38 protein-coding genes and 1 tRNA gene (1 of these 39 cut by a window edge) are annotated in these 42988 nt (G+C 68.5%); 26 read left to right on the forward strand and 13 right to left on the reverse strand.

Annotation, left to right across the window (positions count from 1 at the left end):
* The 11 genes from hisF to pyk form a co-directional block, all read left to right on the forward strand.
* Positions 1 to 453, forward strand: the 3' portion of a protein-coding gene (hisF, locus tag ACFC3F_RS02160) for an imidazole glycerol phosphate synthase subunit HisF (protein ID WP_376126009.1). The gene continues 369 nt to the left of window position 1, outside the view; only the last 453 of its 822 coding nucleotides appear in the window; its start codon lies off the left edge, out of view; it ends in the stop codon at positions 451 to 453.
* Complete coding sequence (gene hisI / locus ACFC3F_RS02165) at positions 450 to 815, forward strand: phosphoribosyl-AMP cyclohydrolase (protein ID WP_376126012.1); 366 nt, start codon at positions 450 to 452, stop codon at positions 813 to 815. The genes hisF and hisI overlap by 4 nt, the downstream gene beginning before the upstream one ends.
* The gene (locus ACFC3F_RS02170; protein WP_376126014.1) at positions 812 to 1414 is read left to right on the forward strand and encodes a Trp biosynthesis-associated membrane protein; all 603 of its coding nucleotides are present in this window, start codon (positions 812 to 814) and stop codon (positions 1412 to 1414) included. The genes hisI and ACFC3F_RS02170 overlap by 4 nt, the downstream gene beginning before the upstream one ends.
* 42 nt (positions 1415 to 1456) lie before the next feature.
* Positions 1457 to 1687, forward strand: coding sequence for a DUF6704 family protein (locus tag ACFC3F_RS02175; RefSeq protein ID WP_376126017.1), 231 nt, complete (start codon positions 1457 to 1459; stop codon positions 1685 to 1687).
* Position 1688: 1 nt separating this feature from the next.
* Positions 1689 to 2465 carry an indole-3-glycerol phosphate synthase TrpC gene (trpC, locus tag ACFC3F_RS02180; RefSeq protein WP_376126020.1) on the forward strand — a complete coding sequence of 259 codons (777 nt, stop codon included), beginning with the start codon at positions 1689 to 1691 and terminating at the stop codon, positions 2463 to 2465.
* Entirely contained in the window at positions 2462 to 3718 is a 1257-nt protein-coding gene (trpB, locus tag ACFC3F_RS02185) for a tryptophan synthase subunit beta (RefSeq protein WP_376126023.1), read from the forward strand. Before trpC ends, trpB begins: the two co-directional genes overlap by 4 nt.
* Entirely contained in the window at positions 3715 to 4521 is an 807-nt protein-coding gene (gene trpA, locus ACFC3F_RS02190) for a tryptophan synthase subunit alpha (RefSeq protein WP_376126025.1), read from the forward strand. The genes trpB and trpA overlap by 4 nt, the downstream gene beginning before the upstream one ends.
* A gap of 10 nt (positions 4522 to 4531) precedes the next feature.
* Positions 4532 to 5518 (forward strand): prolipoprotein diacylglyceryl transferase, encoded by a 987-nt coding sequence (gene lgt / locus ACFC3F_RS02195; protein WP_376126028.1) that lies wholly within the window; start codon positions 4532 to 4534, stop codon positions 5516 to 5518.
* A 65-nt stretch (positions 5519 to 5583) separates the two neighbouring features.
* Complete coding sequence (gene gltB, locus ACFC3F_RS02200; RefSeq protein WP_376126031.1) at positions 5584 to 10155, forward strand: glutamate synthase large subunit; 4572 nt, start codon at positions 5584 to 5586, stop codon at positions 10153 to 10155.
* On the forward strand, positions 10148 to 11614 hold the full coding sequence (locus ACFC3F_RS02205; protein ID WP_376126034.1) for a glutamate synthase subunit beta: 1467 nt from the start codon (positions 10148 to 10150) through the stop codon (positions 11612 to 11614). Before gltB ends, ACFC3F_RS02205 begins: the two co-directional genes overlap by 8 nt.
* A gap of 48 nt (positions 11615 to 11662) precedes the next feature.
* The gene (gene pyk / locus ACFC3F_RS02210; RefSeq protein ID WP_376126037.1) at positions 11663 to 13105 is read left to right on the forward strand and encodes a pyruvate kinase; all 1443 of its coding nucleotides are present in this window, start codon (positions 11663 to 11665) and stop codon (positions 13103 to 13105) included.
* Between the two features lie 82 nt (positions 13106 to 13187).
* Here the strand turns inward: pyk and ACFC3F_RS02215 are convergent, their stop codons facing one another.
* The 3 genes from ACFC3F_RS02215 to ACFC3F_RS02225 form a co-directional block, all read right to left on the reverse strand.
* Positions 13188 to 15362: a YhgE/Pip family protein gene (locus tag ACFC3F_RS02215; RefSeq protein WP_376126039.1), complete on the reverse strand. Its 2175-nt coding sequence runs from the start codon at positions 15360 to 15362 to the stop codon at positions 13188 to 13190.
* On the reverse strand, positions 15359 to 17521 hold the full coding sequence (locus tag ACFC3F_RS02220; RefSeq protein WP_376126042.1) for a YhgE/Pip domain-containing protein: 2163 nt from the start codon (positions 17519 to 17521) through the stop codon (positions 15359 to 15361). The genes ACFC3F_RS02215 and ACFC3F_RS02220 overlap by 4 nt, the downstream gene beginning before the upstream one ends.
* Before the next feature lie 317 nt (positions 17522 to 17838).
* Positions 17839 to 17921 (reverse strand) — tRNA-Leu (locus ACFC3F_RS02225).
* Between the two features lie 55 nt (positions 17922 to 17976).
* Here ACFC3F_RS02225 and ACFC3F_RS02230 point away from each other — a divergent pair.
* Positions 17977 to 18597 carry an ANTAR domain-containing response regulator gene (locus ACFC3F_RS02230; protein ID WP_376126045.1) on the forward strand — a complete coding sequence of 207 codons (621 nt, stop codon included), beginning with the start codon at positions 17977 to 17979 and terminating at the stop codon, positions 18595 to 18597.
* 74 nt (positions 18598 to 18671) lie between these two features.
* A complete protein-coding gene (locus ACFC3F_RS02235) occupies positions 18672 to 19358 on the forward strand; it encodes a hypothetical protein (RefSeq protein ID WP_376126048.1) in 687 nt (228 codons plus the stop codon).
* Here ACFC3F_RS02235 and ACFC3F_RS02240 read toward each other — a convergent pair.
* A complete protein-coding gene (locus ACFC3F_RS02240; RefSeq protein WP_376126051.1) occupies positions 19349 to 19786 on the reverse strand; it encodes a hotdog fold thioesterase in 438 nt (145 codons plus the stop codon). The genes ACFC3F_RS02235 and ACFC3F_RS02240 overlap by 10 nt on opposite strands.
* A 47-nt stretch (positions 19787 to 19833) precedes the next feature.
* Between ACFC3F_RS02240 and polA the strand changes: the two genes are divergently transcribed.
* Together polA and ACFC3F_RS02250 are read left to right on the forward strand one after the other, a co-directional pair.
* The gene (polA, locus tag ACFC3F_RS02245) at positions 19834 to 22467 is read left to right on the forward strand and encodes a DNA polymerase I (RefSeq protein ID WP_376126054.1); all 2634 of its coding nucleotides are present in this window, start codon (positions 19834 to 19836) and stop codon (positions 22465 to 22467) included.
* A gap of 1235 nt (positions 22468 to 23702) precedes the next feature.
* Positions 23703 to 25376 (forward strand): DUF885 domain-containing protein, encoded by a 1674-nt coding sequence (locus ACFC3F_RS02250; RefSeq protein ID WP_376126057.1) that lies wholly within the window; start codon positions 23703 to 23705, stop codon positions 25374 to 25376.
* Here the strand turns inward: ACFC3F_RS02250 and ACFC3F_RS02255 are convergent.
* A complete protein-coding gene (locus tag ACFC3F_RS02255) occupies positions 25366 to 26004 on the reverse strand; it encodes a phosphoribosyltransferase (RefSeq protein ID WP_376126060.1) in 639 nt (212 codons plus the stop codon). The genes ACFC3F_RS02250 and ACFC3F_RS02255 overlap by 11 nt on opposite strands.
* Positions 26005 to 26078: 74 nt before the next feature.
* Between ACFC3F_RS02255 and ACFC3F_RS02260 the strand changes: the two genes are divergently transcribed.
* From ACFC3F_RS02260 to ACFC3F_RS02270, 3 genes are read left to right on the forward strand one after another with little or no spacing between them, the layout of a single operon-like run.
* On the forward strand, positions 26079 to 27110 hold the full coding sequence (locus tag ACFC3F_RS02260; RefSeq protein ID WP_376126063.1) for an LLM class flavin-dependent oxidoreductase: 1032 nt from the start codon (positions 26079 to 26081) through the stop codon (positions 27108 to 27110).
* Between the two features lie 29 nt (positions 27111 to 27139).
* Positions 27140 to 28474, forward strand: coding sequence for an MFS transporter (locus ACFC3F_RS02265; RefSeq protein ID WP_376126065.1), 1335 nt, complete (start codon positions 27140 to 27142; stop codon positions 28472 to 28474).
* 19 nt (positions 28475 to 28493) lie between these two features.
* Positions 28494 to 29255 carry an SGNH/GDSL hydrolase family protein gene (locus tag ACFC3F_RS02270; protein WP_376126068.1) on the forward strand — a complete coding sequence of 254 codons (762 nt, stop codon included), beginning with the start codon at positions 28494 to 28496 and terminating at the stop codon, positions 29253 to 29255.
* A 3-nt stretch (positions 29256 to 29258) separates the two neighbouring features.
* Here ACFC3F_RS02270 and ACFC3F_RS02275 read toward each other — a convergent pair whose 3' ends face one another.
* Positions 29259 to 29843 carry a dihydrofolate reductase family protein gene (locus tag ACFC3F_RS02275; protein WP_376126071.1) on the reverse strand — a complete coding sequence of 195 codons (585 nt, stop codon included), beginning with the start codon at positions 29841 to 29843 and terminating at the stop codon, positions 29259 to 29261.
* A gap of 144 nt (positions 29844 to 29987) precedes the next feature.
* Here ACFC3F_RS02275 and ACFC3F_RS02280 point away from each other — a divergent pair, with 144 nt between their 5' ends.
* Entirely contained in the window at positions 29988 to 30245 is a 258-nt protein-coding gene (locus ACFC3F_RS02280) for a DUF6458 family protein (RefSeq protein WP_376126073.1), read from the forward strand.
* 8 nt (positions 30246 to 30253) lie between these two features.
* Here ACFC3F_RS02280 and ACFC3F_RS02285 read toward each other — a convergent pair whose 3' ends face one another.
* The 3 genes from ACFC3F_RS02285 to ACFC3F_RS02295 form a co-directional block, all read right to left on the reverse strand.
* Complete coding sequence (locus tag ACFC3F_RS02285) at positions 30254 to 31009, reverse strand: hypothetical protein (protein ID WP_376126076.1); 756 nt, start codon at positions 31007 to 31009, stop codon at positions 30254 to 30256.
* Positions 31010 to 31076: 67 nt separating this feature from the next.
* On the reverse strand, positions 31077 to 31514 hold the full coding sequence (arfB, locus tag ACFC3F_RS02290; protein ID WP_376126078.1) for an alternative ribosome rescue aminoacyl-tRNA hydrolase ArfB: 438 nt from the start codon (positions 31512 to 31514) through the stop codon (positions 31077 to 31079).
* An 89-nt stretch (positions 31515 to 31603) separates the two neighbouring features.
* Entirely contained in the window at positions 31604 to 33673 is a 2070-nt protein-coding gene (locus tag ACFC3F_RS02295; protein ID WP_376126081.1) for a M14 family zinc carboxypeptidase, read from the reverse strand.
* A 240-nt stretch (positions 33674 to 33913) separates the two neighbouring features.
* Here ACFC3F_RS02295 and ACFC3F_RS02300 point away from each other — a divergent pair, with 240 nt between their 5' ends.
* Positions 33914 to 34459, forward strand: a complete 546-nt coding sequence (locus tag ACFC3F_RS02300; protein ID WP_376126084.1) for a dihydrofolate reductase family protein — start codon at positions 33914 to 33916, stop codon at positions 34457 to 34459.
* Positions 34460 to 34522: 63 nt separating this feature from the next.
* Here the strand turns inward: ACFC3F_RS02300 and ACFC3F_RS02305 are convergent, their stop codons facing one another.
* Together ACFC3F_RS02305 and ACFC3F_RS02310 are read right to left on the reverse strand one after the other, a co-directional pair.
* Positions 34523 to 35071: an OsmC family protein gene (locus ACFC3F_RS02305; RefSeq protein ID WP_376126087.1), complete on the reverse strand. Its 549-nt coding sequence runs from the start codon at positions 35069 to 35071 to the stop codon at positions 34523 to 34525.
* Between the two features lie 216 nt (positions 35072 to 35287).
* A complete protein-coding gene (locus ACFC3F_RS02310) occupies positions 35288 to 35482 on the reverse strand; it encodes a type II toxin-antitoxin system VapC family toxin (RefSeq protein ID WP_376126089.1) in 195 nt (64 codons plus the stop codon).
* 90 nt (positions 35483 to 35572) lie between these two features.
* Here ACFC3F_RS02310 and ACFC3F_RS02315 point away from each other — a divergent pair, with 90 nt between their 5' ends.
* Both ACFC3F_RS02315 and ACFC3F_RS02320 read left to right on the forward strand, forming a co-directional pair.
* A complete protein-coding gene (locus tag ACFC3F_RS02315; RefSeq protein ID WP_376126091.1) occupies positions 35573 to 36493 on the forward strand; it encodes an AEC family transporter in 921 nt (306 codons plus the stop codon).
* A gap of 109 nt (positions 36494 to 36602) precedes the next feature.
* Positions 36603 to 37160 (forward strand): HdeD family acid-resistance protein, encoded by a 558-nt coding sequence (locus ACFC3F_RS02320; RefSeq protein WP_376126094.1) that lies wholly within the window; start codon positions 36603 to 36605, stop codon positions 37158 to 37160.
* A 51-nt stretch (positions 37161 to 37211) separates the two neighbouring features.
* On the opposite strand, the gene ACFC3F_RS02325 is transcribed toward ACFC3F_RS02320, so the two are convergent.
* Both ACFC3F_RS02325 and ACFC3F_RS02330 read right to left on the reverse strand, forming a co-directional pair.
* Positions 37212 to 39191 (reverse strand): S9 family peptidase, encoded by a 1980-nt coding sequence (locus ACFC3F_RS02325; RefSeq protein ID WP_376126097.1) that lies wholly within the window; start codon positions 39189 to 39191, stop codon positions 37212 to 37214.
* 2 nt (positions 39192 to 39193) lie between these two features.
* The gene (locus ACFC3F_RS02330; protein ID WP_376126100.1) at positions 39194 to 39958 is read right to left on the reverse strand and encodes an SDR family oxidoreductase; all 765 of its coding nucleotides are present in this window, start codon (positions 39956 to 39958) and stop codon (positions 39194 to 39196) included.
* Between the two features lie 122 nt (positions 39959 to 40080).
* Between ACFC3F_RS02330 and ACFC3F_RS02335 the strand changes: the two genes are divergently transcribed.
* The 4 genes from ACFC3F_RS02335 to ACFC3F_RS02350 all read left to right on the forward strand — a co-directional run bounded on the left by ACFC3F_RS02335 (position 40081) and on the right by ACFC3F_RS02350 (position 42905).
* A complete protein-coding gene (locus ACFC3F_RS02335) occupies positions 40081 to 40575 on the forward strand; it encodes an NfeD family protein (protein WP_376126103.1) in 495 nt (164 codons plus the stop codon).
* Positions 40568 to 41632 (forward strand): SPFH domain-containing protein, encoded by a 1065-nt coding sequence (locus tag ACFC3F_RS02340; protein WP_376126106.1) that lies wholly within the window; start codon positions 40568 to 40570, stop codon positions 41630 to 41632. Before ACFC3F_RS02335 ends, ACFC3F_RS02340 begins: the two co-directional genes overlap by 8 nt.
* 1 nt (position 41633) lies before the next feature.
* Positions 41634 to 42416, forward strand: a complete 783-nt coding sequence (locus ACFC3F_RS02345) for a glycerophosphodiester phosphodiesterase family protein (protein ID WP_376126109.1) — start codon at positions 41634 to 41636, stop codon at positions 42414 to 42416.
* 117 nt (positions 42417 to 42533) lie between these two features.
* Positions 42534 to 42905: an RNA polymerase-binding protein RbpA gene (locus tag ACFC3F_RS02350; RefSeq protein WP_376126112.1), complete on the forward strand. Its 372-nt coding sequence runs from the start codon at positions 42534 to 42536 to the stop codon at positions 42903 to 42905.
* Positions 42906 to 42988: the final 83 nt, after the last annotated feature.

The following is a 42988-nucleotide window of genomic DNA, read 5'->3' on the forward strand; positions in this document are numbered from 1 at the left end:
CAGGTGCTCGTGCTCTCGCTCGACGTCGCACGCGCGACCGGTGAACTGGCCGATCTCGTGCCCTCCGGCTTCGTCGTGACGACGCACGGCGGCCGCACCGCGACGACGCTGGACGCGCTCGCGTGGGCGCGCGAGGCGATCGAGCGCGGCGCGGGGGAGCTGCTGGTCAACTCGATCGACGCCGACGGCACGCGCGAAGGATTCGATCTCGAACTGGTCGGGCTCATGCGCGAAGCGTCGAGCGTGCCCATCATCGCCTCGGGCGGTGCGGGCCGTGCGGCCGACTTCGCTCCCGCCGTCGCTGCGGGTGCCGACGCCGTGCTGGCGGCATCCGTCTTCCACTCCGGCCAGCTCACGGTCGGCGATGTGAAGGCCGCCATGACGGCCGAGGGCATTCCGGTGCGCGAAGTGGCCGCAGGCGACGTGCTGAGCGAGCGGAGCGAGTCGAAGTGACCGACGAGCGCGACCCCCGGCTGGACCGTGTCACCTTCACCGATGACGGCCTCGTCGCCGCGATCGTGCAGCAGTGGGACACGCGCGAGGTGCTCATGCTCGGCTGGATGGATGCCGAGGCCCTGCGGCGCACCCTCACCGAGGGCCGGGTCACGTTCTGGTCCCGCTCGCGCCGCGAATACTGGCGCAAGGGCGACACGTCGGGCCACATCCAGCTCGTCAAGGGCGCGCGCCTGGACTGCGACGGCGACGCGATCCTGCTCACCGTCGAGCAGGTCGGCGCGGCCTGCCACACGGGCACGCGCACGTGCTTCGACGCCGACGACCTGACGCCTGTCGTCGCGGACGGTCTGCCGGAATGATCCGCCGCGCGCGCCTCATCGCGATCCTCCTGACGCTCCTGCCCGGAGCGATCGGAGTCATCGCCGCCACCCAGACCTGGCTCACCGTCGTGCTCGCCGACGGCGCGCACCACACCCTGCCGGTACCGGGTGCGTCGGCGATCCCCGTTCTCGCCCCGCTCAGCCTCGCCGTCCTCGCGCTCGGCGGAGCGCTGTCGGTGGTCGGCCTCGTGCTGCGGTACATCTTCGGCGCGCTGACGCTCGTGCTCGCCGGCGTCCTCACGATGCTGACCGGCGCCGTCGTGATGGGCCCGCAGACGTCGCACGTCGCCGCGACCGTGACCGAGGCGACCGGCATCACGGGCGAGAAGGCGGTGGCCGGCCTCGTCGAGACGGTCGAGATCTCGGTGTGGCCGGCTGTGACGCTCGTCTGCTGGATCGTGCTGCTCATCGCCGGAGCCTTCACGATCGCGACGGCGCACCGCTGGAAGGGCGCTGGGCGCCGCTACACGACGGCCGACACTCCCGGGCGCACGACACCGGCGAGCACGGGCTCGCGGCCGCACGACGCGATCGACGACTGGGATGACCTCTCGCGTGGCGAGGATCCGACGACCTGACCGATAGACTGACCACGACCGCGCCTACTTCAGAGGAGATCCATGAGCACCAACATCGGCGACCCCGGCCACGGACACTCGCCCGCCGCCTGGACGGCCGTCGTGATCATGCTCGTGGCTGTCGCGCTCGGCGTCGTCTTCTACTGGCTGGACATGGCCCCGCTCGTGTGGGCGTCAGGCGTTCTGCTGGTCATCGGTCTCATCGTCGGATGGGTCATGGCCAAGGCGGGCTGGGGCGTCAAGGGCCCCAAGTACCAGCCGAAAGCCCACTGACGTGCTCGCCGACCTCACGGCCGGCGCGGTTCAGGACGCAGAGGATCGCGCCGTCGCGCGTCCTCTCTCGGTCGTCGAGATAGACGCCCTCGCCCAGCCGCCCGCCCGTGATGCCCTCGCCGCGCTCGCACCGGCCGACCGCGTCAAGATCATCGCCGAGGTCAAGCGGGCCAGCCCCTCGCGCGGTGACCTCGCGACGATCCCCGACCCCGCCCTGCAGGCTCTGCGCTACCAGGAGGGCGGTGCATCCGCCGTCTCGGTGCTGACCGAAGGCCGCCGCTTCAAAGGGAGCCTCGCCGACCTCGAGGCCGTCAAGGCCGCCGTGCAGGTGCCCGTGCTGCGCAAGGACTTCATCGCCACCGAGTACCAGGTGCTCGAAGCGCGCGCGTCGGGCGCCGACCTCGTCCTGCTCATCGTCGCCGCTCTCGCGCAGCCCGTTCTCACGCGCCTGCACGCCCTCGTGCTCGAGCTCGGTATGACGCCGCTCGTCGAGACCCACAGCGCGAGCGAGGTCGACACGGCCGCCGATCTCGGCGCACGCCTCATCGGCGTCAACGCACGGGACCTGTCGACCTTCGACCTGGACCGCGACCTCTTCGGCCGTCTCGTCGACCGGATCCCGACCGACGCCGTCCGGATCGCCGAATCCGCCGTTCTGTCTCCCGCCGACGTGACGCATTACCGCTCCGCGGGTGCCGACGTCGTCCTCGTGGGCGAGGCCCTCGTGACGAACGATCCCGTGGCGACGCTGCGGGCCTTCGTCGAGGCCGGATCATGAGCCTGCGGGCGGCATCCGGACCGTTCTTCGGCGACTTCGGCGGTCGCTTCATGCCGGAGTCGCTCATCGCGGCCATCGACGAGCTCACCGCAGAATACGAATCCGCGAAGGCCGATCCGGCGTTCCAGGCCGAGTTCGTCCGCCTCCTGCACACGTACGCCGGTCGTCCCTCGGCACTGACCGAGGTTCCCCGCTTCGCCGAGCACGCCGGGGGAGCCCGGGTCTTCCTCAAGCGCGAAGACCTCAACCACACCGGCTCGCACAAGATCAACAACGTGCTCGGCCAGGCTCTCCTGACGAAGCGCCTCGGCAAGACCCGCGTCATCGCCGAGACCGGCGCGGGACAGCACGGCGTCGCGACCGCGACGGCGGCGGCCCTGTTCGGCTTCGACTGCACGATCTACATGGGCGAGGTCGACACCGAGCGCCAGGCGCTCAATGTCGCGCGCATGCGGCTGCTCGGCGCCGAGGTGATCCCCGTCACGACCGGGTCGCGCACCCTCAAGGACGCCATCAACGACGCGTACCGCGACTGGGTCGCCACGGTCGAGAACACGAACTACGTCTTCGGCACGGCCGCGGGCCCGCACCCGTTCCCCGCCATGGTGCGCGACTTCCAGAAGGTCATCTCCGAAGAGGCGCGCCAGCAACTCCTCGATGAGACCGGCCGGCTCCCCGACGCGGTCCTCGCGTGCGTCGGCGGCGGCTCCAACGCGATCGGCATGTTCGACGCGTTCCTCGACGACGACGACGTGCGGCTGTACGGGGTCGAAGCGGCCGGCGACGGCGTCGACACCGACCGGCACGCGGCATCCATCGAGCGCGGGCGCCCCGGCGTGCTGCACGGGGCGAAGACCTACGTGCTGCAGGACGAGGACGGCCAGACGGTCGAGTCGCACTCCATCTCTGCGGGGCTGGACTACCCGGGCGTCGGCCCCGAGCACGCGTGGCTCGCCGACATCGGCCGCGCGCAGTACATCCCCGCGACCGATGACGAGGCGATGCAGGCGCTGCGGCTGCTGTCGCGCACCGAGGGCATCATCCCCGCGATCGAGTCGGCGCACGCCCTGGCCGGTGCCCTGCGCATCGGACGCGAGCTCGGTCCCGACGCGATCCTCGCCGTCAACCTGTCCGGTCGCGGCGACAAGGACATGGACACCGCCGCACGCTACTTCGAGCTGTACGACGAGGAGTCGCCCGTCGACGCAGCTGTGCCCGATGAATCGGCCAAGGGCGACGGGGTGAAGCTGTGACCGCGTCCCGGGTCGCCGCGGCGATCGACAAAGCGCACGCACAGGGCCGCGGAGCCTTCATCGGCTATCTGCCGCTCGGTTTTCCCGATCTGCAGACGAGCATCGAGGCTGCCGTCACGCTCGCCGAGAACGGCGCCGACGTCATCGAACTCGGTCCCCCCTACTCCGACCCCGTCATGGACGGCACCGTCATCCAGGAGGCGACCCAGACGGCTCTGGCCGCCGGGTTCCGCCTGCGCGACACGTTCACCGCCATCCGCGAGATCACGGCGCGCGTCGATGTGCCCGTGCTCGTCATGACGTACTGGAACCCCGTCATGCAGTACGGCGTGGACCGCTACGCCGACGATCTCGCCGCCGCCGGCGGCGCGGGACTCATCACCCCGGACATCACGCCCGAGGCGGCGTCCGAGTGGATCGCCGCGAGCGAGCGCACGGGGCTGGACCGCATCTTCCTCGCCGCGCCCACCTCGACCGATGAGCGCCTCGACCTCATCATCGAGAAGTCCACGGGCTTCATCTACACGGTGTCGACGATGGGCATCACGGGGGAGCGCGCGCAACTGGATGCCGCGGCTCGAACACTCGTCGAGCGTCTCCGGGCCCGCGGGGCCGGTCACGCGTGCGTCGGGATCGGCATCTCGACGGCCGATCAGGTCGCCGGCGTCGTCGAGTACGCCGACGGCGCGATCGTCGGAACCGCCCTCGTGCGTGCCCTGCGCGATCGCGGACTCGAGGGTCTCGCGACCGAGACACGCGCGCTCACGGCCGGCACGGTCACGAACACCGTCTCCGACAACTAAACTCGCACTCATGCTTTCCTCCGCCGCGGGCGTCGTCGCCAGCATCCCGAGCCCCGACATCAGCTCGTTCTCGATCGGTCCGCTGACGATCCACATCTACGCCCTGTGCATCATCACGGGCATCATCGTCGCGGTGTTCATGACGAACCACCGACTCACCAAGCGCGGCGCCGAGCCCTGGGTCGTGATCGACATCAGCCTCCTCGCCGTCCCGCTGGCGATCATCGTCGCGCGGTTCTACCACGTCTTCACCCACGCGAGCTTCTACTTCGCCGACGGACGCGAGTGGTGGAACCCGTTCGTGAAGGACGCCATCTGGAACGTGTGGGACGGCGGCATCGCCATCTACGGCGCCCTCATCGGCGGCGCGATCGGAGCCTGGCTCGGCTGCCGTTGGACGGGCATCCGCTTCTGGACGTTCGCCGACGCCCTCGCGCCGGGTCTTCTGCTCGCGCAGGCGATCGGGCGGTTCGGCAACTGGTTCAACCAGGAGCTCTTCGGCACTCCGACCGATCTGCCGTGGGGCCTCGAGATCGACTACCCGAACCCCGCGTGGCCCATCGGGCTGCCCGAGGACACGCTGTTCCACCCGACCTTCCTCTACGAAGTCATCTGGAACGTGCTCGGCGTGATCGTGCTGCTGTGGGCGGGTCGCAAGCTGCGTCTGCAATGGGGCCGCCTGTTCGCGCTCTATCTCATCTGGTACAGCGCGGGCCGCATCGTGTGGGAGTCGATCCGCATCGACCCGAGCGACGTCATCTTCGGTCTGCGCACGAACGTGTGGGCAGCGATCGTGGGCGTCGTCGTGGGCCTCGTCATCCTGTTCGTTCAGGCTCGGCGCCACACCGCCGACGAACCCTCCCCGTATCGACCGGGGCGCGAGTGGAAGCGCGACGGGGCTGTACAATCGCAGACACCCGACTACGTCGACGTCAGCGAACCGCCGACCGACACGGTCGAAGAGACCACCGCCACAAGCACAGTCGCCACGAAGTAGCATCCCGCGCACTTCGTCCACCGGGCCGACGACGTCCCCCTCTCCACTCAGTGAGGACGGTTCCTATGGGCGTGAGCCCGTTTTCTGGCGAGCCGAGCGGATTTCCCCCCGCTCAGGGCATGTACAACCCCGCCTTCGAGAAGGATGCGTGCGGTCTCGCGATGGTCGCGACGCTGCGCGGCACCCCCGGCCACGACATCGTCGACCACGCGCTGACGGCGCTGCGCAATCTCGAGCACCGCGGCGCGATCGGCTCTGACGCCGGCACGGGCGACGGAGCAGGCATCCTGACGCAGATCCCCGACGCGTTCCTGCGCGCCGTCGTCGACTTCGACCTGCCGCCGGTCGGCGAGTACGCCGTCGGCATGGCCTTCCTGCCGCGCGATGACGCCGAGCGCGCCGCCGTCAAGGACGGGATCGCACGCATCGCCGCCGACGAGGATCTCGTCGTGCTGGGATGGCGGCACGTGCCCACGCGCGAAGAGCACCTCGGCAAGCTCGCACTCGCCGCGCGCCCCGACTTCGAGCAGCTGTTCCTGTCCCGCCCCGCCATCGGCGGCGCTCCGGCCATGTCCGGCCTGTCGCTCGACCGTCTGGTCTTCCGTCTTCGCAAACGCGCCCAACATGAGTTGGGCGCGTATTTTGTTTCCCTGTCGTGCCGCACACTCGGCTACAAGGGCATGGTCACGACGCTGCAGCTCGAGCCGTTCTTCCCCGATCTGTCCGACGAGAGGTTCGCGTGCGAACTGGCCGTCGTGCACTCGCGCTACTCGACCAACACGTTCCCGTCCTGGCCGCTCGCGCAGCCGCTGCGCATGCTCGCGCACAACGGCGAGATCAACACCGTGCGCGGCAACCGCAACTGGATGCGCGCGCGTCAGTCGCAGCTGGAATCGGAGCTGCTGGGCGACATGGCGCCGCTGCTTCCCATCTGCACGCCCGGTGCGAGCGACTCGGCCTCGTTCGACGAAGTGCTCGAGCTCCTCACTCTGACGGGTCGCAGCCTGCCGCACGCCGTCATGATGATGATGCCCGAGGCGTACGAGAAGCAGGCCGACCTGGCCCCCGATCTGCGCGCCTTCTACGACTACCACGCGCTGCAGATGGAGCCGTGGGACGGCCCCGCGGCCCTCATCTTCACCGACGGCACGCTCGTGGGTGCGACGCTCGATCGCAACGGCCTGCGCCCCGGCCGCTGGACGGAGACGACCGACGGACTCGTCGTGATCGGCAGCGAGACCGGCGTGCTCGAGTTCGAGCCCGAGCGCATCAAGCGCCGCGGCCGCCTGCGGCCGGGCCGCATGTTCATCGTCGACACGGCCGAGGGCCGCATCATCGAAGACGACGAGATCAAGACGCGTCTCGCCCGGCTCGAACCGTGGGAGCTGTGGCTTCGGCAGCGTCTGCAGCTCGAGGAGCTGCCCGATCGCGAGCACATCGTGCACCCGATCGCCTCGATCACGCGTCGTCAGCGCACCTTCGGATACACCGAAGAAGAAGTGCGGGTGCTGCTGACCCCCATGGGGCAGACCGGCGCCGAGCCGCTCGGTGCGATGGGCAGCGACACGCCGGTCGCCGTGCTCAGCGAACGCCCGCGCCTGCTCTTCGACTACTTCACGCAGCAGTTCGCCCAGGTCACCAATCCGCCGCTCGACTCGATCCGCGAAGAGATCGTCACGAGCCTGCGCGCGGGGATCGGTCCCGAGCGCAACCTCCTCGCGTGGGGCCCCGACCACACGCGGCAGATCACCCTCGATTTCCCCGTGCTCGACAACGACGAGCTCGCGAAGATCCAGAACATCCACCGCACGATGCCCGGCCGTCGCGCTGTGACGCTGCGGGGGCTGTATCACTTCGACGCCGGTCCGGGCGTGCTCAAGGAGCGTCTCGATGCCCTGTGCACAGAGGCGGATGCCGCGATCGCCGAGGGCGCCGAGTTCCTCATCCTGTCCGACCGCGACTCGAACAAGGACCTCGTGCCGATCCCGTCGCTGCTCATGCTGTCGGCGGTCCACCACCACCTCATCCGCACCGAGACGCGGATGAAGGTGGGACTCGTCGTCGAGGCGGGCGATGTGCGCGAAGTGCATCACGTCGCGACGCTGCTGGGCTACGGTGCATCCGCCGTCAACCCGTATCTCGCGATGGAGACCGTCGAGCATCTCGTGCGGACGGGCTTCATCACCGGGATCTCGCCCGAGCAGGCCGTGCGCAACGTGATCTACGCGCTCGGCAAGGGCGTGCTGAAGATCATGTCGAAGATGGGCATCTCGACCGTCGCGTCGTATTCCGGAGCGCAGGCGTTCGAAGCCGTCGGTCTCGGGCAGGAGCTCATCGACGCGTACTTCACGGGCACCGAGAGCAAGCTCGGCGGCATCGGGATCGATGAGATCGCGGCCGAGAACCAGGCGCGTCATGATTTCGCCTACCCCGAGGATGCCGCGGCTCGAGCGCACGAGCGGCTCTGGACCGGCGGCGAGTACCAGTGGCGCCGCGACGGGTCGCCGCACCTGTTCGATCCGGACACGGTCTTCCGGCTGCAGCACTCGACGCGCACGCGACGGTACGACATCTTCCGCGAATACACGAAGCTCGTCGATGACCAGGCGCACGAACTGAAGACGCTGCGCGGGCTGTTCCGTCTCAAGACCGGGGAGCGCCCGCCCGTGCCGCTGGACGAGGTGGAGTCGGTGGCATCCATCGTCGCGCGCTTCTCGACGGGAGCCATGAGCTACGGCTCGATCTCGCAGGAGGCCCACGAGACCCTCGCGATCGCGATGAACAGCATCGGCGGCAAATCGAACACGGGGGAGGGTGGCGAGGACGTCGATCGCCTTCTGGATCCCGCGCGCCGCAGCGCGATCAAGCAGGTCGCTTCGGGGCGCTTCGGCGTCACGAGCCTCTACCTGACCGAGGCGGACGACATCCAGATCAAGCTCGCGCAGGGCGCCAAGCCCGGCGAGGGCGGACAGCTGCCGCCGACGAAGGTGTATCCGTGGGTCGCGCGCACACGCCACGCGACGGCCGGCGTGGGGCTCATCTCACCGCCGCCGCACCACGACATCTACTCGATCGAAGACCTCAAGCAGCTCATCTTCGACGTCAAGCGCGCCAACCCGACGGCGCGCGTGCACGTCAAGCTCGTGAGCCAGTCCGGCATCGGCGCGGTCGCAGCCGGCACGGCGAAGGCCCTCGCGGATGTCATCCTCGTCTCGGGGCACGACGGCGGCACGGGTGCGAGTCCGCTGAACTCCCTCAAGCACGCCGGCACTCCGTGGGAGCTGGGTCTGGCCGAGACGCAGCAGACGCTCATGCTCAACGGCATGCGCGACCGCGTCGTCGTGCAGGTCGACGGTCAGCTCAAGACGGGTCGCGACGTCGTCATCGGAGCCCTGCTGGGCGCGGAGGAGTTCGGCTTCGCCACGGCGCCGCTCGTCGTGTCGGGGTGCGTCATGATGCGCGTCTGCCACCTCGACACGTGTCCGGTCGGCGTCGCGACGCAGAACCCGACGCTGCGCGCGCGCTTCACGGGCAAGCCGGAGTTCGTCGTGAACTTCATGGAGTTCATCGCCGAAGAGGTGCGGGAGCTGCTCGCCGAGCTCGGCGTGCGCTCGCTCGACGAGATCGTCGGCCGCACCGAGCTGCTCGATGTCGACGATGCCGTGCGGCACTGGAAGACGGAGGGATTGGATCTGGCGCCGGTCCTGGCAGGTCCGGTGTTCGCCGAGGACGAGCCGCGACGGCATGCGCGCGATCAGGAGCATGGGCTCGACGCGCACTTCGATGTGCCGCTCATCGAACGCGCGCAGCAGGTCATCGCCGACGGCGGGCACATCGTGCTCGACCTTCCGATCCGCAACACCGAGCGCGCCGTCGGGACGCTTCTGGGCCATCACGTGACCCGCGCGCACGGTGAGCACGGTCTGCGCACGGGATCGATCGAGATCAATCTGACGGGTTCGGCCGGTCAGTCCCTGGGGGCGTTCCTGCCCGCCGGGATCACGCTGCGGCTCGAGGGCGACTCGAACGACTATGTCGGCAAAGGCCTCTCCGGCGGACAGATCATCGTGCGGCCTCCCCGGGCGGCCACGTTCGAGGCGGCGCAGAACGTCATCGCCGGCAATGTGATCGGCTACGGGGCGACGCAGGGCACGATGTTCCTCAGCGGCGTCGTGGGGGAGCGGTTCTTCGTGCGCAACTCGGGCGCGACCGCCGTCGTGGAGGGCGTGGGTGATCACGCGCTGGAATACATGACGGGCGGCCTCGCCGTCATCCTCGGCACGACCGGACGAAATCTGGGCGCCGGGATGTCGGGAGGAACCGCATACGTGCACCGGCTCGATCCGGCCCTGGTCAACCGCGAGGCGCTCGCGAACGGCGAGCTCGAACTCGGCCCGCTCGGCTCGGGTGACGCGGCGATGCTTCGCGACCTGCTCGAACAGCACGTCGCGCAGACGGGCTCGGTGCGCGCGGCATCCCTGCTCGAGGACTTCGAGACCGAGGTCCGCAACTTCGTCCGCGTCCTGCCGCGGGACTACGCCGCTGTCCTGGATGCGCGACGGGTCGCCGTCGCCGAGGGACTCGATCCCGACGGCGACATCGTATGGAACCGCATCCTGGAGGTGACGGGTGGCTGACCCGAAGGGCTTTCTGAAGATCACGGAGCGGGAGCTGCCGGCACGCCGCCCCGTTCCCGTTCGGATCATGGACTGGAAAGAGGTCTATGAGCCCGGCGACAGCGCCGTCCTGCGCCGTCAAGCGGGCCGGTGCATGGACTGCGGAGTGCCGTTCTGCCACCGCGGATGCCCCCTGGGCAACCTCATCCCGGAGTGGAACGACCTCACGTGGCGTGGCGAAGGCCGGGCGGCGAGCGAGCGGCTGCACGCGACCAACAACTTCCCCGAGTTCACGGGGCGGCTGTGCCCGGCCCCGTGCGAGAGCTCGTGCGTGCTGGGGATCAACCAGCCCGCCGTGACGATCAAGCAGATCGAGGTGTCGATCGCCGACGAGGCGTTCGGCAAGGGATGGATCGAACCCGAGCCGCCGGGACGGCTCACGGGCAGGACCGTGGCCGTCGTCGGCTCGGGACCTGCCGGGCTCGCCGCTGCCCAGCAGCTGACGCGCGCGGGTCACACCGTCGCGGTCTTCGAACGCGACGACCGCATCGGCGGGCTGCTGCGGTATGGCATCCCCGACTTCAAGATGGAGAAGAAGCACCTCGAGGCGCGCCTGCGTCAGATGCAGGACGAGGGCACGCGCTTCCGCGCCGGCGTCGAGATCGGCGTGGACCTGTCGTGGGACGACCTGCGGACGCGTTACGACGCCGTCGTCGTCGCGACGGGCGCGACGGTCGCACGTGAGCTGCCCCTTCCGGGGCGCGAGCTCGACGGCGTGCACGTCGCGATGGAGTACCTCGTGGAGTCCAACCGCGCGGGCGCGGGCGATGTCGTGCCGAACCAGATCACGGCGGCGGGAAAGCACGTCGTCGTGATCGGCGGCGGTGACACGGGAGCGGACTGCATCGGCACGGCGCACCGCCAGGGCGCCCTCAGCGTCACGAACCTGGCGATCGGCCGGCGCCCGCCAGGGGAGCGGCCCGGTCATCAGCCGTGGCCCACGGCTCCGGTCCTGTTCGAGGTGCAGTCGGCGCACGAGGAGGGCGGTGAGCGCTCGTACCTCGCCTCGACCGTCGAGTTCGTCGGCAACGGCGCGGGCGAGGTCCGCGCGCTGCGTGTCGCCGAGACCGAGTTCATCGACGGGCGTCGCGTGCCCAAAGCCGGCACGGAGCGGGAGATCCCCGCCGACCTCGTGCTCATCGCGATGGGGTTCACCGGTCCCGAACGTGCGCTCCTCGAGGATCAGCTCGGCACGCGCTTCACCGAACGCGGCATCCCCTCTCGCGACTCCGACTTCCAGACGAGCGCCCCCGGGGTGTTCGTCGCGGGAGATGCCGGCCGCGGGCAGTCGCTCATCGTGTGGGCGATCGCCGAGGGACGCTCGGTCGCCGCGGCGGTGGATGCGTTCCTGATGGGCGGCACGCAGCTGCCGGCGCCCGTGCGACCCGACGATGTCGCCATCGGCCTGCCGCCCGCGTAGGCTGGCGGAAGCTTCCCCCCACTTCGCACACCACGGAAGAAAGCACGGATGAGACGCGCAAAAATCGTCGCCACCCTGGGTCCCGCAACTTCGTCGTATGAGATGGTCCGCGCGATCATCGATGCCGGCGTCGACGTCGCTCGGCTGAACCTGAGCCACGGCGACTACTCGATCCACGAGAGCAACTTCGCCAACGTGCGGAAGGCCGCCGAAGACGCCCAGCGCGCCGTCGCGATCCTCGTCGACCTGCAGGGGCCCAAGATCCGGCTCGGCAAGTTCGAGAACGGGCCGCACGAGCTCGCCGTCGGCGACATCTTCAAGATCACCACCGAGGACATCCTCGGCACGAAGGAGATCGTGTCGACGACGTTCAAGGGGCTGCCCCAAGACGTCGCGCCGGGGGACTTCCTGCTGATCGACGACGGCAAGGTGCGCGTCGAAGTGATCGAGACCGACGGCACGGTCGTCACGACCAAAGTCATCGTCGCCGGTCCCGTCTCGAACAACAAGGGCATCAACCTGCCCGGCGTCGCGGTCAACGTGCCGGCGCTGTCGGAGAAGGACGAAGCCGATCTGCGCTGGGGCCTGCAGGCCGGAGCGGACTTCATCGCCTTGTCGTTCGTACGCTCGGCGAAAGACGTGCAGCGCGTGCACGTCATCATGGCCGAAGAAGGACGCCACGTTCCCGTCATCGCGAAGATCGAGAAGCCGCAGGCGGTCGAGAACCTCGAGGAGATCATCGACGCGTTCGACGGCATCATGGTCGCCCGCGGCGACCTCGGCGTCGAGCTTCCGCTCGAGGCCGTGCCGATCGTGCAGAAGCGCGCCGTCGAGCTGTGCCGTCGCATGGCCAAGCCGGTCATCGTCGCGACGCAGATGCTCGAGTCGATGATCGACAACCCCGTTCCCACGCGCGCCGAGACGAGTGACGTCGCCAACGCCGTGCTCGACGGCGCCGACGCCGTCATGCTGTCGGGCGAGACGAGCGTCGGACGCTATCCCGTCGTCGTCGTCGAGACGATGGCCCGCATCATCGCGTCCACCGAGGAGCACGGCCTGGAGCGCATCCAGCCGTTCACGACGAAGCCCCGCACGCAGGGCGGGGCGATCACGCTCGCCGCGCTCGAGGTCGCCGACTTCGTCGAGGCGAAGTACCTCTGCATCTTCACCGAGTCCGGCGACACGGCGCGGCGCATGTCACGTCTTCGCCCCGGCATCCCGATGCTCGGATTCACGCCCGAACCCGGCATCCGCCGCCGCATGGCGATCACGTGGGGCGTTCAGTCCACGCTCGTCGAGCATGTGCCGCACACCGACCGGATGTTCATCCAGGTCGACGACTACCTGCTCGCCAACGACCTCGCCGCCGTCGGCGACAAGGTCGTCGTGATCTCGGGATCGCCTCCCGGGATCATCGGGTCGACGAACGACATCCGCATCCACAAGGTGGGCGACGCCGTGCACGGCAAGGCACCCATCTACCGCGAGTAGCGGCAGGCGAACGACGAAGGCGGTCACCCGGGGGGGGGTGACCGCCTTCGTCGTCGGTCGCGTCGAGACGCGCACGCGCGACCTACATGAGCTTGGTGGACTGCAGCATGCCTTCCATCTTCTCGTTGAGGCCGATCAACGGCTTGCGCAGCACGAGTCCCAGCAGGAGCATCGGGACCATGAACGCGAGCAGCCAGCCCAGCGAGATCCACAAGTCCGCCTGGTAGATCCCCGCCAACGCGGCCCGGAACGCATCGATGGCGTGCGTGGCGGGCAGGAACGGGCTGACGTTCTGGAACCACTCGGGCAGCAGCGACAGCGGATACGCACCGCCCGCGCCGGCCACCTGGATGACGAGCAGGAACACCGCGAGCGCCTTGCCGGCGTCGCTGAACGATACGACCAGCGTGTAGATGAGGAACGTGAACACGAGCGAGGTCGTCCACCCCACGAGCATGAACAGGAACGGATGCACCGGATCGAGCCCGACGAGCAGGATGTTGCCGAGGAACACCAACGTGCTCTGCGCCAGACCCAGCAGCGCGAAGATCGCGTAGCGTCCGAGGAACTGCTGGTGGAGCTTGAGCTGCGGCCCACCTTCGGACGCACGCGTGGGCGGAGCCACACGCAGTGTCACCGCCATGAGCAGAGCCCCCACCCACAGCGACAGGACGGTATAGAGGGGCGCCATCCCCGCACCGAAGCTCACCACGGGGTAGACCGCGATCCGGTCCAGGCCGATGGGTTGCGCGATCGCCCGGGCGAGAACCGAGGGGTTCGTGCCGATGATCTTGCCGATCATGCTGAAGTCGCCGGAGTCGATGGCACTGGACAGCGCATCCTGCACGCGGTCCACCGAGTCGGCGGCCGTGGCCAGCGCGTCCGCGAGCGCCCGGTTGTCCTGCGCGGCGGTCACGAGGAGAGATGCCGCCCCCTCCGCCACACGCGTGACCTCGGACACGTCCCCGCCGATGGCGTCCAACCCGGCACCGACGACGGCGAGTTCTGCCCCCATCTGGTCGAAAGTGGGCTTCAGGTCGTTCGCGTACACGCTGTTCGCGCTGTCCAGTGCCGACTGTGCCGCGGCGATCCGGCTGTCGAATTGACCGCGGAACCGCTGGGCGTCGGCGTTGCCCGATGCGATTCCGTCAGCGGTCTCCTGCAGGCGCGCTTGGAGTGCCTGCTCCTGCGCGATCGCGGCGTCGAGGCTGTCGATGATCGCCGCGAACGCCGGTGCGTCCTCTTCGGGAATGTTCGGCTGGACATCGTCGACGAGCCGTTCCCGCAACGCCTCATGCTTGCTGATGAGGTCGGCGAGCTGGGCGGACATCTCGTCGATCATGGCGATGGTCGCACCGGCATCCGCATCCACTGCCGAGAAGATCCTGTCGACCTGGCCTTCGAAGCGGCCGAGCTGCGCACTGCTGGCCTCGAACGCCGTCGTCAGTGCCTGCGTGGCCTGCGCGATCGCGCCGCCCGCCTCCTGCGCAGCGGCGAGGCCTTCCTTCACCTTGCCCGTCGCCGCCGAGAACTCGGATTCGACCGTACCCAGCAGGCTCGTCGTGCTCTCCACGAGCGGCACGCTCGACTCGAGCAGAGCGGTGAACATACTCGCCGTCCCGGACGCGGCGCGCAGCTGCACGCCGACCTGACCGACGTGCGCCTCGATGCGGGCGAACGCGGCCTGCGATTCTGAGTCGCTCAATGACTTCGACAGCGACGAGACCAGGCTGAGCGCGATGTTGCTGAGCTCCTGGGTGAACTCCGCGTTGATCTTCGCGGAGAGGTCATCGGCCCCCTCGCTCGTGATGAGAGGCGCGAGCGGATTCGATTTGTCGTTCGTGTAGTAGTCGATCTGCGTGCGCTGAGACCCCGCGGTGTAGAACGTCAGCATGCGTTCGCTGAAGTCCTTCGGCAGCACCATCGCGGCATAGTATTCGCCGGATGTGGTGCCGGCGATGGCATCCTCTTCCGACGTGATGATCCAATCGAGCTGGTCGTTCGCGCGCAGGGCCGACTCGACGATGCTGCCGATGTTGACGTGCATCGGGATGAGCGCACTGGTGTACCCATCGTCGACGCTCGCGACGGCGACCTTCAGGTTCTTCGTGTTGTCGAACGGCTCCCAGCTGCCGATGACGTTGAACCAGGTGAACGCCGACGGGATCACGATCAGGCCGCACAGCACGATCACCGACATCACGTTGCTGGTGGCGCGGCGCAGATCGGCGCGGAACAGCTCCCAGATACCGCTCACTTGCGCGCCTCCACTTCGGCGAGTTCTCGACGTATCTCCGCGTCAGGCATCTCACTCACCTCGGTCGAGAGCCGCAGGCTGTAGCGGATGTACTCGAGCGTGATGAGGGCCGCGAACACGATCACGAGCCAGAGGATCCACAGACCCACGAACTCGGTCTTGTCGTCCGGGAAGATCATGGCCAGACCGGCGAGGAAGAAGATGCCGAACAAGCCGATCGCGATGATCGCGGTGCGCACCTTCCGATAGGAGCGCGCGAAGGGGAGTGCGCGTTTGGCCAGCCGCTGCGTGTACCTCTCACGGTTCGCCAGCGCACGCAGCAGGTGGTTCAGGCGGAAGCCGGGGCCCGAGGGTGCGCCGGCCTCCGATGTGAACAGCTCCGTCGCGCCGACCTGCTGTGTGAACAGTCGTGTCAGGTTGGACACGCCTCGACGCAGCACGAGCCCCAGGAAGAACGCCAGGGCGACGAAGAGCAGCAGCGTTCCCATGTAGCGCCAGTACGCGAGCCCCGCGAAGCCGCTGATCACCTCGCGCATGGCGTCGATGCCGTAGGTGAACGGGAAGAAGGGGTACAGCGACTGGAAGAACTCCGGCATGAGCTGGATGGGATAGATCCCCGAAGCCCCGGGAATCTGCATGATCACCAGGATCACGACCAGGCCCTTGCCGATGTAGCCGAACGTGACCGAGAGGGCATAGATGATGCTCAGATAGCTCAGTCCGATCAGGATCGGCGTGATGACGAAGACGAACGGGTTGACGTGCTGCACGCCGATGATGAGGTTGCCGATGCTGAGCGTGATGGCCTGCATCACGGCGATCGAAGCGAACAGCATCCAGCGACCGAGGTAGCCCTGCCGCTCCGTCAGACCGGGCACCTCTTCGTCGTCGACCTCGAGCTTGAGGATGACGACCAGCACGAACGCGCCGATCCACAGTGAGAGGTTGATGAACAGGGCAGCCATCAGCGACCCGTAGGTCTTGGTCGGGAAGATGGTGTGCTGATCCACGACCACCGGCGTCGACATGAACTGCGCGATCTGCTCGGGATCCAGCGACGTGAGGGTCTGCAGCTCCTGCCACGCGGCCGCACCGCCCACGGCGCGCAGGTCCGTCACGGCGGCACCCATGTCCCCTTCGAGCGTGGCCAGGTCCGCGTCGAGGCTCGCGAGCGCTGCCGAGGTCTGAGCGAGCTGGTCGTCGAGGCCCGACAGGAGGCCGGACGCTTCTCCCAGGAGCGTGCGCTGCGCGTCGACACCCGCCGAGAGGGAGTCCGTCGCGGCCGTGACCCTGCCGATCGCGGCGATGGCCGCTGCCGCGCCCTGCGCGACCTCGGCGGATCCGATGACGTGGCCGGTCGTGGCTTCACCGGCGAGGCGCAGAAGATCGGACTGCGCCTTGTCGGAAAGAGCACGGACGTCGCTCAGTGAGCCTTGGACGCCGCCGAGCGCACCGTCGATGTCCGAGAGAGTGACGACGCCCCTCTGCAGCCCTTCGCGGGTTGACTGGAGCCCCGTCTGCAGCTCCCCGACGTGGTCACGGGTCTGCGCGACGATCTGCGCAGCCGCTTCCAGATCGTCGATGATCTTGGCCTCGGCATCCAGCAGGTCCTGCTCGGCGACCCCGCCGCCGGTCTTGATCGCCGTCGCGACGGCGCTGGCGACCTGCTTGGTGAAGGCGTCCGTCATCTGCGTCTGGACGGTCGTGGCGCCCGTGTCGGTGATCTCGGGTGCGACCCCGTTCAGCTTCTCATTGACGTAGTAGAGCAGCTTGGGCTGGGTGAAGTCGCCCGTGGTGAGGCTGAGCAGGTCTGCCGTGAATGTCGCCGGCACGACGAAGGCGGCATAGCTCTCACCGCTCTTGATCGATGCCATGGCCTCGTCCTCGGACAGGAAGTGCCAACCCAGATCGTCGTTGTCTTTGAGCTGCGCCACCAACTGGTCGCCGACATTCAGGTCGCCGGTGAGCGAGGTCGAACCGCCCTCGTCGAGATTGACGACGGCGATGCTGAGGTTCTTCGTGTTGTCGAAGGGATCCCAGAACGCGACGATGTTGAACCACGCGTAGAGGCACGGCGTGATGAGCGCTCCGCCGATGATGACCCACGCCAGGGGCACCCGCCCGAAACGCTTGAGATCGCGAAGGAAAACACGCCACACGTTGCGCATACTTCGGTCGCCTCCCGTGAATACCCAACTGTTCGCACTCAGTCGCAAAGGCTGAGGATCGGCGCACGAAATCGGCTCTCTGTCCGCCGCGCCCACCATATCCATTGGGTCGATTCGATCAGGCCCGTGTTTCGGGCTCGAACGCCGGTCCCGACGCAGATTCCGCGCAAACACTGGGATCGAAGCCGGGTTAGCCCGGGGTGACGCCCGGGGTGAACTTTCCCCGGCGGCCCGTGGTCGACCCGTTCGTCCGCGGATGCGGACCGACGCCGTCGACGTCTTCACGGACCTCGCGAAGACGAGTGAAGTACCGGTGGTGGGAGTCGAACCCACACGCCCTCGCGGGCAACCGATTTTGAGTCGGTCGCGTCTGCCATTCCGCCACACCGGCGCACGCGCGATCTGCCGGCGCGCTGCCGCGAACGACGATACCGTAGGATTCAATGGTGACTGAGCTCGACCAGCCCGTTGGGGCACCCGCATCCGCACCTCGTCGTGTCGTCGTGGCAGAGGATGAATCGCTCATCCGCCTCGACATCGTCGAGATCCTCCGCGACAACGGCTTCGACGTCGTCGGCGAGGCGGGCGACGGCGAGACCGCCGTTCAGCTCGCCACCGAGCTGCGCCCGGATCTGGTGATCATGGATGTGAAGATGCCGCAGCTCGACGGCATCTCGGCCGCCGAGAAGCTCAGCAAGAACCACATCGCGCCCGTCGTGCTCCTGACGGCCTTCAGCCAGAAGGAGCTCGTCGAGCGCGCGAGCGAGGCCGGCGCCCTCGCGTACGTCGTGAAGCCGTTCACGCCGAACGACCTGCTGCCGGCCATCGAGATCGCCCTCGCCCGCTACGAGCAGATCATCACGCTCGAAGCCGAGGTCGCCGACATGGTCGAGCGCTTCGAGACCCGCAAGCTCGTCGACCGGGCGAAGGGCCTGCTCAACGAGAAGATGGGTCTGTCCGAGCCCGAGGCCTTCCGCTGGATCCAGAAAGCCTCGATGGATCGCCGCCTCACGATGCAGGACGTCGCGAAGGCCATCATCGAGCAGCTCGCGCCCAAGAAGGACTGACGCCGCATTCTGCCTGACGTCGCGGCGCGCGTCGAGCCGTCGCATCCGCTCGCGGAAGTCGGCAGAGTCGACGGATGGATACCGCACTGTTCACCGGATTCGCCGCCGGCTACGTGCTGCTGCTCGCCTGGGGCATCGCCCTCGGGGTGCGGCACGGCTGGCTGACACCGGCGAACCTGCCGCTTCTCGTCCTGGGCGGCCTCGTCTACGACAACACCGTGATCGCCGCCGGGGCCGCGATCGGCGAGGGCGCGCTTCTCGAGGGGCTCAGCGCCGGACGGTTCTGGGTGCACGCGTTCGTGACGCCCCTGCTCGTCGTCTGGTCATGGCACGCCGTGCGGCGCGCCGGTCAGCCGTGGGCGCGCACGCGCATCGCGGCCGTCGTGGCGGTCGTCATCACCGCGGCGCTGATCGTGTTCGAGATCGTCACGGTGCTCGCGGGTCTGACCCTGGAACCCGGAACCGAGTACGGGGTGCTCAGCTATTCCGACGCGGATGCCGCCGGCCCGCCGATCATGGTGCTCTTCGTCGCCGCGGCGCTCATCCTGGCGGGGTTCTTCGTCTGGCGCCGTCAAGGGTGGATCTGGCTCCTGGTCGGCGCCGTCATCATGACGGTGGGAAGCGCCGTCCCGATCCCGCTCGACAGCGGGGCCGTCACGAACGCGTTCGAACTCGCGCTGCTCGTCTCGATCCTCGCGACGAAGGCCCGCCAGGACCGGTTCGAGGCGAAGCAGAAGCGGGATGCCGCGGCTCAGGCCTGAGGTCGCTCGGTGATCATGTTGGTGATGCGCACGGTCGAGCATCGCCGGCCCTGATCGTCGGTGACGACGATCTCATGGACGGTCATCGACCGGCCGAGGTGGATCGGCGTGCACACGCCCGTGACGACTCCGCTCGTCGCCGCGCGCGTGTGGGTCGCGTTGACATCGATGCCCAGGGCGAGACGGCCGGGGCCGGCGTGCAGATTCGCCGCCATCGAGCCGAGCGATTCGCCGAGAACGACATAGGCGCCGCCGTGCATGAGCCCGACGGGTTGCGTGTTGCCCTCGACCGGCATCGTGGCCACGCAGCGCTGCACCGAGAACTCGGTGAACTCCATGCCCATCTTCTCGGCGAGGGCGCCGCCCCCGTGTGCGGTGAGCCACTCGTGCGCGTCGACAGCGGCGGGGGAGGAGACGGGCTCTGGCATGGGTCTCGCTTTCGGACGCTGTCGCACCTCGCGTCTACGCTGGGAGGGTGACGGACTCCGCAAAGCCTACTCTTCTCGTCGTCGACGGCCATTCGCTCGCGTACCGGGCGTTCTTCGCTCTTCCGGTCGACAACTTCACGACGAAGGACGGCCAGCACACCAACGGGATCTACGGGTTCCTGGCGATGCTGGTCAACCTCATCAAGGCTGAGAAGCCGACGCACCTCGCGGTCGCGTTCGACACGTCGCGCCAATCGTTCCGCACCCGCGAGTACGCGGAGTACAAGGCGAACCGGTCCGAGAGCCCGGCCGAGTTCAAGGGCCAGATCCCCCTGCTGCAGGACTGCCTCGCGGCGATGCGCATCCCCGTGCTCTTCCAGGAAGACATCGAGGCCGACGACATTCTCGCGACGCTCGCGACGCAGGGCGCTGAAGCGGGCTTCTCGGTGCTCGTGTGCTCGGGCGACCGCGACACGATCCAGCTCGTCACCGACGACGTCACGCTGCTCTATCCCAACGTGCAGGGCGTCTCGCAGCTCAAGCGCTACGACCGTGACGCCGTCATCGAGCGCTACGGCGTGCCTCCCGAGCAGTACCCCGACGTCGCGGCCCTCGTCGGTGAGACGAGCGACAACCTGCCCGGCGTACCCAAGGTGGGCGAGAAGACGGCGGTGAAGTGGCTCACGCAGTTCGGCTCGCTCGATGCGCTGCTCGACGGAGCCGACACGATCAAGGGGGTCGTCGGCGGCAACCTGCGCGACAACATCGACGCCGTGCGCCGCAACCGCGCGCTCAACCGGCTGCTGCGCGACGTCGAGCTCCCCGTCGGCCCCGCTGATCTCGAAGTGCAGCCGATCGACGCCCAGGCCGTGCGTGACATCTTCGCGAGGCTCGAGTTCCGCACGCTCCTGCCGCGCGTCTTCGAGGCAGCAGGTGAGCAGGCCACGGCATCCGCAACGACCCCGGCACCCGAGATGCCGCCCGTGCGCGAGCTGTCCGCTGCAGACCTGGCGGCGTGGCTGGCAGACAAAGAAGGCGCCGTCGGTGTGACCGTCACGACCGAGGGCGGGCTGCCGCATCGCATCGGGCTCGCGCGCGCCGACGAGGTCGTCGAGGTGTCGTGGTCTCCCGACGTCGCCGCGGCGGTCGCGCCGTGGCTGGCCGATGCCGACGACGCCGTCTACGCCGACGCGAAGCCGCAGGTCAAGGCGCTGCGCCGCGCGGGTCTTGCCGTCGGCAATCTCGCCTTCGACGTCATCCTCGCCGGATGGCTGCTGCGCCCCAGCTTTCCCGACAAGAAGCTCGCCGATCTCGTCGACCGCTACCTCGGCGAGAAGCTTCCCGAGGCCGACCCCACCCAGCTCGTCCCCGAGACCGAGGGGGCCACGCCCGGGCAGCTGTCGTGGTTCATCCTGCGTGTCGCCGAGGCGCTGCGGGCCGAGCTTCCCGCGCCGGTCACCCGCGTGCTCGACGAGATCGAATTGCCGACGCTGCTGACCCTCGCCGACATGGAACTCGCCGGCGTCGCCGTGTCGCACGACAACCTCTCCTCGTTCTCCGCCGAACTGGCCGCACGCGCCGACGCGATCGCGCAGGAGGCGTATGCGACGATCGGCCGCGAAGTGAACCTCGGTTCACCCAAGCAGCTGCAGGAGGTGCTCTTCGAAGAGCTGCAGCTGCCGAAGACCCGCAAGACGAAGACCGGCTATTCGACGGATGCCGCTGTGCTGGCCGATCTGCAGGAGAGCAATCCGCACCCCTTCCTCGGTCAACTGCTGCAGCACCGCGAAGCGACGAAGCTGCGACAGATCATCGAATCGCTCGACGCCGCCATCGGCGACGACGGGCGGATCCGCACGACGTATCTGCAGACCGGCAGCCAGACGGGGCGTCTGTCGAGCACCGACCCTAACCTGCAGAACATTCCGATCCGCACCGAAGAGAGCCGGCGCATCCGTTCGGCGTTCCAGGTCGGCACCGGCTACGACACCCTGCTGACGGCGGACTACTCGCAGATCGAGATGCGCATCATGGCGCACCTGTCCGAAGATCCCGGGCTCATCGAGGCGTTCAATTCGGGGGAGGACCTGCACCGCTTCGTCGGCGCACGCGTCTTCTCGGTCGACCCCGCCGACGTGACACCTCAGATGCGCACGAAGGTCAAGGCCATGTCGTACGGACTCGTCTACGGTCTGTCGGCGTTCGGCCTGTCGAAGCAGCTGAGGATCGATCAGTCCGAGGCGAAGCAGCTCATGATGGAGTACTTCGCCCGCTTCGGCGCCGTGCGCGACTATCTGCGCTCGTCGGTCGAGCAGGCGCGCATCGACGGCTACACCGAGACGATCTTCGGCCGCCGTCGACCGTTCCCCGACCTGGCGAGCCCCAACCGGGTGTTGCGCGAGAACGCCGAACGCGCCGCGCTCAATGCACCGATTCAGGGCAGCGCCGCCGACATCATGAAGGTCGCACTGTTCCGCATCCACGAAGAGTTCCATGCCGAGGGTCTGACCTCGCGCGTGCTGCTGCAGATCCACGACGAGCTCGTCGTCGAGGTCGCCCCGGGGGAGTGGGATGCCGCTGAACGCGTCGTCCGCGAGCGTATGGGGGATGCTGCGCAGCTGTCCGTGCCCCTCGATGTGCAGATCGGCCGGGGCGGGGACTGGAACGAGGCCGGCCACTAGCACGACCGCTCGCTCAACGACAGATCTGCCCTTCATTGCGAGCGTCATTGCGGAGGGCATCCACCTCTTGCTCCTCCCCTCGAAACCATCACGAAGGCTGCGCACGGGACGCGCCCATCGTTCACCCTGTTCGCAGCAGTTCCCATTTTGATCTTGCTCGCCAATTGTGGAGGTCGCTAGTCTCAACCGCATCGCCCAGTCAGCTACGCCGAACGGGAATCTGATGCGAAAACTCATTCTCGCGGGGGTTGGCATGGCACTTGGAGGATTCGTCATTGGCACTCTGGCCGTGAGTGCGGTGACCGAGCCCACAGTGGATCACGTGCCAAAGCCCCATAGAACCTCGGCGTCGCAACCGATCGACCGCACATATGACGCTCCCACGCCTGCCGTGAGCGCAATCCCAGGAGCGATCGGCACCAACGAAGGTGGACAATCGTATGGGCAGTGAGGCGAGGCTGAGGGACTCGTTCTTGTTGAAGCGATCGCAACCAACGGACAGATCGGGTACGTCTACACAGCTGACCTCGCTGCACCTCGGATGGACGAGGAACTAACCCCCGAGGAGGCCGCAAAACTGCAGCCAACGACCCGCATGATCCCCGTCTATTTGACAGATGGCGTCACGCAAGTAGGCGAGTTCAAGGTCGGTGGCGCGATCGTGGGCGAGGGAGAATCCGATGAGAAGTGACCGCACCATGAATGATCGTGCCAGACGACGAGTGGGCGTCGGGCTTGGAGTGACTCTGCTTGCCGGACTGATAGTCGGGTTGGGAAGTGGCGCCGCCCACGCCATTACATACTCCAGTTGGCAAACGTTCGGTAGCCCCACTTCGTATCAGGCAAGGGCCTACACCACTAACACAGGAAGCACAGCATACGGGGGAGTGCACGTCAAGCGTACGACGGGCGCATCGTCCCCGACAGGACAACTGGGTGCGGATGCCGGGCTGGTGCGAGGGACAGCGCTGTGCTCCTTCACCAACGCTGTCTACAACGGGTCACCCGTCATTTTGCATATTGTGACGGTTAGTGGGAACTGCGGCGCTGGCAACTACCGCACGTCGGGGACGGGACTCGGCTATCAAGCTTCGGGCTCATACTCGCTCAAGGCTATTCCCTGGACTCCTTACCAGACGGTTCCGTAGAATAGGCGTCCAGCGTGCCGACTGGCGGAGTCGGGCAATACCCTGGCGCCAAAGACCAAGGATTGCGCCCGCACTAGGCTCGATGCCATGACCGACACTGCACGCACCCCCACCCCGATCGACGAGATCGCCGACGCGTGGGTGGACGCCTACGCCGAGCTCGACCCGTCGGTCGCGACCTACATCGGCCGGTTCGAACACAACGGCCGACTCGCCGACTTCTCACCCGCCGGCCACGAGGCCCGTGTCGAGGCGACGCGGGCAACGCTCGCGGAACTGCGCCGCACCGAGCCGTCCGACGAGATCGACGCCGTCACGAAAGAAGACCTCGCGCGCGAGCTCGAACTCGACCTCGAGCTGCACGAGGCGCGGCAGCACCTGCGCGACGTCAACGTCATCGCCTCGCCCGTGCAGGACATCCGCTCGACGTTCGACCTCATGCCGACCGAGACGACCGAGGACTGGGCGACGATCGCGACGCGGCTCGGCGCCGTGCCCGCCGCGATCGACGGGTACATCGAGACGCTGCGCACCGGCATCGCCGAGGGGGTCGTGCCCGCGCGTCGCCAGGTCGTCGAGTGCGTGACCCAGATCGCGCGCTACACGGCCGACAACGGGTTCTTCGCGGAGTTCGCCGCCGAGGCGGCCCCGGCGGACGGGCAGCTTCCCGCGTCGCTCGCGCGCGAGATCGCCGACGGGGCGGGCGCCGCGCGCGTCGCCTACGATGCCCTCGCCCACTTCTTCTCGACCGAGCTCGCGCCGGCCGCGACCGAGAAGGACGCCGTGGGTCGCGAGCTCTACGCCCTCAACTCGCGTCGGTTCCTCGGGGCGACGATCGATCTCGACGAGACCTACGAGTGGGGGATTCAAGAGCTCGCCCGCATGGTGGCCGAGCAGACCGCGATCGCGAACGAGATCGCCCCCGGTGCATCCGTCGAAGAGGCCGTCGCCCTGCTCGAGCAGGACCCGTCGCGCAAGCTCTACGGCACCGAGGCGCTGCAGACCTGGATGCAACAGACGAGCGACCGCGCCGTCGACGAGCTCGGGCGCACGCATTTCGACATCGCCGAGCCGATCCGCCGTCTCGAGTGCATGATCGCACCGACGAAGGAAGGCGGGATCTACTACACGGGTCCGACCGATGACTTCTCGCGCCCCGGCCGCATGTGGTGGTCGGTGCCCGAGGGCGTCACCGAGTTCGACACGTGGCGCGAGCTGACGACGGTCTATCACGAGGGCGTTCCCGGCCACCACCTGCAGATCGCGCAGGCGGTCTACAACCGTGCGCAGCTCAACTCGTGGCGCCGCCTGCTCGCGGGCACGAGCGGCCACGCCGAGGGCTGGGCACTGTACGCCGAGCGCCTCATGCAGGAGCTCGGCTATCTCGACGACCCCGCCGACCGGCTCGGCATGCTCGACGGCCAGCGCATGCGCGCCGCCCGCGTCGTGCTCGACATCGGCGTGCACCTCGAGAAGCCGCGGCTCGACGGGCAGCGCACATGGGACCACGACTACGCGCTCGACTTCATGCGCAGCAACGTCAACATGCCCGACGAGTTCGTGCAGTTCGAGGTCAACCGCTATCTGGGCTGGCCCGGGCAGGCACCGTCGTACAAGGTCGGTCAGCGCATCTGGGAGCAGCTGCGCGACGACGTGCGCACCCGCCAAGGCGACGCGTTCGACATCAAGGCGTTCCACAAGCGCGCCCTCGACGTCGGCGGTGTGGGGCTGGACACGCTGCGTTCGGCGCTCAGTCGCTGACCATGCCGGACGGATCGTCTCGCAGCAGCCGGATGACCTCGTCGTCGCTCGTCTGGGTGAAGTCGTCGTAGAACGGTCCGACAGCCCAGAACTCGCTCTCGCGATGCGGGCAGACGAACTCGTCGGCGGCAGCATCCGGTCGCCACGTGCGCGGCGCCACGGGAACCGCCACGACGACGTGCGCCGCGCCGCGGGCCTTCGCCGACCGGCAGGCGGCGTTCATCGTCGCTCCCGTCGCGACGCCGTCGTCGACGATGAGCACGGTGCGGTCGGTGAGGTCGAGCGGCGCCGCCCCGAACGCCCGGCTCCGTCGATCGAGCTCGATCCGCTCGCGCGCTTCGACGCTCGCGAGCTGCTCGTCAGTCACGTTTCCGTCCCGCAGGACGTCGTCGTGGACGATGCGAACGCCCTCGGCGATCGCGCCGACGGCGTATTCCTCGCGGTCGGGAGCACCGAGCTTGCGCACGACCGCGACATCGAGGGGGAGCTGGAGTCGCCGCGCGACGACAGCGGCCACGACGACGCCGCCACGCGGGATGCCGAGCACGACCGCATCCGTCCGCGCCCACGTGGTGAGCGCGTCGCTCAGCTGCTCGCCGGCATCGACCCGATCCGCGAAGATGGCCACGCGCCCACTCTACGCCGCGGGAATGCGCCGGCAAGGGGATCGGTTTGCATTCATGTGAATGAAGGAGTGCACGCATGACCACGGATATCCAGTTCGGACTCGACACGTTCGGCGACATCACGACGGATGAGACCGGCGCGCCCGTGTCGGACGCGGAGACGATCCGGCAGGTCGTCGCCCAGGCGGTCCGCGCCGACGAGGTCGGGCTGTCGTTCTTCGGCGTGGGGGAGCACCACCGTCCTGAGTTCGCCGTATCGAGTCCCGAGATCGTGCTCGCGGCGGCAGCATCCGTCACGTCCTCGATCCATCTCGGAACCGCGGTGACGGTGCTCTCGAGCGACGATCCCGTGCGCGTGTACGAGCGGTTCGCGACGCTCGACGCCGTCTCGAACGGACGCGCCGAGGTCATCCTCGGTCGCGGATCGTTCATCGAGTCGTTCCCGCTGTTCGGCTACGACCTGAGCGATTACGAGGTGCTCTTCGACGAGAAGCTCGACCTCTTCTCGCAGCTCATGACCGAAAAGCCGGTGACCTGGAACGGCACGACCCGCGCGGCGCTGCAGGACGCAGACGTCTACCCCAAGACCGAGAACGGCCTCAAGGCATGGGTCGGGGTGGGCGGATCACCCGAGTCCGTCGTTCGCACGGCGCGATACGGCTACGGGCTCATGCTCGCCATCATCGGCGGACCGGCGGGACGCTTCCGCCCGTTCGTCGACCTGTACCACCGCTCGCTCGCATCGTTCGGCCGCGAGACGCTGCCGATCGGCGTGCACTCGCCGGGACACGTCGCCGAAACCGACCAGCAGGCGTGGGACGAGGCCTACCCGGGCTTCGAATCCCTCAACAACACCATCGGGCGCGAGCGCGGGTGGCCCGCCTACAACCGACTGCGATTCCAGCACGACGTCGGACCGGAGGGCGCCGTGTACGCCGGCTCACCCGAGACGGTGGCGCGGAAGATCGCCGACACGGTGCGCACGCTCGGCGTGCAGCGCTTCGACATGAAGTTCTCGACGGGAACGCTGTCGCACGAGAAGATGATGCGCTCGATCGAGCTGTACGGATCGAAAGTCGTCCCGCTCGTGCGCGACATGCTGTCGTGAGGCGTGCGCGGCATCCGTAGCATGACGATATGACCGATGCCGCCACGATCCCCGAGCGTCTCGACGCACTGCCGTTCACGAAGCGTCACCTGCGCGTGCTCACCGGGTCGGGGCTCGGCTGGGCGCTGGATGCGATGGACGTCGGCCTCATCTCGTTCGTCATCGCGGCGTTGGCCGCGCAGTGGTCGCTGCAGCCGGGCGAGACGGCGTGGATCGCGTCGGTGGGTTTCATCGGCATGGCGATCGGGGCGAGTGTCGGCGGCCTGCTCGCCGATCGATTCGGGCGCCGCCAGGTCTTCGCCGCGACGCTGCTCGTCTACGGCCTCGCGACGGGGGCGAGCGCGCTCGTCGGGGGTCTGGCCGCGCTGCTCGTGCTGCGATTCCTCGTCGGACTCGGACTCGGCGCGGAGCTGCCCGTCGCATCGACCTACGTGAGCGAGTTCGCCCCGGCGCGCATGCGCGGGCGGCTCATCGTGATCCTCGAGGCGTTCTGGGCCGTGGGGTGGACTGCGGCGGCGCTCATCGGCTTCCTCGTGATCCCCGGCTCGGATGACGGCTGGCGCTGGGCGTTCGCGCTCGGCGCCATCCCCGCGGCCTACGCCATCATCGTGCGGTGGGGGCTCCCTGAGTCGGCGCGGTGGCTCAACCGGCGCGGAAAGCACGCGCGTGCGGAGGAGATCGTGCGCTCCTTCGAGCGCTCCGCCGGCGTCGCCTCACCGACCGTCACCCTCAGCGTCGTGGACGCCCCTGTCGCGACCTCGCTCTCGTCGCGTCTCGGGGCGCTCTGGGCGCGGGAGTTCCGCGTGCGGACCCTCAGCCTGTGGGTCGTGTGGTTCTGCGTGAACTTCTCGTACTACGGCGCCTTCATCTGGATTCCGTCGATCCTCGTCTCGCAGGGCTACGACCTCGTGCGCTCGTTCGGGTTCACCCTCATCATCACGCTCGCGCAGCTGCCCGGCTATGCCGTGGCCGCGTGGCTCATCGAGGTGTGGGGTCGCCGGGCGACCCTGTCGGTGTTCCTCGTGGGCTCGGCCACCGCGGCGGTCTTCTTCGGCACGGCGACGACCGAGGGTGCCGTGATCGCGGCGGGCATGGCGCTGTCGTTCTTCAACCTCGGCGCGTGGGGAGCGCTCTACGCCGTGACACCCGAGATGTACCCGACGTCGCTGCGCGCGACCGGATCGGGATGGGCCGCCGGCGTCGGGCGAATCGCGTCGATCATCGCGCCGCTGAGCGTGCCGCCGCTGCTCCTCGCGGGCGGGGCGCCGCTGCTCTTCGTGCTGTTCGCGGTGTTCTTCATCGTGGCGGCCGCCGCCGCGTGGGGTCTCGTCGATCGGCGCGGACGCGCACTCGATGACCGGTGAGCGGCCGTACGCTGGTGCGGTGACCTCCGTTCGCTACGTCGCCATCGGCGACTCGTTCACCGAAGGCGTGGGCGACGACCTTCCCGACGGTCGTGTTCGGGGCTGGGCCGACCTCGCAGCTCAAGGGTGGGCGGATGCCGCGGGCCGGCCGATCTCCTACGCCAATCTCGCGATCCGGGGCAAGCTCGTGTGGCCCATCGTCGACGAGCAGCTCGAACCCGCACTCGCCCTGAAGCCGACGCACCTGTCGTTCAACGGCGGAGGCAACGACATGCTGCGCCCGCGCACGAGCATGGCGCACGTGCTGTCGGCCTTCGACAGGGTCATCCGCCGGTGCGACGAGGAGGGCGTGCGGCTGATCCTGCTGTCGGGCGCGAACCCGTCCGGACAGCTGCCGCTGCGGCGGGTCATCCAGCGGCGCGGTGATGTGCTGTCGGCCGCTGTCGTCGCGCACATCGCCGATCGACGCGACATCGTCCGGGCCCTCAACTGGCCCGACCTCGAGCTGTCCACGGCGCCGTACTGGTCGGAGGACCGGCTGCACATGAATTCGCGCGGGCACCACCGGGTCGCCGCGCGCGTGCTCACGGCGCTCGGCTTCGAGCCGCCCCAGGAGTGGTGGTCGCTGCCCACCGCCGCGGCGACGGGGGCACGCGGCGCGGCCTATTATCGCGAGCACGTCGGCCCGTGGCTGCGGCGCCGCCTCTCGGGCACCTCGTCGGGCGACGGCCGCGAGCCGAAGTTCGGCGCCTGGACCGAGGTCGCCCCGTCGCCGGGCTGAGGGTCATCGAGGTTCCTCCGTGGGGCGCACCCGCCGCACGGAGTAGGTGAGTTCGGCGAACGCACCGGCCTGACGGACGGCGACGAGCTCGAGCACGTCGGCGCCCAGGGCACGCGGCAGCAGCGGCTTGCCCGACCGCAGCGTCGCAGGAGCGACCGAGAGCCGGACCTCATCGAGCAACCCGGCGTCGGCGAACTGCCCCGCGAGGTCGCCGCCCCCGACGATCCAGACGTCGCGGTCGCCCGCCGACTCGACGATCGCCGGCCAGGATTCCCGCACATCGCCGGACGCGAAGCGCACATCAGCCCCGGGAATCGACGGCAGATCGCGAGTCGTGAACACCCAAGTCGGTCTCGTGCCGTAATATGCGGGCCACTTCTCGGGGTGCGCGACCAGATCTTCGTGCTGCACGACCCACTCGTAGGTCGATGACCCCTGCACGAGCACGCCGATGCCGTCGAGGAACCACTGGAAATCGGCATCGCCGCCCTCGCCGCCGGGCGCCGCGAAGAGCCAGTCGAGCGAGTCGTCGTCGGTGGCGATGAAGCCGTTGAGCGTGGTCGCGGTGGAGAAGATGGCGCGTGTCATGGCGGACACGTTAGCGCCCGCCGCCGACACGAGACCGCGCCCTAATCGACCGGCGGACGGCCTGTCAAGCGGTTGGCGTGAGGTGCGGCATCCCGGACGATCGGTCGAGAACGGAACACGTCACGCGTTCCGGGAGGGAGAATCATGAGCATCGGTGCCGGAGTACTGCTGTTCGTCGTCGGCGCGATCCTCGCGTTCGCCGTCAACGTCGAGGTGGAGTGGGTGAATCTCGACCTCATCGGCTACATCCTGATGGGAGCGGGCGCGCTCGTGTTCATCATCGGGCTGATTCTGCTGGCCCGTCGCCGGCAGACCGACTCCGTGACCCGCACCTCGGTCGATCCCACCGTGGGCGAGCAGGTCACGCGTCGGACGACGCGGGCCGACGACGACGTGATCTGACCCGCCGTTCATCCGGCGTCGGAGAAGACGACGACACGGTCGCCGTCGAGGACGAACTGCAGGGCGCTGCCCTCGGGAAACCGCTCCCGCAGTTCGTCGGGCAGGCCCGCATCTACCGGGAACTGCAGCGTCGCGGGAAAGGCGCCCGTGCCGCAGCCCGAGAACATGCCGCCCTGCGGGTACTCGGCGCCCGTCTCGATGTCCTCGGTGAACACCACGAGCAGGCATTCCTGCTCGACGCCGCCGGCGAAGTACCCGCCCCTGGGGCGCAGCGGGGTGAGGCCGTAGAAGTCGTCGTAGCCGGCTGAGCCCGTACCGGCGACCCCGACGAACTCGGGCCAGTCGAAATCGTCGATCGCGTGCAGCGTCGCGACCTGCCGCACGCTGCCGCCGCCGAGGGCCGAGATGCCGGAGACCCCGACCGTCGCCGCGACGCCCACCAGCAGCGCGACGACGACGGAGGCGATCCACAGCGCGAGCGTGCGCCGGGGGAGTGACGGCCGGGGAGGGATGTCGTCACCGGGTGCGGACGGCAGGGAGCTCTCCGCAGCAGCCGGTACGACCTCGACGACCGGCGCGTCTTCTCGCGAGGGATCCGTCGTGTCGACGTGCTCGTCCGTATCGGTCCGCCGCTGCGTCGGTCGCGCGAGGCGCTCGAGCTCTTCGAGCCGGTGCTGCGCCGAGGGGTCGACATCGATGTCGGCCTCACGCCCGTAGGCGCGGGCACGCAGCATCCGCAGCTCTTCTCGGGTCGTCTCGTCCATCGCAAGCATCGTCGCACACTGTCGCAGTGCCGCCGCCGCCAGGCACGGTGCCGCTCTCCACCGACGGTCAGTCCGTGGGCGGACGGCGCAGCTTCTTGACGTCGGTGCGGCGCTTCTTCTGCGCCAGGCGCCGCTCCTTCGAGCCTCGCGTCGGCTTCGTCGTCCGTCGCGCACGCGCGGGCGGGCGAACCGCGTCGGCCACGAGCTCTGCCAGCCTCGTGCGCGCGGCATCCCGATTGCGCAGCTGCGCGCGATACTCGGATGCGACGACCGTGACCACGCCGTTGACGAGCCGCCCGCTCAGCCGGTCGAGCACCCGCTCGCGCTGGAGCGGCGAGAGAACGGCTGAGCCGGCGACGTCCCAGACGAGTTCGACCCGGGAGTCGGCGGTGTTGACACCCTGCCCGCCGGGACCGGACGATCGGGAGAAGCGCCACGACAGCTCGGACTCGGGAATCGTGATCCTCGAGTCGACCCGAAGACCGGGGCGGTGAGCGGCGGGCATGGATCCATCATCCCCCTGCCGCGTGGGCACGGTGCCAACGACAGAGGAGAGGGGCGCGCGGGTGCGCACCCCTCCCTTCGGTGTCGGCGTCAGCGCGTGCTGTACGCCGGGTGCCAGGTCGAATCGGTCTCGGTGACGGCGCGGCCGTTGACCACGCCCGAGACAGAGACGTCGGTCGAGTGAGCCGGCACCTGCACGAGGCGCGTGTTCACCGAGACAGCCGCCGTGTTGCCCGGTGCGACCTTCGCGAACGACTTGCCGCCGAAGGCTGTCGTCACGACGACGTCGACCGGAACGTCCGCGTCGTTGGTCACGGCGATGGACACATAGCCCTTGCCGGCGAGAGTGCGCGGGGTGACCTCGACCGTCACGGGGAGCTGCGCCGGTGCGACGGCTGCGCGCCACGGACCCCACTGACCGCTGCCGTTCTTGGCCCTGACGAACACGGACCGGTCGTCGGCGTTGTCGGCGGTCAGGGGGATGCTGCCGGCGAAGCCCACCGTGTGCCCCGTGCCGTCGAGCGTGAGCGGCGCGGTCTCACCGATCGACGCACGGTCGGCGGCGAGCGCCGCCTCGACGGCGACGATGTCGGTGACGGCCGGGCGGCGCTCGGCCGACCGCGGCTCGGCGCCGTAACGGTCATCGCTGGCGACGCCGGTGATCGTGATATCGCCGTTCTCGGCGCGATCAGCCGCGACGTGGTCGATCACCCCGCCCAGGCCCGCGGTGTAGGGCTGGTAGGCGGCTTCGGCCGCATAGCGGATGCCGGGAGCGACCTTGTTCCAGAACTCGTCGACGCGGGTGTAGGACGGGAAGAATCCGCCCGTGCGCGACGTGCCGATCTCGTAGGTGTACGCGGGCACACCGAGCTGCGAGTAGATCCAGTCGATGTCGTTGCCCGAGTTGTTGTAGAGGATCTCACCCGCCTTGCCCGTGGCGAACCCGTTGGCGTACGACTGGCGGAACGCGTTCGCCTTGATCGGTTCGAGGTTCGGAACGGCATCGGTGGCCGAGTAGGCATACGGGTAGATGACGTAGTCGGAGTACGAATGCAGGTTGACGTACGTGCCGGTGCGCGTATCCGGCGCCGCCTGCGTGTTCTCGGCCGTGAACGAGCCGAACAGGTCGGTGAGCAGGCCCGAGAGTGCTTGGATCTCGGGTTCGGAGTGCGGTGCCACACCCGTATAGGTGCCCGCGTTGGGGTTCGAGCTCGTCGAGGCCTCGGCCCAGTGGAAGGCCCAGTTGCGGTTCAGGTCGACACCCGGCTGCTGGCTGCTCCAGCTGTCGCTGGTCGGCGCGAACAGCGTGTCGTTGACGTTCTTGCGCTGCCACGCCTTCGACGTGTTCGGGGGAGTGGCGTCACCGTTGGCATTAACCGGAGAGGTCGCGAGCGCCGTTTCGACGAGCTCGGCACCGTCGGGGTTGTTCTGGAAGTTGATCCAGACCTCGGTGCTGTCCAGCAGTGCCGTGACCTGCGGGTCGGAGCCGTAGCCGTCGAGCAGCTCGGTCGCGTAGCGCCACGCGAGCTCACTCGTGATGACCTCGCGCGCGTGCGCCTGGGCGACGAGCACGAAGCGCGGACGACCTTCCTGCCCGTCCGTCGGCGCGGGCTGGTCGGCGACGTCGGCCGTGAGGCGCACGGCGAGCAGGTCGTTGCCGCCGCGGTCCTGGGTCTTCAGCCACGAGTCTCCGAAGTCGACGAGTTCGGCCACCTCGGGGTAGGCCTCGACGATGTCGTGCGCGAACTCGGTGTACGCATCGACCGTGCGGTATCCGCCGAAGTACGTTTCGTACTCCGTGCCGGAGAGACGCTCGGGAACCGGGTAGTTCGTCGCGGCGACAGCGGAGCGGGCCGCGCGGAAGACGGCTGCAGTGTCGCCGCCGATCGTTGCGGCGTACGGCGCTACGGCGACCGGCGTGACGCCGCGGTCCGCGAGCAGTGCCTCGGTGCTCGCGTCGCCGAGCACGATGAGGCCGTGCGCGTCGGATCCGATGACGTCCAGGTCACCCGCAGCCGCGCTGTCGTCGCCGTCGAGCGTGAAGAGTCGGACGTCGTCGTCCTCGGCGGAGAATGCCGCGCCGGGCGCGATCAGAATGCCGCCGACGGCGAGTGCGGCCGTGGCCGCGAGCGCGGTGACACGGGTGGAGTGGCGTGACATGGGGGAGTCCTTTTCTCGAGTCGCTGCTCAGGGGGAGGAGCGCCCTCGTCACGCTAGGGAGCGCGGCGAAGCCGGCTCAAGGCGCTCGTAACACGGCGATACGCGACGTCTCCGAACGTCATCTTTCGTACGCGGGCGGAGCGGCTGTGCAATTCGGCGAGCAGCGGCAGAGGCCTCGCCGTGATCGGATGCTGCGCACGCGGCCTTTATCGCGCAGCATCCGCATCGTAGTCTCCTCGCATGCGCACGCTCAGGTACTCCATAAACGTCACGCTCGACGGCTGCGTCGACCATCGGGAGGGGGTTCCCGATCCGGAAAGCCACCGCTACGCGACGGACATCATCGCACGTGCCGACGCCCTGATCCTCGGTCGCGTGACCTATCAGATGATGGAGGGTGCCTGGCGGGCCCCGATATCGGACGACATGCCTGAATGGACCCACCCGTTCGCGGAGACGATCGGTGCCGCAGAGAAGTTCGTCGTGTCCTCGTCTCTGACCTCAGTCGACTGGAATGCGCAGCTTCTTCGCGGCGATCTGCGACGGGAAGTACAGCGGCTGAAGGAGATGCCCGGCGAGAGCCTCTACACGGGTGGAGTGACGCTTCCGACGGCATTGGCGGGGTGGGGCCTCATCGACGAGTACGAGTTCATCGTGCTGCCGCGGATCGCGGGACACGGTCCGCGATTGTTCGACGGGCTGCCCGCACCGCTGGATCTCGCGCTCGTGGGTCGCGTGGAGTTCGACTCGGGAGCCGTCGCGCTCACCTACGTCCCGAATCGATGAACGAAAATGACGACCGACGTCATGCGACCATGATGATCGTCCACACGGGGGAGAGGCGGCCGATCAGCCCTTCGCGACGGTGATGCTGGTCGGCGTCGGGTTCGCGAAGAGGTCGAGCACGGGGCAGTGCGCGTCGACGACGTTCTTCAGTTCGTCGTAGCGCTCCTGCGTCTCGGGACCGTCGATGCGGATGTTCAGGCGCACATCGCTGAACCCGGCGCGCACGGTCTCGTCGATGCCGAACAGCCGACGCGCATCGAGGTCGCCCTCGGCGTCGACGCGGATGTCATCGACCTGGATGCCGAGCGCCTGCGCATAGAGGCGGTAGACGACGATCTGGCACGAGATCAGCGCACCGAGGGCGTACTCGACGGGGCTGGCCGCGACGTCGTCGCCAGCCAGCGCTGCGGGCTCGTCGACGACGAACTCATGCTTGCCCGCGCGGATGACGCTCGCAACCGAGCCGGATCCTTCTCCGCTGACACGGTAAGTGAGGCGGGCACTGTTGGCGTCGGCAGCGATGCGTTCGTTCCAGGAGTCAGCGGCGGCGGTGAGCCGTGCGGCACGGTCATCGGCGGTGGTCTGAGCGACGGAGGTGTCGAGAAGAGTCATATCGGTCACGTTAGGTCCGACCAGCGTGAGGAAGCGCGCGATCGGTAACACGAGGTCACAACCGCAGGTTACTGGTGACCCGACGTAATCATGACCGGCCACAGTCAGTACTCGCGGACGGACCATTGGACGATGAGAACCCGCAGCGCGAGTTGCGCGGGAGAGCGCACGCAACGGAAGACGTCATCCGCGTACTGACATAATGTGCATTATCGGCTACATCGCGGAAGCGACATCGGTGCGCGAGAAGTCCTGACTCTTGTAGAGCAGAGGGACGCCCAGATGCCGTGACAACGCGTACGAGAAGCAGTCGCCGAAGGTGAGGCCGGCTTCGTGTCGCCCTTTACCGAAACGACGCCACGCGGCTGATGCCAGCGCAGCCTGAGTGTCGTCGACGGCGATGATAGCCACCAGGCCAGGAAGAAATCCTCGCCCGCGTCGACGCGTCACCGAGTGGGACGCGATTGCAGCCCCGGCTCCTGGCACCCCTACCCTCGAATCATGCTCGACTCGCTGACGGGATTCGTCGTGGTCGGCGTCGCGATCCTGGTCGGCTGGATCCTGGGACGCATAGATCTGCTCGGCGAGCACGCGCGGCCGGTGCTGGCGCGCCTGACGTTCTTCGTCCTGTCGCCGTTCCTGCTGTTCGTCGTGCTCGCACAGGCCGACGTCGCGATGCTCTTCTCCGCCCTGCTGCCCGTCTCGGCCATCGCCGCCCTCGCGGTCATGGCGGTCTACGTCGTGATCGCGCGCCTGACCTGGCGCCGCTCCGTCGGCGAAACCCTCATCGGAGCGCTGAGCGCGGGCCAGGTGAACTCGAACAACATCGGCATCCCGCTCTCGCTGTACCTGCTGGGCAGCGCCGCGTTCCCCGCGCCGGTCATCCTGCTGCAGCTGCTCATCTTCACGCCGATCTCGCTCACGATCCTCGACGCCGTCAGTTCGGGGCGCGCGTCGCTGTGGCGCACGCTCGGGCGCACGGCCGTCAATCCCATCGTGCTGGGCTCGGTGCTGGGCACGCTCGTCTCGGTGAGCGGACTCGAGCTGCCTCCGATCGTGATGGAGCCCGCGATCCTCGTCGCCAACGCCTGCGTGCCGGTGCTGCTCATCAGCTACGGCATCTCGCTGTACGGCCAGCGCGTGCTCGGCGCGTCGGGTCGACGCCGCGACATCGTGCTCGCGACGGCCCTCAAGCTCGTCGTCATGCCCGTCGTCGCCTGGGCGGTGGGCAAGTTCGTCTTCGGCATGCCGGACTTCGACGTGCTCGTCGTCGTCGTTCTGGCCGCTCTTCCGACCGCCCAGAACGTCTTCAACTACTCGCAGCGCTACAACGTCGGCGAGACCATCTCACGCGACACGATCTTCCTCACAACGGTCGGATGCGTGCCCGTCATCCTCCTCGCGACATTCCTCCTCGCGTGACGCGAACGGATGCCACGACACGCCCTGCGTCGCACCGCATCAAACCTTGAAGTCAGGGTCTAGACTTCAGGCGCCCCTATTCCAGGAATCTCCCAGGAAGGACACTCCCATGTCCACGGAAACCCCTGTCGCGAAGTCGGCCGTCAACGGTATTCGCACCGCGCTCGGCCTCGGTGGCCTCCTCGCCGTGATCGCCGGCGTCCTCATCCTCGTCTGGCCCGGTTGGACGGCGTTCGTCGTCGTCGCGATCATCGCCATCTACGCGATCGCCGCGGGCCTCGTCTACGCGGGTCTCGGCATCTTCTCCAAGACGAAGGGCGGATGGTCGCGGGTCGGCCACATCCTGCTCGGCGTGCTGTACATCATCGCCGGCATCGTGGCGCTGCTGAATCTCGCGACCGCCACGGCCTGGTTCGCGTTGTTCCTCGGCCTGTTCGTCGGTATCGCCTGGATCATCGAGGGCATCATCTCGCTCACGACCCTCGCCGACGCCGCATCGAAGGCGTGGACGATCTTCTTCGCGATCCTCAGCATCATCGCGGGCATCGTCCTGCTGTTCTCGCCGCTGTGGGGCTCGATGGTGCTCTGGCTGCTGCTGGGCATCTCGTTCGTGGTGCTGGGAATCGTGCAGGTCATCCGCGCCTTCACCTTCAAGAGCATCGCCTGACACGGCTTCTCGTGTGAACGGTCCTCGGCGCACGCCGGGGACCGTTCGCATTCACCGAGCCGGCAGCATCCGCTCCCACCAGCCGAGCACGGCGCCGAACCGCTCGACCCGATGCCGCGGACGACCCGAACGCGTCAGGTCGTGGTTCTCCCCCGGGAAGATGAGCATTTCGGCCGGTGTCCCCTGACGCTTGAGCGCGGAGTAGTACCGCGTCGCCTGCTCGAGAGGGCACCGGTAGTCAAGTTCGGCGTGCATGACGAGCGTCGGCGTGCGCACGTCGCCCACGACGGCGAGCGGACTCTGCCGGGCGATGTCCGCGGGATCGACGCCGACGTACTCGTCTCCGAAGAACGACCCGATGTCGCTGGTCCCCTGGAATGACGTCGGGTCCAGGAAGCCCCGCTCGACGATGGCGCCCGCGAACCGGTGGTCGTGCGCGATGATCCAGGCGGTCAGATAGCCGCCGTACGATCCGCCCATGATGCCGACGCGCGACGCGTCGAGCCGCGAATCGGCCGCCAGTGCGCCCTCGAAGAAGTCGATGACGTCCTGGTGGTCGACAGTGCCCATCGCGCCCCGGATGCTGCGCCCGTGCGCCCGCCCGTATCCCGCCGAGCCGCGCGGGTTGCTGTACACGACGGCGTAGCCCGCGTCGACGAGCACCTGGGTCTCGTCGAACAGATGCATGCCGTACGCGGCATATGGCCCACCGTGGATCTGCAGGATGACGGGGAACGGCCCCTCCCCCTCGGGCGTCGCGACCCATCCGTGCACGGGCGTGCCGTCGCGACCCTCGACCGTGAGCTCATGCGGCAGCACGATCCCGGATGCCGCGACCGCGGCGCCGAACGCCGTCAGAGGGCGCGCTGGACCATCACCGAGCACGAAGAGCTCGCCGAACGATTGGGGCGTCGCGACAGCCGCGACGATCCGCCCCGCGCCGGCCGCGTGGCCCGCGACGGCGACGTCGCCGCCGAGCATCTCGGATACGTCGCCCGATCGCGTCACGCGAAGCAGCCGCACGCGTCCACGCCTGCGATCCTGCACGAGCAGATCATCGCCGTCGAAGCCGATGTGGCTGCCGACTTCACCGAGGTCGATCGTCTCGGGATCGGTGAGTCGCCGCGGTTCGCGCGCACCGAGCATCCACAGTGCGACCCCCGGAGCGACGAAGTCGACGCCCGACTCCCCCGCGTCCGACGCCAGCACGAACACGGTGCCGTCGGGAGCCACGGCGAGATCGTTGACCGACAGGCCCGTGTCGGGCCTGAGCACATCGCGCGTCGCTTCGCCGGGCGTGAGCGCGACGATGCGCGAGCGCAGATCGCGGCGATCATGCTCGATCTCGTCGACGACCGCGAGGACGCTCTCTCCGCGGAAGACGATCCCGCTGTGAGAGGCCGCGCCCTCGGTCAGCTGCGCGGGCTCCCCGGGGATCATCCGGCGGACCGCAGGCTCTGCGCCGTCGGGCAGCACCGTGGGCGCCGGCTCGTAGAACGGCTCGCTGTCGACCAGGGGCGCCGCGACGATGAAGACGTGCGCCGGCCGATCGGCGAGATAGCCGAGGCCGTTCGCGTGCCAGCGCACGCCCGTGATCCGCCGCGGACTCTCGGCCGCGGCATCCAGCCCCTCGACGGTGCCGTAGCGACCCGGTTCCGGCACGCGCGCCGTGAAGGCCAGTCGCGCGCCGTCGGGCGACCACGCGAACTCCGAGACGCCGAGCGGTGCGTCCGTCGCCTGCACCGGTTCTCCGCCACCTGCCGCGACGACGAAGATCTGCGGCCGGTCATTCTCGTCACCGCGCAGGAACGCGATCCGGGTGTCGTCGGGCGCGAGCGCGGGCGCCGTGTCGGCGACGCCGCGCGTGAGGCGGCGCGGGGTGCCCTGCGGCAGGTCGACCCGCCACAGCTGACCGACGTCGCGATTCGCCTCGATGTCAGGGCGCGAGGTCGCGAAGACCGCGAACGACCCGTCGCGGGCGATGTCGGGCCGACCGACCGCGATGAGCTTGTCGATGTCGGTGGCCCGCATGCTCACTCCTTCGCGAACGAGTCGGTGTCGCCGATGAGCCGCGTGTGGTCATCGGGAAGAGGATCGACCGCCGCCCGGGCGATCTCGGCGGCGAACTCGGACACGTTGTAGAGACGCCCGGCCGACTCGCGACGTGACGAGATCGCGCCCGGGTTGGCCCGCTCGAGCAGCGTCGCGGTGATCGTGCCCTCGATCATGTCGCCCGACACGACGACGAATCCGATGCCCTTCGCCTCGAGTTCGGGGATCCGCGCGCGCAGGGCGTCCTCGCCCGCGCGCTTGGACAGCGCGACCGGCTCGTACTCGGGCATCGTCGGCGTCGTGCGGATGAAGTGCGCCTGGTGGCTCGTGACGAAGACGACGCGCGAGCCTTCGCCGAGCAGCGGCAGCGCGGCATCCAGCACTCGCACCTGCGCGTCACGATTGAGCTGCAGTGCGTAGTCCTCTGCCATGCCCGCCTCCATGCCGCCCGAGGCGTTGAGCACGAGGATGTCGAGGCCTCCGAAGGTGCGCTGCACGGCGGCGAACATCTCGTTCACCGAATCCGTGTCGGTCAGATCCGCACCGACGACGAGAACCTCGACGCCGAGCTCGCGCAGCTGCGTCGCGAGCTTCTCGGCGCGCGGAGCCTTGTTGCGGAAGTTGATGACGACGTTCGCGCCCGCCTCGGCGAGATAGCGCACGGTGTCGGCGCCGATGCCGCGGGAAGAACCCGTCACGAGCGCGGTCTTGCCGCTCAAGGAGCCGGCTTCGAGGATCTGGGACATGGTGCTGCTCCTGGACGGGATGGGGCTGTGGGCGTCGCTCGAAAGGACGTGTCGACCCTATCAACCGGCCCTCGCGCGGCCTCGGGTTGATAGTGTTCCCTCATGCGACCGAGGGGGTGGCGATGCTGCCGGATCTGACGCAGTACCTGTGGATCGCCTGGCTCGTGCTCGCGCTGCTGTTCGTGGTCATCGAGGTGCTCACGCTCGAGTTCACGTTCCTCATGCTCGCGGCCGGAACCCTCATCGGGGGGCTCGGCGTCAACCTGCTCGGCGGGCCCTGGTGGCTGCAGATCGCCCTCGCGGCGGCGCTGTCCGCGCTGCTGCTCTTCACGATCAGGCCGCTGCTGCTCAGACTCCTCCATCGCGGCGCCGATCCGGCGCGCACGAACGTCGACGCCCTGTACGGAATGGGCGCACGCGTCGTCGCACCCTTCGTCGACGGCTTCGGCTCGGTACGACTGGACAACGGCGAGACCTGGACCGCGAAGCTCCCCGACGACGCGTCGGCCCCCCTGGACGTCGGCTCGCGGGCGGTCGTGCTCGCCGTCCTCGGCGCGACCGTCGAGGTCGGTCCTGCGGCATCCCCCTCCCCTATCGAAAGGAACCCCGATGGTTGACCCCGGAGCGTTCATCGGGCAGATCTTCGTGATCGTCCTGCTCGTCGTCCTGGTGATCTTCGTGATCGTGGTGGTCTTCCGCTCGATCCGCATCGTGCCGCAGGCCTACGCGGGCGTCGTCGAACGCCTCGGTCGGTATCAGCGCACCCTGCAGCCGGGCCTCAACCTGCTCGTCCCGTTCGTGGATCGGCTCCGCCCGCTCGTCGACATGCGCGAGCAGGTCGTGTCGTTCCCGCCGCAGCCGGTCATCACCGAGGACAACCTCGTCGTCTCGATCGACACCGTCGTGTACTTCCAGGTGAACGATGCGCGCGCGGCGACCTATGAGATCGCCAACTACCTGAGCGCCGTCGAACAGCTCACGACGACCACGCTGCGCAACGTCGTCGGCGGGTTGAACCTCGAAGAGGCCCTCACGAGCCGCGACAACATCAACGGGCAGCTGCGCGTCGTCCTCGACGAGGCGACCGGCAAATGGGGCCTGCGCGTCAACCGCGTCGAGCTCAAGGCGATCGACCCGCCGCACTCGATCCAGGACTCGATGGAGAAGCAGATGCGCGCCGAGCGCGAGCGTCGCGCCACGATCCTCACGGCCGAAGGATCGAAGCAGTCGCAGATCCTCGAGGCCGAAGGCCGGCGTCAGGCCGAGATCCTCAGCGCCGAGGGCGACAAGCAGGCCGCTGTCCTGCGCGCCCAGGGTGAGGCCGAAGCCATCGAGATGGTCTTCGACGCGATCCACGCCGGCGCGCCCGACGAGAAGCTCCTGGCCTACCAGTACCTCCAGACGCTGCCCAAGATCGCCGAGAGCTCGTCGAGCAAGCTCTGGATCATCCCCAGCGAGCTCACCGAGGCGCTCAAGGGCATCGGCAACGCGTTCGGCGGACGAGCGGATGCTGCGACACCGCGGCCGCGCACGACCCGGTCGACGACGTCGAGCGCGAGCGATGCGGCATCGGCCGCCGTCGCCGCCGCACGCGAGGCCGCCTCGGCGGCCGACGACATCGCCTCGGAAGCCCGATCCCCCGAGATGCCCACCCGCCGGCCGGCGGACGAGTGACGTGACGGCGAGCCGGCACCCGTTCCTCGCCGGCGTGCGGCCCCGCGTGCTGGCGCATCGCGGGCTCGTGACGCCCGAGAGCGCCGCCCTGGGTGTCGCCGAGAACTCCTTCGCTGCCGTCGCCGCCGCCCATGCGGCCGGCGTCGACATCGTCGAATCGGACTGCCACGTCACTCGCGACGGCGTCGTCGTGCTGTTCCACGACGACGACCTGCTTCGGGTGACGGGCGACCCGCGCAAGATCGCGGACGTCACATCGATCGAGCTCGAGACGATCATGTCCGAGCGCGGCGGACTCGTCACGCTCGCGCAGGCGCTGGACGCCTTCCCCACCGTCAGGTTCAACCTCGATGTCAAGGCCGAAGCCGCCGCCGAACCGATGGGCGCGGCGATAGCGCCGCATGCCGACCGTGTGCTCGTGGCGAGCTTCTCAGACGCCCGTCGCCGGCGCGTGCTCGCCGCGATCGCCGCTGCCGGAGGCGACACCATGCCGGCGACCTCTGCCGGCCGCGAGACGATCACACGGGTCGTGGCAGGGGTGCGCCTGCGCGCGCGCGCCGTCGTCTCGCGCAGCCTGCGCGGCATCGACGCCCTGCAGGTGCCGGAGCAGCACGGGCGCGTGCGCATCGTGACGCCCCGCTTCATCGAGGCCGCGCACCGGCTCGGTGTGGAGGTGCACGTGTGGACCGTGAACGACCCCGACGCGATGATCCGCCTGGTCGATCTGGGCGTCGACGGCATCGTCACCGACCGCGCCGACATCGCTCTGGACGTCCTCGCCTGAGCGTCTCTGAGGCACCCGCTGAGCATCCACTGTGAAAGGCTCCCCGAAGGCCTCCGTTCGGATGATCCACCCAGGTCAGGACGTTAGACCTGATATCCGTCGAGAGGACCACACACCATGGCAGATCGCAGCCTGCGCGGCATTCGCCTCGGCGCCCAGAGCCTACAGAGCGAAGAGGGCGTCGTCTTTCATGAGCGCGCACAGCACGCCTACGCGTGCTCGTCGTGCGAGCGTGACACCGTCATGACCTTCGCGGTCGACGCCGAAGTGCCGGATGCCTGGGAATGCCGCCACTGCGGCGCCGAGGCTCTCCGTCGAATCGGCGACACGACCGCCACGGTCGACCGTTCGGGAGAGAAGGTTCCCCGTTCGCACTGGGACATGCTCCTCGAACGACGCACCATCCCCGAACTCGAGGAGCTCCTCGAAGAGCGTCTCGCCTTCATCCGCGCCCGTCGTGGTGCGAGTGAGACGAAGCTCAGCGCCTGAGCTGACTACGACTCGACGACGCCGGCCCCTCCTCGGGCCCGCCTCGGATAGAGTTTGCGTCCTGACCCCAGGGCGACCACACC

This window comes from Microbacterium sp. NPDC055910, from assembly GCF_042271185.1.
GTDB lineage: Bacteria > Actinomycetota > Actinomycetes > Actinomycetales > Microbacteriaceae > Microbacterium.

What these genes read in the sequence shown, in the direction of transcription:
- ACFC3F_RS02315 (WP_376126091.1), top strand. Translation starts at nt 35,573, where the DNA reads ATGCTCGACTCGCTGACGGGATTCGTCGTGGTCGGCGTCGCGATCCTG.
- ACFC3F_RS02280 (WP_376126073.1), top strand. Translation starts at nt 29,988, where the DNA reads ATGAGCATCGGTGCCGGAGTACTGCTGTTCGTCGTCGGCGCGATCCTC.
- ACFC3F_RS02275 (WP_376126071.1), bottom strand. Translation starts at nt 29,843, where the DNA reads ATGACACGCGCCATCTTCTCCACCGCGACCACGCTCAACGGCTTCATC.
- gltB (WP_376126031.1), top strand. Translation starts at nt 5,584, where the DNA reads ATGGGCGTGAGCCCGTTTTCTGGCGAGCCGAGCGGATTTCCCCCCGCT.
- trpB (WP_376126023.1), top strand. Translation starts at nt 2,462, where the DNA reads ATGAGCCTGCGGGCGGCATCCGGACCGTTCTTCGGCGACTTCGGCGGT.
- ACFC3F_RS02330 (WP_376126100.1), bottom strand. Translation starts at nt 39,958, where the DNA reads ATGTCCCAGATCCTCGAAGCCGGCTCCTTGAGCGGCAAGACCGCGCTC.
- pyk (WP_376126037.1), top strand. Translation starts at nt 11,663, where the DNA reads ATGAGACGCGCAAAAATCGTCGCCACCCTGGGTCCCGCAACTTCGTCG.
- lgt (WP_376126028.1), top strand. Translation starts at nt 4,532, where the DNA reads ATGCTTTCCTCCGCCGCGGGCGTCGTCGCCAGCATCCCGAGCCCCGAC.
- ACFC3F_RS02350 (WP_376126112.1), top strand. Translation starts at nt 42,534, where the DNA reads ATGGCAGATCGCAGCCTGCGCGGCATTCGCCTCGGCGCCCAGAGCCTA.
- ACFC3F_RS02305 (WP_376126087.1), bottom strand. Translation starts at nt 35,071, where the DNA reads ATGACTCTTCTCGACACCTCCGTCGCTCAGACCACCGCCGATGACCGT.
- ACFC3F_RS02175 (WP_376126017.1), top strand. Translation starts at nt 1,457, where the DNA reads ATGAGCACCAACATCGGCGACCCCGGCCACGGACACTCGCCCGCCGCC.
- ACFC3F_RS02240 (WP_376126051.1), bottom strand. Translation starts at nt 19,786, where the DNA reads ATGCCAGAGCCCGTCTCCTCCCCCGCCGCTGTCGACGCGCACGAGTGG.
- ACFC3F_RS02320 (WP_376126094.1), top strand. Translation starts at nt 36,603, where the DNA reads ATGTCCACGGAAACCCCTGTCGCGAAGTCGGCCGTCAACGGTATTCGC.
- ACFC3F_RS02300 (WP_376126084.1), top strand. Translation starts at nt 33,914, where the DNA reads ATGCGCACGCTCAGGTACTCCATAAACGTCACGCTCGACGGCTGCGTC.
- ACFC3F_RS02325 (WP_376126097.1), bottom strand. Translation starts at nt 39,191, where the DNA reads ATGCGGGCCACCGACATCGACAAGCTCATCGCGGTCGGTCGGCCCGAC.
- ACFC3F_RS02265 (WP_376126065.1), top strand. Translation starts at nt 27,140, where the DNA reads ATGACCGATGCCGCCACGATCCCCGAGCGTCTCGACGCACTGCCGTTC.
- ACFC3F_RS02285 (WP_376126076.1), bottom strand. Translation starts at nt 31,009, where the DNA reads ATGGACGAGACGACCCGAGAAGAGCTGCGGATGCTGCGTGCCCGCGCC.
- ACFC3F_RS02340 (WP_376126106.1), top strand. Translation starts at nt 40,568, where the DNA reads ATGGTTGACCCCGGAGCGTTCATCGGGCAGATCTTCGTGATCGTCCTG.
- ACFC3F_RS02260 (WP_376126063.1), top strand. Translation starts at nt 26,079, where the DNA reads ATGACCACGGATATCCAGTTCGGACTCGACACGTTCGGCGACATCACG.
- ACFC3F_RS02295 (WP_376126081.1), bottom strand. Translation starts at nt 33,673, where the DNA reads ATGTCACGCCACTCCACCCGTGTCACCGCGCTCGCGGCCACGGCCGCA.
- ACFC3F_RS02335 (WP_376126103.1), top strand. Translation starts at nt 40,081, where the DNA reads ATGCTGCCGGATCTGACGCAGTACCTGTGGATCGCCTGGCTCGTGCTC.
- arfB (WP_376126078.1), bottom strand. Translation starts at nt 31,514, where the DNA reads ATGCCCGCCGCTCACCGCCCCGGTCTTCGGGTCGACTCGAGGATCACG.
- ACFC3F_RS02235 (WP_376126048.1), top strand. Translation starts at nt 18,672, where the DNA reads ATGGATACCGCACTGTTCACCGGATTCGCCGCCGGCTACGTGCTGCTG.
- ACFC3F_RS02170 (WP_376126014.1), top strand. Translation starts at nt 812, where the DNA reads ATGATCCGCCGCGCGCGCCTCATCGCGATCCTCCTGACGCTCCTGCCC.
- ACFC3F_RS02250 (WP_376126057.1), top strand. Translation starts at nt 23,703, where the DNA reads ATGACCGACACTGCACGCACCCCCACCCCGATCGACGAGATCGCCGAC.